This window comes from Rubellimicrobium rubrum (assembly GCF_006152115.1).
GTDB classification, from domain to species: domain Bacteria; phylum Pseudomonadota; class Alphaproteobacteria; order Rhodobacterales; family Rhodobacteraceae; genus Rubellimicrobium; species Rubellimicrobium rubrum.
This window is the reverse complement of record NZ_VDFU01000027.1, coordinates 1-57671: the sequence shown is the minus strand read 5'-3', so window position 1 is coordinate 57671 and position 57671 is coordinate 1. Positions and strand designations below refer to the sequence as shown.

The following is a 57671-nucleotide window of genomic DNA, read 5'->3' as shown; positions in this document are numbered from 1 at the left end:
GAAGTCGAAAAGCGTGACCTGCTGAACCTGCCCCTCGGTCGTCAGAACGGCTGTTTCTAGCGCGAGGTTCGTCAGGTCGGAGCCGAGAGCATTCTGGACCAGGAAGGTCAGACGGCAGCCGCCATCGGCCGGGGTGACGTCGTTCAATTCGATCGACAGCGCGCTGACCGCGGCCTCCTCTGCGGGGGCTGCGTTAGTCGGCGCGGTCTCTTGGGCCGAGACCGCTCCGGCCGTCAGCAGGACGAGAAACGGCAACGCGGGATAAAGGCGGGTCGGCAGGCTGGGACGTGACATGACGGTCCTTGCATCAACAAGACTTCTGGAAACCGGCGTGGCTGGCAAGGTGGCTGACCGGAGCGGAGCGTCGGACCCGGAACCATCGGACTCGACATCCTGGTTGGGCTAAGCTACCCGACAAAAAGCGTCAAGTATGTTCCTCGACGGATCGGCCCGACAGCATGGCTGGTCCAATCGCTCGGCCCGGAGGCTCGATGGTGTTCCGTCCCAACATGACCGCCTTCACCGACGGGATACGTCTGGTTGCGCCACTTCGCTGGAGGGCTTGGGACGGAACGGTGGCCGATCTTTCGGATGCGGAAGGTTGCGAAGGCGCGCGAGGCCACTACCTGTCGCCCGACCCCCGTGTGGTCGTCTTCCTCGGCGCAGAGACTCAGCCGATCGGTCTCGCAGAGCGGCGGACAGGTCTGGCGTTCGGCAAGGTGGCCTTCATCCCCGCCGGGCTGACGATCTGGAGCCATGTGACGGCGCCACGACCTTTCCGGCACTTGGACCTCCATTTCGAAGCTGCCGGCATCGAGAGACGGCTGCGTGAAAGCCTAGGGCCGCGCGCTGCGACCAGCCTCACCTGCCCCGTGTTCCTCGACGGTCACCCCACGATCGAACACCTCGCGGGGCTGCTGGCTGCCGAAGTCGAGGAGCCTTGCCACGACGACCTCGTGCCGGACGGCCTCGCCACGACCATTTTGAGCTTGATCCTGGGACGAACGGGCTCGGCGGAAGCCGTGCCGCGCGGGGGCCTGACCCCGGCGCAGCTTCGCCGCGTCACGGACCTCATGGACGCCGAACTCCATCGCCGACTAAGCGTGGCCGAACTCGCCGCCGCCGCAGGCCTGTCGGAAAGCTGGTTCGCCCATGCCTTCCGCGCCACAGTCGGCACCTCGCCCGGCCGCCACCTCATGGCTCGCCGCATTGAACGGGCGCGACAGCTTCTCGAGGGCGCAACCATGACCATCGGCGAGGTCGCGGCGGCAACCGGCTTCGCGGATCAGGCCCATATGACCCGTGCCTTCCGAACAGCCACCGGGGCCACTCCGGCCGCTTGGCGGCGGCTCACGACATAAGATTTCCGCAGGATCCCTCAAAGCACGACAGGATCCTTCAAGACCCACTTGGATGCCTGACATAAAAGCTCGGGAAATCATCGGTTGGGTAGGCCCGCCCGGATGAAGCTCTTCGACGAATATGGAAGGACCCTGGATGACACGCCTCCCCCTCACCGCACGCCTTTTGGGACAAACGGCCTTGGTCGCGCTCCTTCCGGCGCTGGTCCTCGCCCAAGAGACGCCTGATGAGGGGCCGGTCGTCGATCTGGGTGAGATCACCTTCTCCGTCCTGGGTGCCGATCCGGTAGGTGACCGTGCCAACCCCTTCACGCTGACCGGTGTCAAGACTCCGACCCCGATCACCGAGGTGCCCCAGTCCGTGAGCGTGGTCAGCGCCGAGCAGGTCGCCGCCACCAATGCGGCCAAGATCGACGAGGCGTTGTCCGGCACGGCGGGCGTGCAGGCGGCCCCATTCTCGTACGACAGCGACACCAACTGGATCTACTCGCGCGGGTTCGATGCGACGCAGACCGGCGTGTTCCTCGACGGGCTCCAGCTTTATGCCTACGCCTTCGGAGGCTTCTACATCGATCCCTTCCTGATCGAGCGCATCGAGGTGCTGCGCGGGCCCTCCTCCATGCTCTACGGCGCCTCGAATCCGGGCGGGGTCGTGAATTATGTCAGCCGCCTTCCCGGGGGCGAGCCCGGCACTCTCCTGGAGTTCGGGGCGGACACGGAGGGGCGCACCTGGTCGAGCGTCGACCTGGGCGGTACGACCGCCGGTGACGTCGCCTACCGGTTCGGGGCCAAGCTCCAGCGCGTGGACGGGCACGGCGCGTTCGAGGACGGCCTTGAAGGGATCGTGACGGGCGGGGTCGCCACGTCCTTCGACAACGGGGGCACGCTGACGCTCACCGCCAGCTACACAGGCATGGACGAGGACCATGTCGGCGGCGCCTGGCTGCCCTACTACGGCACCGTCGAGCCGGTGGGCTTTGGTACCTTCGATGAGGACTTCAACACCGGGGAGTCGGACGTCGACTCCTACATCCGCAACCAATGGCTCCTGACGGCCATCTACCGGCAGGACTTGGGCGCCTGGCGGCTGACCAACACCGCGCGCTACGAGAGGGCCCATGTAGAGGAGTCCTCGGTCTACGCTTATGGCTACGCGGGCTTTGCCCTCACGCCTCAGGACGCCGATGGCACCCTGTCCCGCCTGGTCTTCGAGCACGACACCACGGCCACGGGATTGCACAACGACCTCCGGCTCGAGCGGACGCTGGCCACCGGGGAGGCCGAGCACCGGCTGCTCCTCGGCTTCGATGCCAAGGTCTACCAACTCGATCAGGTGCAGGCCTCCGCCACGGGGACCGGGCTCTCGGCCACCGACCCGGTGTACGGAGCCGCCCAGCCGGACACTGTGCCCTACATCGATCAGGAACTGACGCAAACGGGCTTGGGCCTTTATGCCCAAGACCAGGTCCGCTGGGGCGACGGATGGATCGCCACCCTGAACGGCCGCTACGACCTCGTTCACACCGAGGCCGACACCAACGAGGCGACCGGCGTCGCCGGCGTGGATCGCCAGGACGGCGAGTTCTCCTGGCGCCTGGGCCTTGCGAAGGAGATCAGGGATGTCGTGCCCTACGTCTCGGCCGGGACCTTCTTCAACCCGCAGGTCGTGAACGACCCAGCCGGCGATGAGGTTGAGCCCGAAATCGGGCGGCAGGTCGAGACGGGCCTCAAGTGGTCGCCCAACGAGCGCACCCTTCTCACCTTGGCGGCCTTCGAGACCACCCGAGAGAACATCAGCCAGACCCGGTGGAACGGTGCAGGCTACGACTACTTCCAGATCGGCGAAGTCCGCTCGCGCGGCTTCGAGATCGAGGCCCAGGGCGAGATCGCGGCAGGACTGACCTACCGCGGGAGCCTCACGAGGCTCGACGTCGAGATCACGGACGATGTGGACCCGACGATCGTCGGCAACGCCCCCTACGTCGTCGTCGAGGACCAGGCCGCCTTCTCGGTCGCTTGGGAGCCTATGGCGGTGGAGGGCCTGACGCTCACGGCCGGGGTCCGCTTCGTGGGCGAGTCCTGGGCGGATAACCAGAACACCCTCGAGGTGCCATCGACGACGCTCTACGACGCAGGCGTCTCCTACGACGTCGCGGGCGGCTGGACCGCCAACCTCGACGTCTCGAATCTGACGGACGAGGACTACGTGGCCGCCTGCCAGACGGCCTACTGGTGCTACCAGGGCGAAGGCCGGAACGTGAGCCTGGCGGTTCGCAAGAGCTTCTGAGCCCGACGGCCTCCCAAAGGACCCGCCCAACAACCCCAAACGGCCCTCCCGAGCCGTCCGCCGCCGGAGCCTCCCTCGGGTTCCGGCGGCACTTTGTCTGGAGCCCCCGCCACCGGCCCGCTAGATGCGCCGGACGACCCGTCCCATGCTGCGGTCAAAGGGGCCGCCGGAGAGAACGTCCCATGCTGCGCCAGTTCTTTGCCTACTACCGTCCCTGGATGGGCCTGTTCTGGCTCGACTTCGGCTGCGCCGTCGTTTCTGGCCTCCTGGAACTCGCCTTTCCCCTCGCGGTGCGGGTCTTCATCGACCGGCTGCTGCCGCAGGGGGACCTGGCCCTGACCGTCCTCGCTGCGGTGGTCCTGCTCGCGATCTACCTCGTGAATACCGGGCTCATGGCGATCGTCACCTACTGGGGCCACAAGCTCGGCATCAACATTGAAACCGAAATGCGCGCCCGCGCCTTCGACCACCTCCAGCGGCTCTCCTGGCGATGGTACGACACGCAGCGCACGGGTCGGCTGGTGGCGCGGGTAACCCGGGACCTCGAGGAGATCGGCGAGGTCGCGCACCACGGGCCAGAGGATCTCTTCATCGCGATCATGACCTTCCTCGGTGCCTTTGCGCTGATGGTCGCCATTCATCCGGGGCTGGCCACCCTCACCGCCGTCATCGTCCCGGTCACCGTGGCGCTGGTCATCGTTTACGGCGGTCGCATGACCGACACCTGGCGCTCGATCTTCTCGCGCCTGGGCGACTTCAACGTCCGGCTGGAGGAGAACGTGGGCGGCATCCGCGTCGTGCAGGCGTTCGCCAACGAGGACCACGAGCGCGACCTCTTCTCTCGCGACAACGCCAACTACAGGCGCGCCAAGCTGGACGCCTACCGGATCATGGCTGCCTCCATCTCGATCAACTACATGGCCATGCGCGGCATCCAGGTCATCGTCATGGTCTCGGGCGCCTGGCTCGTGCTCCGGGGCGAGATGACCACCGGGGGCTTCGTGGCCTTTCTGCTCCTGGCTGGGGTGTTCGTACGGCCCCTCGAGAAGATCGCGGCCGTCATCGAGACCTATCCCAAGGGGATCGCAGGCTTCCGTCGTTACCTCGACCTTCTCGCGACCGAGCCCGATGTGACCGACGCCCCGGCGGCCCGTCCTGCGCCCCGCCTGACAGGCGCGGTGCGCTACGAGGGCGTGGGCTTCGGCTACGACCCGTCGCGACCCGTCCTGCGCGACCTCGACTTCGAGGTTCGTCCCGGCGAGACGCTGGCCTTCGTCGGTCCCTCGGGGGCAGGCAAGACCACGGCGCTCGCCCTCCTGCCCCGCTTCTACGAGCCCACGGCGGGGCGGATCACCGTCGATGGCATCCCCGTGACGGACCTCACCCTCGATTCCTTGCGGCGCCAGATCGGCATCGTCAGCCAGGACGTGTTCCTGTTCGGCGGCACGCTTCGGGACAACATCGCGTATGGCCGGCTGGACGCCAGCGAGGACCAGATCCGAGAAGCGGCCGACCTGGCCCGACTCGGCCCCATGATCGACGCCATGCCCCATGGGCTCGACACGGTGGTGGGCGAGCGGGGCGTGACCCTGTCGGGCGGACAGAAGCAACGCGTGGCCATCGCCCGCGTATTCCTCAAGAATCCGCCGATCCTCATCCTCGACGAAGCCACGAGCGCTCTGGACACCGAAACCGAACGCGAGATCCAAGCGGCTCTCGACCGGCTGGCCCAAGGTCGCACCACGCTCATCATCGCCCACCGGCTCGCCACCATCCGTCACGCCGACCGGATCGCGGTCGTGGCCGACGGTCGGATCGCCGAACTGGGCAGCCATGCAGAACTCGCCGCCAAAGGTGGCCTCTACGCCCGGCTTGCTGCGGCCTGAGCACGATCCCCGCCAACCACGCGCAAGGAGACGGATCGGTCCTATGTAACAGGGGCTGGGGTCCCGGCACCTCTCGGATCGGTCCGCCTCGAAGAACGACCCATCATCGCGGTTCAAGTCATCAAATCTGCCGCCGGATCCCACCCCATGAGACTCCCGAGCCGGGCTGCCGGAGTCGGGCCGGTCTCGGGGCAGGAAATTCCCTCGTGGCAGGCGAGCCGACCGACGATCACCTCACCGGCTTTTGAGAGGCCCCAAGCTAAGCGGGATGCCCGCCATCCACGTCATGATGCGCCAGGGCCGGACAGCCTTGCTGCAGCGGCTGTGCATCGAGGGTACGCCCCGTCGACCGGTGCGAGGCCTTGGGTCCCGCCCCCGGTTCCTGAGGCGGCGCTAAGTCTGACGTCGTACTGGAACGCAGACACGGAAGGAGCATTCAATGATCGTAGGACTGTCCGTGGTGCAGAGACACCGTCGATGAACTCCGGTGCAGGAGGAGGGTGCCTTCGATGACCAACAACCAGCAAGAGATCCGTTGCAAGCTGCGGATCCTGGAGCACGCGCAGACCACCGAAGACGTCAGCTGAATCTGTCGCATCCTAGGGGCGGACCGGGCCACACTCTCGCACGTGGCGGCAAGCCTGCTCGGCCAAGGGTGAAGCCGGGCTGGAGAGCAAGCGGTCAGTGCGGCACACGCATCGCGATACGACCTCCCATGAGATCGTGGAGACGCTCCTGCACCTCTGCGGGGACGTCCACCTCGGTTCCATGCGCATGGTCGGGGTCACTGGTGCGCTGTCACGGCATCACCATCTCCTAGGCTGGCGTCCCCGCATCCTATGCCGCAGTGGCCTGCGCCGGTTGCTCGGTGGAACCCGCATCCGCAAGAGCCCCACTATGCACGACCCACAAGCAGGGGCACGGCCATCCCGTCCAGATGAACGGGATGCTCCTGACCTTCCGGGATGAAGACTGCCGGACGTTCCGCAGCTCCAGTACGCGGCAATCGGCGACGCCATCCGTGTCTGCACCCTCAGGATCGGCGCACGGCACACCCAGCCCGATGCACCAACCCTAGGATATGCCTAAGCTGGGCGAAGCCAGATCATAGTTTTTCACCAAACTCCGCTTCGATACAGTTGTCTCCAGGGCCGGCCCAGATGTTGCGGGCATGGCGAAACGGACGAGGTCGCAACATGTCAGTGGAAACGGTGGAAACCCTCATCATCGGCGCGGGCCAGGCGGGTCTGGCCATGAGCGCGCATCTGCGCCGGCACGGGCGGCCCCACCTCGTCCTCGAACGGCATCGGATCGCAGAGCGCTGGCGGTCGGAGCGCTGGGACTCTCTCGTTGCCAATGGCCCGGCTTGGCACGACCGCTTCCCGGCGCAGGAGTTCGATGGCCTCGATCCCGACGCGTTCGCCCCCAAGGATCGGATCGTCGCCTATTTCGAATGCTTCGCCGCACGCATCGCCGCCCCGATCCACTGCGGCGTCGAGGTGACCGAGGCACGTCCCCTGCCCTCGGGCGCGGGCTTCCGCATCGAGACGACCGCGGGACCTATCGAGGCGCGGAACCTTGTGGCGGCCACCGGTCCGTTCCAGCGGCCCATCGTGCCGGACTTCGTCCCGCGCGACGTCGTTCCGTTCCAGATACACTCCGCTGCCTACCGGAACCCGGACCAGCTTCCCGAAGGCGGCGTCCTGGTGGTCGGCGCCGGCTCGTCGGGCACCCAGATCGCCGACGAGCTGAATCGCGCCGGCCGGGACGTCCATCTCTGCGTGGGCCCCCACGACCGTCCGCCCCGCCGCTACCGGGGCCGTGACTTCACCTGGTGGCTCGGCGCTCTCGGCAAGTGGGACGCCCGAGCCCGCACCCCCGGGACAGAGCATGTCACCATCGCCGTCTCCGGCACCCGCGGAGGAGAGACGATCGACTTCCGCCGCCTCGGGGGCGAGGGGATCAACCTTCTCGGCCGAGCCGAGGGGTATTCGGAGGGGCGTCTGCGGATTGCCCGGGACCTTGCGGCCAACATAGCGAGGGGCGACGCAAACTACCTGTCGGTCCTCGAGGAGGCCGACGCCCATGCGGCGCGTCATGGCCTCGAACTGCCTGAAGATCCGGAGGCGCGGCGCACCTACCCCGACCCGGCCTGCCTGACGGAGCCGGTCCTTGAACTGGACCTGAAGGCGGCGGGCATCGGGTCCATCATCTGGGCCACGGGATATGCCTTCGACTTCGGCTGGCTGAGGGCCGGCACTTTCGACGCGCAGGGGCGACCCGTTCACGACCGCGGCGCCTCGACGGTGCCGGGGCTCTGGTTCGTCGGACTGCCTTGGCTCACCTGCCGAGGCTCGGCCTTCATCTGGGGCGCCTGGAAGGATGCGGCCGAGGTCGCCGACCGCATCGCCGCCCGCGCGCCCGCGCCGCTCACCGCCTGACCGTACGAGGACCCCTTGGCCCATACCCGGATCCGCCCCTTCAACACCCGCGACACCTACCCCGAGCAGCGCCTGTCCAACGACCTCGCCCATGCCGTGGTGGCGCGGGGCACGACCGTGTTCCTGCGCGGGCAGTGCCCGCAGGATCTCGACACCGGGCAGGACATCGACAGCCACGACCCGGCCGACCAGACGCGCAAGGTGGTTGGGAACATCCTCCAGCTCCTGTCCGAAGCCGGAGCAAGGCCGGAGCACATCTGCAAGCTCGTGATCTACCTGACCGACGTGCGCCATCGGGAGCCAGTCTACCGAACCCTGGGGGAGATGCTGCCCGGCATCCACTACGTGTCCACCGGCCTTGTGGTCGTTGCGCTCGCGCGGCCCAACTGGCTGGTGGAGATCGACGCCACCGCCGTGATCCCGGACTAGGGCGATGACCTTCTCCCTCGTCGCACGCTGCGCACGGACGGGCATGTTCGGCATGGTGATCTCGTCCTCTTCGCCCGCCGTCGCCGCGAGATGCGCCCATGCACGCGCCGGCGTAGGCGCGGTCGCGAGCCAGAACGTCACCGACCCGCGCCTCGGCCCCCGCGCTCTCGATCTTATGGCACGGGGCGCGACCGCCGAGGAGACCGTCGCGATCCTGAGGCGCAGCGGCGCCGCGATGGAATGGCGGCAGGTCCTTGCGGTGGGCAATGACGGTCCCCCGTCCATCCACTCGGGCGAGCGGGCGCTGGGCCTTTGGGCGGAGGCGAGGGGCCAGGACGCGGCAGCGGGCGGCAATCTTCTGTCGCACGAAGGCGTCCCCCAAGCCATGCTGGACGCCTTCGATGGCTCCGAAGGCCATCTGGGCCACCGACTGCTGTTGGCCCTGACGGCCGGGCGGGACTCGGGCGGCGAGGCCGGACCGGTCCATTCCGCAGGGCTCCTCCTCGTCCACGACCAGCCTTGGCCCTTGGTCGATCTCCGCATCGACTGGTCCGAGGACGACCCGATTGCCGCCCTCGCTGCGGCCTGGGCCGTCTACCGCCCGCAAATGGGCACCTATGTCCAACGGGCGCTTGATCCCTCGGCAGCCCCATCCTACGGCGTTCCCGGCGACCCCTGAGGCTTGAGCCCCGCCGCACTTAGCGGGACAAAGGGGCCATGGCCCTTCGCATCACCCTTCGTCAGATGGAATACGTGGTCGCCGTGGGCGAGGAAGGATCGATCGCTCAGGCGGCCCAGCGGCTCCACGTCTCGGCGCCGTCGATCTCCACCGCGATTGGGCAGCTCGAGGCGGAGCTCGGAGTCCAACTCTTCCACCGCCGCCACGCACAGGCCTTGGTTCTCACGCCCGCGGGGCACCGGATCATGGCGGCGGCTCGCGACGCGCTCCGGCAGGCCGAGCGGGTCCTGGTCCTCGCCGCCGACCTGCGCTCCAGCGTGTCGGGCCCCCTGTCCATCGGCTGCCTGTCCAGCTTCTCCGCCTTGGTTCTGCCCGAACTGCGCGCCCGCTTCGAGCGCAAGCACCCCGAGGTTGAGGTCCGGCAACTGGAGGACGACCACGCGGGCCTTATGGAGGGGCTGCAGCAAGGCAGCCTCGACCTTTGCCTGACCTACGATCTCGAAGTGCCGCCCGGCATCGGGTTCGAGCCCCTCGCCCCGATCCCGCCCTATATCGCGCTGCCGCCCGACCACCCGCTGGTCAACCTCCCCGTCGTAACGCCCGCCGACCTCGCCGACCAGCCGATGATCCTGCTCGATTTGCCCGGAAGCACCGCCTATTTCCTTTCGGCCTTTGGACCGAAAGGCGTCGTCCCCCAGATCGCGGCGCGCACTCGGGATATGGCGCTTGCGCGGTCCATGGTCGCCAATGGCTTCGGCTTCCTCCTCATGAACGTCCGCCCGCTGTCCGAACTCGCGCCGGACGGGAAGCCGCTGGTCTACCGCCCTCTCTCGGGAGGACCCCGCGCGCTTCGCCTCGGGATGGCGCGCCTCCAGGGAATGCGCCCAACCCGCGTCACGGAGGCCTTCGAGGCCCACTGCCGCGCCCTCGTGACCCCGACATCGATACCGGGCATCCGGACGGACTGATCGGTCCGGCCATCGAGCCGCTCCGGACCGTCCCTTGGCACGATGGCGGGGCATAGCCCATGCCGCGTATCGGTCAGCCGAGGCTTTGCCGCACGTCATGTCCGCGTGTGTCCTGCCCGCTCTCATGTTCCGCGCATTGCGACCAGCCCCCGCCTCAGTCAGCGCCCGGCGCGTGGTCGAGCCCGGCTTCGAGCCGGTCGAGCAACCGCGCGAGCATGGCGTCGCAGCGGGCCAACTGCTCCTCGGTGACGTATTCGTCGGGCTTGTGCCCCTGCGCCATGGAGCCCGGCCCGCAGATCACCGTCGGCACGCCCAAGCGTTCGGAGAAGAGCCCGCCTTCGGTCCCGAACGCCACCTTAGTCGTGCCATTGGCGCCCGTCAGCGACTGCACGAAGCGCACTGCCCCGGCGTCCGTGGGCGTCCCGAGGCCTGGATAGGAGGAGAGTTCCTCGATCGTGATCCCCGCCTCGGGCGCGTTGGTGCGGGCTGCGTGGGCGATTGCCTCGGCCTCGGTGCGCAGTTCGGCCACGAGCGCGGGCAAGTCGTCCTCGACCACGTTGCGGATCTCGAAGTCCAGGATGCAGCGGTTCGGCACGATGTTGAGCGCGACGCCCCCGTCGATGCGGCCGGCATGGACGGTCGTGTAGGGCACGTCGTAGTCGGTGTCGCGGGGCCCCTCACGTTCCAGCTGCTCCTGCAAGGCACGCAGCCGGGACAGGAGGTCCGCCGCGAGGTGGATCGCGTTGAGGCCGAGCGGGGCCAGCGCGGAATGCGCCTCGCGTCCCGTGCAGGTGGCCCGGAGCGCGATCTTGCCCTTGTGCCCGGTGGCGACCTGCATGCCCGTGGGCTCCCCCACGATGCAAAGGCGCGGGCGGTGTGGCACCTGGGCGAGCATGTCGATTAGGGAGCCCACGCCGAGGCAGCCCAGCTCCTCGTCGTAGGAGAGCGCGAGGTGCAAGGGCGTCCGCAGGTCCCGCTGTGCGGCCCCCAGCACCGCCTTCAATGCGCAGGCGACGAAACCCTTCATATCCGCTGCACCGCGTCCGTAAAGGCGCCCGTCCCGCCGGGTCAGCGCGAAGGGCGGCACGGTCCAAGCCTGCCCATCGACAGGCACGACGTCGGTATGCCCCGACAGCATGACCCCGGCGCGGTCGGTGGGCCCGGCCGTCACGAACAGGTTCGCCTTGCCGCCCGAGGCGTCGGGCAGGATCACCGGATCGAGTCCCGCCCCGCGCAGGAGTTCCGCCACCTCCTCGACCAGGACGCGGTTCGGATTCCGGCTCACGCTGTCATGCGCCAGCAGCCGGGCGAGGAGGTCGAGGCTGTCCATTTGTCACGCGCCGTACTTGACCCAGACCGTCTTGAGCGCGGTGTACTTGTCGAGCGAATGCAACGACAGGTCCCGCCCGAAGCCCGACTGCTTCATGCCGCCGAAGGGTGTCCCCACCGAAAGGGCATCCACCGTGTTCACGGACACGGTGCCCGCATGCAGCGCATCCGACACCCGCAGCGCGCGGCTCAGGTCGTCGGTCCAGACCGAAGCAGCGAGGCCGTAGAGCGAGTCGTTTGCCATCCGCACGGCCTCCTCCTCCGTGTCGAAAGGGATCACGGCCAGCACCGGCCCGAAGATCTCCTCCCGCGCCAGTGGGTCGTCGGGGCGCACATCCTCGAAGATCGTGGGCGCGACGAAGCAGCCGCGGCCATCCACGCTCACCCGCTCCCCCCCGGTCACGAGGCGCGCCGTCGCGCGGGCTCCCTCGATGAAGCTCATAATCTTCCGGGTCTGCCGCTCGTCCACGATGGCGCCCATGCGCGAGGCGGGGTCGAGCGGATCGCCGGGCTGGGCCGCCTCTGCGCGCTCCACCAACTTCTCGACGAAGCCGTCGCGGATGGATCGCTCCACGTAGAGCCGCGAGTTGGCCGAGCAGACCTCGCCCTGGTTGAAGAAGATCCCGAAGGCCGCCATGTCCGCGGCCCGGTCGAGGTTGTCGCAATCCGCGAATACGAGGTTCGGACTCTTGCCTCCCGTCTCGGGCCAGACCGGCTTGAGGTTGGACTGGCCCGAATACTGCATGAAGAGCTTGCCGGTGGCGGTGGACCCCGTGAAGGCGAGGCAGTCCACATCCGGGTTCAGGCCCAGCGCCCGGCCCGCCGTTGCGCCGAAGCCCGGGACCACGTTCAGCACGCCGTCCGGCAGCCCGGCCTCGGCTGCGAGTTCCGCCAGACGCAAGGCAAAGAGCGGCGACTGCTCGACGGGCTTCGGGACAACCGCATTCCCGGTGGTGAGCGCGGGCGTGCATTTCCCCATCGCCATGTCGAGCGGGAAGTTCCACGGGACCACTGCCCCCACCACGCCCAGCGGCATCTGGCGAGCGAGCGCGAGGTCCCCCGCCCGGTGGGCGCGACCTAGTCCTAGAGCTTGTCGATGACCTCGGCCTACCACTGCCAGATGCCCGCCACGCCCGGCACGTCGATGGTCGCCGCATGCGTCATCAGCTTGCCCATGTCGGGTGGGTCGAGGAGGTCCAACTCTTCTTGGCTCTCGCGGATCAGGCCGGCGAGGTGGAGGAGGGCCTCCTCGCGGTGGGACGGTACGACGCGGGACCATGCCCCGGATGCGATAACCCGGCGCGCGGCGGCCACAGCGCGGTCCACGTCCGGGGCGTCGCAGGCGGCGACTTGAACCAGTACGTCGCCAGGCGCGGGGTTGATGCTGTCGAAGACGTCGCCCGAGGCGGCGTCGACGGACCGCCCGCCGATGACGGCCCGGTAACGCAGGCGGAGCGCCTTAGCCTTGGCTTCCCGGGAGTCTTGGGAGTGGTCGAGCATGGAAACCTCCGTGTCAGGCCGGGGTGAAGCGCGCGTGAGGCAGCAGTTCAGCGATCTCTCGTCGGAACGATTAGGCGTCGGCACGATCCGGCTCGTCGAGCTCCTCGGCGTAGCGACGGCCCGCGTAGATGGCCCGGGCGGTGGGCGCGGGTGCCACGGCACCCCCGTTGAGCTATACGCTTTGGATGCTGCTCCCTGCCAGTTGAGCGTGCGGACCGCCAGATAGAGGCCGTCCCTGGGGAGCCGCGACGTGACCATGACCACGGCATCGGCGGGCAGGACGTCATCGGCCCCGGTGTTCGTGCAGGCCAGCGTCGCTCCGACCCTGCCGATCGAGAGTGGGGCCTTGCATAGGTGGAGCGTCAGGCCGATCTCCAGCAGGCGGCGCTGGATCGTTGCCTGCTCCAGTGTGTTGCGCGTCCAGTCCGCGACGATGGCAGAGCACGTCACGAACTCCACCGTGCAGTCTCGCGGGACCAGCACCTCCGCAATCACCGAGCCCATGTAGAAATGGGCGTCGTCGTAAAGCATCACGCGGCCGCCCGTCGGCATCTGCCTGAAGTGTCCTCGCCAGACAGTAGGTTCTGCCCTTCGGTCACATTCCCAAAGCCAGCGATCATCCTGAGCAGAGTGGTCTTCCCGCAGCCAGACGGCCCAAGAAACGTAAGAAACTCCTTGCCGCCGATGTCGAGCGCCACGCCATGGATGGCCGTCGTCGACTCGTAGCGCTTGACCATGGGATTCATCTGTCGACTCGTCAGGCCGAGGTCACTTCTCCGATTCTGCGGAGCGATTCAACGGCCTCGATCGCCCCCGAGGCTTGATGTTGCGGCCCAGACCATGGAGGTCTTTCGAGAACAGCTCTACAGTCGCTGCGGCATCAGCTCTCAAGTCGAGCTGTTCTCCCTGCTCCTTCCCCGCCTTGCAGATGGACGTCGAAGGCAAAGGAAAGCAGGCATTCCTTGAACGGGTCGTCTGGACCTTGTCGAACCGGCTCCAGAGGAATCCCGTTGCCAAGGTGCACAAGGCACAGTTGAGTCTTATAGCCGGAGCTGCACCCGGATTAGGGCGAAAAGTCTGCTCGATCAGCTGCCGACTGGGCAGCGGTCGTTCCCCCATCACCCAAGTCCAATCCGACGGCACCGTTTCGGGCATATGGCCCTGACCCCGAGTTTGGTCCGGGGTCTATGCAAGGTTTCGGGCGAGGCGAGCTTGGTCCGCGTAGGCCCGAAGCGCTGAACGGGGCCGCTCGTCCCTGTGATCCGATTGCGCGCTTTCGTGTCGAAGCCCAACAGCCCGCATTGCATGCAAACACTTGAGCTCCGACCCGATGCCGGGCGCACCTCTGCCCGGCCAAACAGGTCGTCCGGCAGGGATCAACAACCCAGCCATTCGCATCTCACTAGTAGCGCAGCTCTCCCGCCTTGCCGCGGAAAACCCAATAGCTGAAAGCCGTGTAGGCCACGATCATCGGCAGGACGAAGACGCTTCCGGCCAGGATCACCCCAAGGCTCTCGGGCGCTGCCGCAGCGTCCCAGATCGTGAGACTTCCCGGCACGACATACGGATAGAATGAGAAGGCGAGCCCTTGGAAGGCCAAGGCGAAGACTGCCACCGCCCCGGCAAATGGCACCCAGTTCCAGCGGTCGCCTGGACGCGGGTAACGCCCCAGGGCCACCCACAGCGCCACCAGTGTCACCGCCGTCACCAGCGGGATAGGCGCAAGGAGCATGAAGTTCGGCAGGGAGAACCACTTCTCGAAAATAGGCGGTGACACGAGCGGCGTCGCGACCGACACGGCCACGAGACCCAGAGCCGCGAAGGCCAGCATCGCCCGGGCCCAATGCGCCGCCCGGCGCTGGAGGTCACCCTCTGCCTTCATCACCAGCCAGCAGGCGCCAATGAAGGCATAGGCCACCGCGAGACCGAGGGCGGTGATAGCCGCGAAGAGATGCGCGGCCCAGCTGTCCTGAAAGCCCAGCACATACGACCCAAGCATCCAACCCTGCGCCAGCGCCGCCAGCATGCTTCCTCCAAGGAAGGCCCGATCCCACAACAGCTTGGATCCCGGCGTCATCTTGGTCCGGAACTTGAAGGCCACTCCACGCAGGATCAGCCCCACGAGCATGAGCATCACGGGCAGGTAGAGCTCGCCCAGGATCACCCCGTGAGCCATCGGGAAAGCCACCAAGAGGAGGCCGGTGGCAAGCACGAGCCAAGTCTCGTTGGCGTCCCAGAATGGCCCAATGGAGGCGATCATGGTGTCGCGCTCTCCCTCATCCTGGGCTCCGCCAAGGAGCATCCCAACCCCCAGGTCATAGCCGTCGAGGATGACATAGAGGAGGATGGCGACCCCCATCAGGCCCGCGAACACCACCGGCAGCCACGTCGCGGGCGGAAGTCCCAGAAGCTCCATGCTGCCCTCCTCAGGCGCGGGCGGGCACGGCGCCCGGCCCTTCAACGGTGACGTCCGCCTTCCGGCCTTTCCCGGCAAGGTAGTAAAGCGTGCCCACATAAGCCGCGAGCAGGAAGGCGTAGACCGCCATGTAGCCCAGGAAGGTCGTGGCGATCATTGATGCCGGCACCTCGGACGCGGCCTCATGCGTGGTGAGCACGCCATAGACCAGCCACGGCTGACGACCGATCTCGGTGACGTACCAACCCGAAATGGTGGCGACCCAGCCCGAGAAGGTCATCCCCACGAGCGCGCAGCTGATCCAGACCCCAGGCTCACCGCGCCGCCAGAGCCGCCAGGCGGCGGCCCAGGAAACAAGAAGCATGAGCATTCCCACACCCACCATGACGCGGAAGGACCAGAACACTGGGGCAACGGGCGGGTGCTCGCCTTCAAAGTCGTTGAGCCCCGGCACGACACCGTCGGCATGGTGCTTGAGGATGAGCGAGGCTCCGTTCGGGATCCCGATCTCCAAGCGGTTCTCCCTCGCCTCCTCGTCAGGCAGTGCAAAGAGCACCAATGGGACATTGGGCCTCGTTTCCCAGTTGGCCTCGATGGCCGCGACCTTGGCCGGCTGGTGCTCGAGCGTGTTGAGCCCATGGAGGTCGCCCACGAAGATCTGAACCGGGATCAGCAGGGCCGCCGTCACGACGCCCAGGCGCAGGCCCTTCGCCACCGAAGGCGCGCGGTCACCGCGCAGCCCTCGCCAAGCCGAGAAGCCCGCCACAAGGAAGGCCGCCGTCAGGCCCGAGGCGAGAAGCATGTGCGCCAGACGCACGGGCATCGAGGGATTGAAGATGATGGCCCCCCAGTCGGTCGCATGCGCCACGCCGTCGCGCATCTCGAAGTCGGCGGGCGTGTGCATCCACGAGGACAGGACCATGATCCAGAAGGCCGAGATGGTCGTGCCGATCGCCACCAGCGCCGTGGCGATGGTATGTGCCCAAGCCGGCACCCGTCCGTGGCCGAACAGCATGACGCCGATGAACACCGCCTCGAGAAAGAAGGCGGTCATGATCTCGTAGGCCAGGAGAGGCCCGGCGATGTTGCCCACCGTGTTCATGAAGCCCGGCCAGTTGGTGCCGAACTGGAAGCTCATCACGATGCCGGACACGACGCCCAAGGAGAAGGTCAGCGCGAAGACTTTCACCCAGAAGCGGTAAAGCTCCATCCAGGCGCCGTCACGCGTCCAGGTGAAGCGCAGCTTCATGAACAGGAGCATCCATCCCAGCGCGATGGTGATGGTGGGGAAAAGGATGTGGAATGTGATATTGGCCGCGAACTGCATGCGGGCCAGAAGGACTGGATCGTCCAACACGTCGGCGTCTCCCTCGAATGGGGCGCCGCGACCTCCGGCGGCGCCGAAGGAAGGTCCGACATCGCGGGGCCATGAGCCGCCGCCAGAGGGGCCCGGACCCCCGTCGCTCGCTAAGATGCGCATCACGCGGCAGAGTGGCAAGGAGGTGCGACGCCTTGTCAGTAAATCCAGGCAGAGCCGCGCAATGCCTTACACTCGCTGCAGAAAGGCATATTCCAGGAAGCAGACGGGCTGCGCTGACAAGTGTCTGCAAGGTGGCTCTGAAACGTCCGAAACTGAAAAGCCGTCAAGCTCGGCAGACCTCCGACAGGTCGAATCCGCGGGGCGTCGCGCTTGAAGGACAAGGCTCCCAGTCCGAGCGCAACGAGATCTTCGGCGATTGCGAGAAGCTCTATGTGATATCCTCGCAGGAGCTACTCGCCTTGCCTGCCGAAACGCTCGACGACATGCCCAGGGTCTAGGCGAAAGTGACCGTGGAGCTGACCCGCTCGATCGCGCCTTGAGTTTGCTCCACTCCCCTGAATCCAACGTGTCAGGCAGGGCCTCATCCAGGTCCAAGACCTGATCGCCCCAGGGCACCGCTCAAGCGGCTTGGCTGCAAGTGGCCAGCGCGCGTGCTGCCAAGCTTGCCTGAAGAGTGGCACCACTGACTTGGCAGCAAGGCGAGGAACAGCAAAAGAGGATCTGCGTGGACGACGACCTCCCAGAGATCTACCGAGGCTACATCGCTTGTCTGAACGCGCAGGACTGGTCGGACCTGGGACGGTTCGTGCACGACGATGTTCGGTTTAACGGCCAGCGGATCGGACTGTCGGGTTATCGCGAGATGCTGGAAGGTGACTTCGAGGCCATCCCGGACCTCCACTTCAACATCGTCCTGCTGATCTCTGACTCCTCCTATGTCGCGAGCCGCCTGAACTTCGACTGCACTCCCAAAGGGGTGCTGTTCGGCCTCACCGTGAATGGACGGCGCGTCTCCTTTGCTGAGAACGTCTTTTATCAGATCCAGGCTGGCCGAATTATGCAGGTATGGTCGGTCATCGACAAGACAGCGATCCAGGCGCAACTGATGTCCCAGACAGGGGACTGACTGAGGCCCACGCGACTACGACAGGAACCGGCGGCAGCACTGCCAAGAGGTTGCGGGCCAGCCGGTGCCGGCCAGCAGGAGGTTACAAGTCCGCATGGCACTATTCGGGCAAAGGGCGAAATCCTTCCGTGTGAGGTGGACGCCGTGCGCGCCGAAGCCTCGGATCAGGAGATCACCTCGATCGAACCCGACGGCTCATGCCCGCCGAGGTCCTTTCGCGAGAAGACGCGACCACGCCGGTCGAAGTAGCCGCGCGTCGCGAACAGGCCCATCGGCGTGTCCCTAACCTTGCGGGCGATCAGCGCGTACTGCGTCGGATCCGCTATGCAAATGGCGATGTCAGCGGCCCGGCCAAGCAGGTTCTGGGTTGCATCCGACGCGACGAATTCGATTTGGATGCTCGGCTTCGGTGGCCGCAAGTCAGCGAGGACGGGCAGCCTCAGGCTGCCCACCATGACAAAGGCCGCGATCTTTAGGATCCCGAACAGCTGATGCGAGCGCCCCCGCACCTTCAGGTTCAGGGTCTTGGCCGGCACTTCCTTGACCTTGGCGTTATCAACGAGGCCGAGGGCCGCCGCGGTCGGATCAAGCCTTCTCGCGCACGGGGTGAACTGGCCGACCTCAAGCGAGGCCGTGAACTCCCTCACGAGCCGGCTCAAGGTCCGCTGCGTCGCGCCGACCCACTTGGCCCAGGGCGGCCAAGAAGGACCGTAGGAGCGCCCATTCCAGCCTATTTGCTCTTGGTAAAGCTTCAAACTGTCTGGTCGGAACGAACGAATGGGATGCAGCCGCAGAAGAGTGGGAAATAGATGTAGCACTCGAGCCGCCGAGCCGCGTGGTGGCGCTCGGTTCGGGGCATGAACATGGGCTCAGCCCCGCCCGCGATAGGGCGGGACGCCCTGGTCGGGAATCCAAACTCCTTCGGGCACTGGGCCGGTCTGGTAGAAAACGTCGATGGGGATGCCGCCGCGCGGATACCAGTAGCCGCCGATGCGCAACCACCGGGGCGCGAGCAGGTCCACGAGCCGTCGGGCTATGGTGACCGTGCAGTCCTCGTGGAAGGCGCCGTGGTTGCGGAAGCTCCCCAGGAAGAGCTTGAGCGACTTGCTATCCACCAGCCATTCGCCCGGCACGTAGTCGATCACCAGATGCGCAAAGTCCGGCTGGCTGGTCATCGGGCAAAGCGACGTGAACTCGGGCGCCGCAAAGCGGACCGCATAGGCCACGCCCTTCTGCGGGTTCAGCACGCGCTCGAGGACCGCCTCCTCGGGACATTGGGGGAGCTTGATGGCGGCACCGAGCTGCCTCAGGCCAGAATAGATGTCATCATGAGACATGGGGAAGGACCTCGGATAAGGCCTCCTACGCAACCACGCCGCCCTTAAAGGGGAGCGACCTGAATGATCCAGAGATCCTTGTTTTGACCGGGTAGGCTGCGACCGGAGGCAATGAATGCTTGAGCCGGCGGCTAGCAGCATCGAAAGCTCGAGTAAAGTTCTCACGAGGGTCCCGCCAACGCGTTCCGAACTGGATGGAACGCGCCTGCCATAGGTTGCCGCGAGGTCCTCTCAGCTTGGGGGTGACCGCGTTCCAGCCCACCCGCGCGTGCAAGACCCCCAGCGTCTTGAACTGCCGGGTGAGATTGTAGGGCTCTCGCAGCGTGGTGGAGCCGGTTGCGGCCAGGCTGATGCGGCTTGTGCCACGGGCCCTGGCCGCAGGCGTGGGCATGATGTCGAGGTTGAAGTGTGGGGCTTCATCCTCCATGTCGCTGACGTGTATCGGACCGTCCGGCAGAAACAGGAACTGGAGCTTTCCACGCTCGGCCGTCCGTGCATGACGGACCTTCGTCAAAGCTCGTGTGGCTCGTTGGATCGACGCACGGCATGAGCTATGCCCCTGGCTGCGAGCCGCATCCGTTCCCCCTATGCAGACCAATGATCATCTCCTACTCATGAGGTCCTCGGGGGGGTGAGTTGGGTGTCGGGGCCGGCTTGGCCCTGTGCGGCAGCCGGCTGACGCTAACGGCCGTAGGAGTTTCGAGGCGCGTAGTCCGTTGTCCGACGCAGGCCGCGCCCAGGCAGGAGAGCGGCGAGGCATCATTCGACCTCGTTGCGGCGCATCTGTAGAACCTCCATCTCCGGGCGCCCGACCCCACCTCAGTGGGCTGGCACCGGCGCGGTTGGACAGAACCGTCGGGGGATCAGCAAGGCCACCACCAAGGCGAGCAGGACGAACCAGTTTCCGACAAGGCAGGCCAATTGGGCGCCTTGCGCCATCGCCGGGCCGACCTCTTCCCCGGCCACCACATAGCCAGAGCCGGCTACGGCCATGATGGAGAACATGGTCGCAATGCCAGCCTAGCCGGAGAGTTGATGGACGATGTTGGTGAAGGCGCTGCCCAGATGGAGATCACCGATGGTGATCTCCACCGTCTTGGGGCGCTTCAGTCAAAGCGCTCTTACGGTCGTCGCCACGTTGACGTTGCCGCGAATGGCATTGGAGTAGGGGCAGATGGCGTGGGCGGCCTCCACGACCTCCTCGGCAGCGGCCTGGTCCAGCCCTCGGATGGCCACGTCGAGTTCGACTGTGAGAGCGAAACCGCCTTGGCCGTTCGACGCCAGCCCGACCGTGGCGGTGACCTCGATGTCCTCGTCCCTGACCTTCTCGGCCTGCTTCCGCGTGTGGTGGATCACCGCGCTTTCGAAGCAGGCGGCGTAGCCCGCAGCAAAGAGTTGCTCGGGGTTCGTGGCCCCTCCCCTGCCGCCCATCTCGCGCGGGATGGCGAGCGGCAGGTCCAGAAGTCCGTCCTCAGTCCGTACCGTCCCGGTGCGTCCCCCCACGACGGTGGCCTTGGTGCTGTAGATCGCGCTCATGCAGTTTTCCTTTGTCCCACGTTGTGCGTCGAGGTGCCTGATCCTTGACGACAAACATAAGAGGCGCCGGTTACCCGGCGCCTCGTTGCGCAACCCATGCTGCGGCAGCCTTCGTTCCGATCAGTTGTCGGTCCGCACGACCTGCTGGGCGACGACGTTGCCATCGACCTTCAGGACTACCAGGAACCGGTTGGCGGTGGTGGAACCAACCGGGACCCGCACGTTCGTGTTGGCGCCCGCACGGACAGCATCAGCGCCGAGAAGACGGCCCTGCTGTGCCCTTTGGTACTCGTAGACCTCGACGATTCCGTCGCCGTTGGCGACCACGGTGCCCAACTCGATCTGGGTGCCCGAGGACTGAACCTCGTTGAACCCGAGGGTGTTGCTGGCCGAAGCCATACCGGCGGTCGCGAGAAGGGCAGCGGCGAGGAGGGGGAGGAGCTTGGTCATGATCGTGCCTTTCACAAATCCAAGAAGCGTCTTGCAATGATCGCCTCTGCGAAACAAAATTGTCCTCCAAGGCAAAAGCATCAAGTAGGATGAATTTCCTGAGGTAGGATGGAAATGAATACTAATGGCGTCGTGACGATCAAGACCCGCACCAAAGCTGAGGAAAGCCTCGCGTTGTGCGGTGACGCACACCCGGTGCTCTGCATGCGCGCGGCCCTGCGGCTCATCACTGGCAAGTGGAAGGCCGAGATCATGTGGAGCCTCAAGGACGGCAAGCGCCGCTTTGGCGAGCTCATGCGCGGCATCCCTGGTATCACCCAGCACATGCTGACAGCTCAGCTGCGCGACATGGAGCGCCATGGTCTGGTCGCCCGGACCATCTATGCCGAGGTGCCACCCCGCGTGGAGTACGAGCTCACCCCCGTGGCCTACGACCTAAAGCCCGTGTTCGAGGCGCTCAACGGCTGGGCCGAGCAGCATGCTGCAACTCTGCGTTTGGGAGAGGTGGACGAGCAGGATGAGGAAAGCCCGCGTAGGTGAGGGCAGCAGACGAGGTCTGGGACGGCAGGTTGGCCCCGGACCTGTCCGGCGCGGGTGGGGACAGCCGCGTCGACCTCGGCGGCGCGGTCTCTTCGAACCAGCTGATCCGAGCTCTGGGAGGCGTGCGTCTCTCAGTATGGAAATCCATACTACCTCAGAAATTTCATCCTACTTGAGAGATTCCTCTGAAGGGCCGATTTGGGTGCGGAGGCGGTTCGACCAAGGACCGTTCCGTAGCTGATCCTGAAAGGCGCTCTCATGACCAAACTCCTTCCCCTCTTTGCGGCCGCTCTGGTCGCAAGCGCCGGCGCGGCTGCTGCCGGCGGCTTCGTTCCAGTCGTGGCTGAAACTCCCGTGACTGCACCCGCGCCGGCCCCGGTGGTCATCACGCCTCAGGCTGCCCCTTCGGGCGACTGGACCGGCCTCTACCTCGGCGGCCAGCTTTCCTTTGGCCAACTCGGCTATGAGCGCGATGACGGTGACGCGGGCGAGGCAGACCTCGACGGCGCGGTAGGCGGCTTGCACGCCGGCTACCTGCGCGACTTCGGCCGCATCGTCGCGGGTGCAGAGGTGGCTTACGATTGGGCTGATCTAAAGGTCGATGACGAGGACGAGGTCACCTTCGACGCGGGTGCCGATCTCGAGGGCATCGCGAGGGCCGGTCTCCGCCTGGGCTACGACGGCGGTCGCGTCTTGCCCTACGCCACAGGGGGCTACGCCCGGGCGAACCTCTCCGAGGAGCTTGCCGGTTCGGGCGAGGACAGCGCGGACGGCTACTACTTCGGCGGTGGCGTCGAATATGCTGTGACCGACCGCTTCAGCCTCGGCGGCGAAGTGCTGCGCCACGAATTCGACCTTGATGTGGACGGTCTCGACACGGGCCTGACCACCGTGGGCGTGCGTGCAGCCTACCGGTTCTGATCAGGGATCAACACCTGGCGGTCTGGATCCCAGACCGCCAGGTGCTCCGATTCCCGAGAGGCCCGTCGCGCAAGGATCCCGATGACCAGCCGAGGGCTCAGGTCGGCACCGAACGTGCCCTGCCCTCCAACAGCTCAGCGGACCCGCCTGTATCCTGTCCGTTTTCGACCGACGTGGCACCGGTGATACCACGTAGAAAGACCCGGATCGCCAGTTCGAAGCGCGCTTGGATCTGCTCTTCGGTCGCCAAGCTTGCTGGATCGATCAGAACCTCGAACGGACTCGGTCGAATCATGTCATTGAGCAGAGCGGCGGCGGCCTGGGTATCCGCGATGACGATCTCTCCTCTTGCTACGGAACGGTCGAGTTCGGCGCGGATCATTCCCTGCACGGCCCTGGGGCCTTCCTCCAAGAAGCTGCGAGCCAGGTCGGGCCGATGCGGCCCTTCGGCGATCATGGCCCGGAGGATGGCAAGCGGCAGTTCGAAGGACGCCGGATCGGAGCGTGGCGCCAGCAGGCGCTGCAGCCGCTCCTCAAGGGGCAAGCTGTGATCGTCCCCATCGAGCGGTCGGATGAAGTCGTCACGCAGCCGCCGGAGATAGGCTCCGAAAAGGGCGGCGCGGTCTTCGAAAGCCTCGTAGACCGTGCGCTTCGACATGCCGGCTTTGCGAGCCACGGCCGCCATGCTTGTCCCGTTGAGACCGGCCTCTCGGAACGCCTCGTCAAGAGCATCGAGGATCAGCTTGCGGCGGTCCTGCACAGGGATCGCGACGGGGCGCCCCCTTTTCGGCCGCACGACTTCGTCACCGACATCCCTCACTCGTGCCTCCTGTCCGGGCAGAAGCCAGACCACGTCACAAACTCAGTTCTGCTTTGCAGCATTCGCTTGCATCCTAGACTCTCCTACCATTAAGAAACCGGCAGGTTTCTTTATTCCACCTCCGGGTCTCTGCCAAGCGGCCCACCACCTGAGAGTTTCGATCCATGGCTGTCCTTCCACGAACGCTGTACGTCGCGGTTATCGGCTTGCTGAGCCTGTGCATGGCCGACGGCAGCCATGCCCAGGACGCGCCGCCACCGACGGCCGTCACGGTCGTGACGCTTCAGCCGCAGACGGTGACGCTGACCTCCGCCCTGCCAGGCCGGGTGGTGCCCTCAGCTTCCGCAGAAGTGCGGCCGCAGGTGGCCGGGCTCATCACCGAGCGCCTGTTCCAGGAAGGGAGCAGGGTGGAGGAAGGGGACGTTCTCTACACGATCGATCCGACAACCTACGAGGCGGCGCTGGCCCAGGCAGAGGCCGCCGTCGCGCAGGCCGAGGCGCAGCTGGGAGCGGCCGAGCGGGAGGCCACGCGGGTCGAGGAACTGCGGGCGCGCGACGTGGCCAGCCAACAGGTCTACGACGAGGCGGTGTCGGCCCGCGATGCCGCCGCGGCCGCGCTCAAGGTCGCCCAAGCGCAGCAATTGGCCGCCCAGATCGAACTGGAGCGCACCACGATACGCGCGCCCATCTCGGGCGAGATCGGCCTGTCCTTGGCCAGCCAAGGGGTGCTGGTAACGGCCAGCCAAGCCGAGCCGCTGACGGTCATTCGCCAGATCGATCCGGTCTATGTGGATGTCACCCAATCAGCAGCCGAGCTGCTGGCCTGGCGCCGCGGCCAGACCGAAGCCGATCTGGGGCAGGCCGACCGGACCGTGGGGCTGATCCTCGCGGACGGCACGGAGTTCGAACACACCGGCGAACTGACCGCGGCCGAACCGCATGTCGATGAGCAAACGGGTGTGGTCGTGCTGCGCATGGAGTTCCCCAATCCCGAGAAGCTGCTGCTTCCCGGAATGTACGTTCAGGCGGAGATGCCCACGGGGACGGCCGACGGCGTCTTCCTCGTTCCGCAGGAAGGCGTCGGCCGCGACCGTCGGGGGCGCCCGACCGCGATGGTCGTCAACGCCGAGGACGTGGTCGAGGAGCGGCTGCTCACGGTCCTGGAGGATCGTGGATCGGACTGGATCGTGAGCGAAGGGCTTGCGGCGGGCGACCGGGTGATCGTGGCGGGCCTTCAGAAGACCGGCCCCGGCGCGACGGTCGCGCCCGAAGAGCTTGCCACGACGGCGGAGGCCACAGGCGGAGCCGGCCCTGCGGCCACTGACAGCACCGAACTCGCCTCCGGCGACCGCGCCGCCGACTGACCCCACCCGGACCGGAGAGCTTCGCATGGCCCGCTTCTTCATCGACCGCCCCGTCTTCGCCTGGGTGATCTCGATCCTCATCATGGGCGTGGGCCTGCTGGCCGTGCTGACCCTCCCGGTCGCGCAGTACCCGCAGATCGCGCCTCCATCCGTCTCGATCCGGGCGAGCTATCCCGGAGCCTCGGCCGAGACGGTGGGCAACACGGTCACCCAGGTGATCGAGCAGCAGATGACCGGCCTCGACGGCCTGCGCTACATCTCTTCGAACTCGACCTCGTCAGGCACGGCGACCATCACCCTGACCTTCGAGACCGGCACCGACCCCGACATCGCCCAGGTGCAGGTGCAAAACAAGCTTGCGCAAGCCACGCCGCTCCTGCCCGAACCGGTGCAGCGGCAGGGCGTCAGCGTGCAGAAGTCCGCGGCGGGCTTCCTGATGGTGGTCTCGCTCATCTCCGGGCGCGGCGAGTACGAGGAGGTGGATCTCGCGGACTATCTGGTCAGCAACCTCGTCAACGATCTCAGCCGGCTTGAGGGCGTGGGCAGCGTGCAGGTCTTCGGTGGTCAGTACGCGATGCGGATCTGGCTGGACCCCTCCAAGCTTGCGGCTTTCGACCTGACCCCGGCAGACGTCATCACCGCGGTCTCCGAGGAGAACGCGCAGATCTCGGCTGGCGCCTTCGGCACGCGTCCGGCTCCGGAGGGACAGCAACTCAACGCCACGATCACCGCGCAGTCCCTGCTCCAAACGCCCGAGGATTTCCGCCAGATCGTGCTGCGCGCCGACACAGGCGGGGGGCTCGTGCTGCTGGGCGACGTGGCACGGGTCGAGATCGGGGCGGAGAACTACGAGTTCATCTCGCGCTACAACGGCGCGCCCTCGGCCGGCATGGCGATCAGCCTGGCGCCGGGCGCGAACGCGCTCGACACGTCGGAGGCGGTGAAGGAGCGCTTGGAGGAGTTCGCCCAGTTCTTCCCCGAAGGCGTCGAGTACGTCATCCCCTACGACACCACCCCTTTCGTCGAGATCTCGATCGAGGAGGTCATCAAGACGCTGGTCGAAGCCATCGTCCTGGTCTTCCTCGTCATGTACCTTTTCCTCCAGAACTTCCGCGCCACGCTGATCCCGACCCTGGCGGTCCCGGTCGTGCTGTTGGGCACCTTCGGGGTGCTCGCGGCGGCGGGCTTTTCCATCAACACGCTGACGATGCTCGCCATGGTGCTGGCGATCGGCCTTCTGGTGGACGACGCCATCGTCGTCGTGGAGAACGTCGAGCGGGTGATGCACGAAGAGGGACTCGGCCCGCTGGAGGCCACGCGCAAGTCGATGGACCAGATCACCGGGGCGCTGATCGGTATCGCCATCGTGCTGTCGGCCGTGTTCGTGCCCATGGCGTTCTTTGGCGGCTCCACGGGCGTGATCTATCAGCAGTTCGCCATCACCATCATCTCGGCCATGGGACTGTCGGTCGTGGTGGCCCTGACCCTGACCCCGGCCCTCTGCGCCACGCTCCTGCGGCGGAGCGATCACGCCAAGACCCGTGGCCCCTTTGGCCTGTTCAACCGTGGCTTCGACAAGCTTCTGGGCGGCTACGCCGGCAGCGTGGGCTGGATCGTGCGGCGGCCCGTCCGAGTCGGGGTGGTCTATCTCGGGCTCGCCGTCGCCATGGGGTTGCTGTTCGTGCGCACACCCACGGGGTTCCTGCCCGAGGAGGATCAAGGCATCCTCTTCACCATGGTCCAGGCGCCCACGGGTGCCACGGCCGACCGGACGCTCGATGTGGTGGAGCAGATCGAGGACTACTTCCTCGAGCAGGAAAGCGCCGCCGTGGAGTCCGTGTTCGGAGTCGTGGGCTTCGGTTTCGCCGGACAGGGCCAGAACATGGGTCTCGCCTTCGTCAAGCTGAAGGACTGGGAAGAGCGCGACGACCCCGCATTGAGCGCGCAGGCCGTGGCTGGCCGGGCCTTCGGCGCCCTGAGCCAGATCCGCGACGCCTTCGCCTTTCCGATCGTCCCGCCCTCGGTAATCGAACTCGGCAACGTGTCCGGCTTCGACTTCTACCTTCAGGCACGGGGCGGCCAAAGCCACGAGCAGCTGCTCGACGCGCGCAACCAGCTCCTCGGCATGGCGGCGCAGAATCCGCTCATCGCCTCGGCCCGGCCGAACGGCCTCGAGGATGCGGCGCAGTTCAACATCGACATCGACTGGCGCAAGGCGGGCGCCATGGGCGTCTCGGCCACGGACATCGGCAACCTGCTGTCGGTCGCCTGGGCGGGGCGCTACGTGAACGACTTCCTGGATCAGGGCCGCATCAAGCGGGTCTATGTCCAGGGCGAGCCGGGCTCTCGGGCCACACCGACCGACCTCGAGCAATGGCGCGTGCGCAATGCGTCCGGGGGACTCGTGCCCTTCTCCAACTTCGCAGAAGGGTCTTGGTCCCAGGGAGCGCAGGGCGTGAGCCGCTACAACGGTGTCCCCTCCATGCAGATCCAGGGCTCGCCCGCGCCGGGCGTCACCACGGGCGAGGCCATGGCCGAGATCGAGCGGCTGGCGGCACAGCTACCCGGCGGCTACGGCGTAGCCTGGACCGGGCTGTCACTCGAGGAACGCGAGTCCGGAAACCAGGCCCCTCTCCTCTATGCCTTGTCGCTGGCAGCGGTCTTCCTGTCCCTGGCCGCGCTTTATGAGAGCTGGAGCATTCCTTTCGCCGTGATGCTGGCCATGCCCATCGGCGTGCTGGGGGCCCTGCTTGGGGCCTGGGCAGGCGGCTTCGAGAACGGCGTCTTCTTCCAGGTGGGCCTGCTCACGGTCATCGGCCTGACCGGCAAGAACGCCATCCTCATCGTCGAGTTCGCGCGCGAGCGGCAGGAGGCCGGCGAGCCCCTGCTCGAAGCGGTCAAGGAGGCCGCGCGCCAGCGATTCCGGCCCATCGTGATGACCTCCATGGCCTTCTCCCTGGGCGTGCTGCCCCTGGTGCTCAGCCATGGGGCGGGCTCGGGCGGGCGCACGGCTATCGGCTCGGGCGTGCTGGGCGGCACGATCTCGGCCACCGTGCTGGGCGTGCTGTTCGTCCCGCTCTTCTACGTGGTCGTCGCACGCATCTTCGGCGGCGACAGCCGGGGCGCGGCCAGGGTCAGCGAGAGCATTCACACGCGTTCCTCATGAGTTTCGGGGGCGGTCGGTTCACAGCCGGCCGCTCTTCGGCTGCATCAGCCTCGGCGTCCTTCCGCTGATCGTCCCGATGCGGGTCGAGGCCTTCGCAGAGATCACTGCTCGCAGCGTCGCTGCATCTACAGCGCAGACGCTTTCACAGCCTGCTGGCGCTGTTGGGCCTCTCGGCATACCTCGCCATACTTCTGTGCCGGGACGATCCGATCAGCCTGCATCGGCACACCAGTCCACAGGATTTTAGGATGGTTGCTGAACGTGCGCATGGAGGGCGACATTTCAAAGAAGGCCATCGGCATCGTCGTGGAGCTACCGAAGTGAGGTTCGCTTTCATCGAGCACCGTATGCCGGACTACCCGGTGCTGCTCATGTTCCGCGTGTTCGATGTGTCCCCGAGCGGCACTCACGCTTGGCATTCGCGGTCGGAGCGTCAGTCGGCGGTCAGCGGGCGGGCGGTCCGGCCGCGTGCGCGCGCAGGCTCCAGCAAGACCATTGCATGATGTCGCCGAGCGTCCGCCAGCCGGCAATTGATCTCCCGCATCCAGGGGGAGCGGGCGGGATGTGCCGGACGAGCGAGTGACGCAACACGACGCAGAGCCTGAGGAGAATGGCCAAACGGTCCACCTCACGCGCGTCGTGGTGCTCGGTCTGGGCCAAGCGCACGCCGAGCGTCGCGGTCGCGTCCCCGGCGAAGGCGATTCAAGACGACCTGCGCCTGAAAACCGCCGCCATAGCCGCCCAGCCCGGTCGGCGACCTCTCCAAGCTGAGGGCGGCAAAACGAGTTCGGCCCGTTTCCCGGATAGGGCGCCTCGGTCAGGTCAACCCAAGGCACCGCAGCGCTGGAGGGCATGGGCGATGCTTTACTCGGACTGGGTCCCGCCAGATACTGCGAAGCGAATAGTGAGCCGCGGGATGGGAAGGATCATGCGTGCGCTGATCGTCGAGGACGAGGAGGAGCTTGCGCGCTTCCTGGCACGTCTCTTGGCGAAGATGGGGGTCATCTCCGACATCGCGCAAACACGCGGCGAGGCCACCGAACTCGCCGAGCTCGCGTCATACGACATCGTCGTCCTCGACCGTCGCCTTCCGGACGGAGACGGGCTCCGGGCTATTCCGGACTTGCGTCGGCATGGAGCGGACATGCCGATCCTTATGTTGACGGCCCTGGACGACATAGAGAGCCGCATCGAGGGACTTGATGCTGGGGCCGACGATTACTTGCCAAAACCCTTCGACAGCGGCGAGCTGACCGCGCGCGTGCGCGCCCTGCTGCGCCGGCCGGGGCTTGAGCCGGACCTCCCCATCAGCGTCGGGCGGGTCGTCTTGAACGCCCGCGACCGTACAGTGGAGGTGCGCGGGGTCCCCCTGACCCTGGCAGTGCGGGAACTGAACCTCCTTGAGGCGCTGGTGCGCCGGGCCAACCGCGTGGTAACGCGGGAGAGCCTAGTCGAGGCGGTGTACGAGGCGGGCGCCGACGTCTTTCCGAATGCGCTCGATGCCAACGTGTCGCGTCTGCGGGCCCGGCTGCGCGAGCTGGACGCCGAGGTCGAACTGACGGCGGTGCGTGGCGTGGGCTACATGCTCACCGGCGCGACCTGAGCGGTGAGGGCCTCGAGGCACGCCTGGAGCCTGACCGGGACGCTCTTTCGCGACCTCGTCGTCGTGCAGGTCGCGGTCTTCCTTGCGGTGCTTTGGGTCTACGCAACCCTGACCAACGATCTCTCGGCGAGCGAGCTGGGTCATGCCCGCGCGGCGGTGATCCTGGCGCGGGCGGCCGAGGCAGGCGGCCTGAGCGCCATCGAGCCCCTGCCGGAACTGATCGACTACGTCCAGCGCCATGAGGGCCTTCGGTTTGGTGTTGCCGTCGAGGCCCGCTGGCTCCCGGGCTCCACGCTCATGCCGGACTTCGGCCAGGCCAACGGCGTCTTGATGGAGGACAGCCGCTTCACCCTCGCTACTCCCGGGGGATTGGTCGAAGGTCACGCGACGACGAGCGATATCGAGGGTCGTCCGGTCCTGATCCTTACTGCCGGCAACAAGCCCGATGGATTGGACCTTGCTTATGGGATCTGGATCCTCGGCACCCAGATTGCCGTCCTGCTGGGACCTATCCTGATCGCCTCGCTCCTCACGACATGGTGGCGGCTCAGGACGGGTGTTCGGCCCTTGGCCAATCTTGCGCGGCAAGCGGCGAGCGTAGATCTCGATCGGGACCACGCTGGACTGGACCTCACGGCAGTGCCGGTCGAGATGAGGCCTCTGGCGCAGGCCTTCAATCATGCCCTCGATCGGCTGAGCGCAACCTTTGCCGCCCGCAAGCGCTTCCTCGACAACGCCGCGCACGAGCTTCGGACACCTCTCGCCGTCATGGCTGCCCGAGTTGACGCAATGCCGGCAGGCGAACAGCGCACGCTTCTGAAGCGCGACATCCGCAGGCTCCGGGCGCTCTCGGACCAGCTGCTGGCTTCGGCGCGGCTGTCCTCCGATTGGGCGCCCGTGCCGGCACCCATGAACCTTGGGCCCCTTCTGGTCGACCTCGTCGCCGACTACGCGCCCTTGGCTCACGAGATGGAACTCACCGTCGGTTTCTCCCAGTCGGGCGAGCCCGCGCTTGTGGACGGGCATCCGGCAGCGCTGACGGCGGCCTTCGCCAACGTGCTCGACAACGCCCTGCGCGCGGAGCCCGCCGGCGGAAGCGTCGAGGTCCGTCTGAAGGATGGCCGGCGGGTAGAGATCGAAGACCATGGCCCGGGCATCGACCCTGCAGTGGTAGGGCTCGTCTTCGAGCCGTTCTGGCGAAATGGAGACGCTCGGATGGGCTCGGGCCTGGGCCTCGCCATTGTCGCCGAGATCGTGCGCCATCACGGCGCAAGCATTCGGGTCGAGGCGACCAAGGGCGGTGGCGCCACCTTCGTCATAGAGTTCCCACCGTCCGATCGGCTCATGCAGGCGTAAGGTTCGAGTCCTAGCGGTGAGGCTTCCTCAGTCGATCGGAGGCCAAACCATGGCTGTCACCACTGATCTTGCCGCGCAGACTACCCCGGACCTTTCCGCGAAGACCATCCGTAGCACGACGTCACTCGCTAGGCAGTCCGCCCTGCCATTCCTCGTGACGCCAGCTTGGACCAGCCGGCTCCGCAGTGTGACCGCCGGTGGCCTGCTCGCGCTCGGCGCAGCCGCGCCCGGGTTCGCGCAGGCACCGGAGGTCGAGCCATCGGGCGCTCACCCCGAAGGCCTCAACGCATCGGCCGCCGTAGCTCCCGAGATCCAGCCGCAGGCCACTCCTCTCAACCGGGCGGATCTGGAGTCCTGGCTCGACGGGTTCATGCCCTTCGCGCTGGCGCGCGGCGACGTGGCGGGCGCCGTGGCTGTCGTTGTGCGCGACGGCGAGGTCCTGCTCCAGAAGGGCTACGGTCTGGCCGACGTGGCGGCCGGAACACCTGTCCTGGCGCAGGACACGCTGTTCCGCGTGGGCTCGGTCTCCAAGCTCGTGACCTGGACGGCCGTCATGCAGCAGGTGGAACTGGGCGCGCTCGATCTCGACACCGACGTGAACCAGTACATCGGCTTCACCATCCCGCCCTTCGATGGCCAGCCCATCACCCTGCGCCACCTGATGACCCACACGGCGGGCTTCGCCGAGAGCCTGCGCCACCTCATCACCGACGATCCTTCGCACGTCGTCCCAATGGAGACATACCTCCGCGAGAACCTGCCGCCCCGCATCTTCCCGCCGGGCACGACGCCTGCCTACTCCAACTACGGCACCGCTCTCGCCGCCCATCTGGTCGAGCGTGCTTCGGGCCTGAGCTTCGACGACTATATAGAGCGTCATGTCTTCGCCCGCCTTGGGATGGCGCGTTCGAGCTTCCGCCAGCCTTTGCCGGAGGATCTCCAACCGCTCGTGTCGCAGAGCTATGACGTCGCCTCGGGCAAGGCGCAGCCTTACGAGATCGTGGTCCCGGCCCCGGCGGGCAGTCTGGCCGCCTCGGGCGCCGACATGGGCCGCTTCATGATCGCGCATCTGGAGGACGGCCGGGGGCTCCTGCGCCCGGAAACGGCTGCGCTCATGCACGACACGACTACCCGGCTCGTGCCGCCGCTTAACGGCATGGCGCTGGGCTTCTACGAGCAGGAGGTCAACGGCCGCCGCGCCATCGGTCATGCGGGCGACACGGAGTTCAGCCATTCGCAGCTCATGCTGTTCCCAGCTGAAGACGTGGGTCTCTTCGTCGCCGTGAACAGCAACGGCACGCCGGGAACGGCCCACGCCATCCGGGCGGCTCTCCTGCAGGAGTTTGCGGATCGCTACTTCCCCGCGCCTCCCAGGACCGAGGAGCGCATCGACGCCGCGACGTCAGCCGAACACGCAGCGCAGATGGCGGGCCGCTACGTCGCGAGCCGAGGCTCTCCCACCACCTTCCTGAGCATCCTCGACCTCGTGGCCCCGGTGCGTCTCGCCGTCGACGAGGAGGGCAGCCTGTCCGCGCCCGCCTTCCCCGGGACCGCCGACCAGCCGCAGCATTGGGTCGAGACCGAGCCCAATGTCTGGGGCAATGCCCCAGGCGACACGCGAGTGGCCGCGGTGGTGGAGAACGGGAAGGTCGTCCGGATCAGCTATGACGCCGCGTCACCGTTCCTTGTCTTCGACCGCGTGCCTTGGTGGCGCGATCCGGCATGGCTGTTGCCGGCGGTCATGACCTCGCTCCTCGTGGTGGCCCTGAGCGCGTTGGCTTGGCCGGCCGGAGCCGTGGCTCGGTGGCGGCATGGCGTGCCGCAGCCCCTTCGGGGAAAAGACCTGTGGGGCAGACGGATGACCCATGGCTTTTCCTGGCTCGTGCTGCTGGCTGTCGTAGGATGGGTGGCCTTCATCGGGCTCGGGCTTTCGCGGCTCGCCCTGCTGGGAGGCCCGCTCGACCCGTTGCTGCGGAGCCTACAGATTCTGACGCCGGTCATCTTCGGTGGCTTGGCCCTGTCCGCCGCCCGGGAAGCGTCCCGGGCCTGGACAGGAACGCGCGGCTGGGGTCACCGGCTCTGGGGAGGGATCCTGCTGGCGGCGGCCCTGCTCCTGCTCTGGGTGGCCTGGGCCTACGATCTCATCAGCTGGGGCCTGCATTACTGATCGACGAGCCGGCCGGGCCGGGCTCATACCGGGCCCGGCCTTTCGTGGAGCATCGGGACATTCCAAGCGAGAGGTCAGACCAAGACATACCAAGGAGATGATGGATACGGGACTGCACGACCCATGGAGACACGTACGATAGCATCCGCCGCGCAAAGTGAGGGTGCACTAGACGACCGGCGGGCGATCCGCCGGGGAGTGTGGTCTTGGAGGATGCGAAGTTCAGCGGCGACGTCAATCGCACATCCAGCATCTTCGGTGTCGGCCGGGCGAAAAGCTCGATTACAATTGCGCCGGCCGATATCGACCGAGCTCTGCCTTGGTTCGCGACCAAGAGCGAGGCTGGATTGAGGTCCGTCCGACATGAGGCAAACCTCCGGAGCTTCACCAAGAACCGGTCCAGCTTTCCTCATGCGAAACAGGTCGGCGCGACACCTACGCCGGATGCGCTGCCCTCCGTTAAGACTCGTGTCGCGCACGCCGGATGAATTCCGACAGCGCCTTCGCATGATGTCTTTGGCTCGGGTAGTAAAGGCACAGGCCCGGGAAGGCAGGCGACCACTCCTCCAACATGCGAACAAGGCGCCCGGCGGCGATATGATCGGCCACGAGGTCGAGCGGCACCCAAGCGAGACCAAGCTCCTGCAGCGCCGCCTCGACGACCACGTTCAGGCTGTCGAGCGTCAGGCCGGAGGGAGGATCGAACACGGCCGCCTCGCCCCGCCGCTCGAACTCCCATCGGCTGATCACTCCGCCTGGGAAGCGCAGTCGGATGCCGCGATGCCGCGCCAAGTCCGCTGGCGACGCGGGCGGGGGGATTACACTCAGGTAGCCGGGCGCGGCCACGACCGCAAAGGCGGCCTCCGGTCCGATGGGCACGGCCACCATGTCGAGCGGCACCGCCTCGCGCAGCCGCACCCCGGCGTCAAAGCCCGCAGCGACGATGTCGACCAAGGAAGTGTCGGTAACGATCTCGATCTCCACCTCGGGATGATGGTGCGCGAAGTGGGCCACTGCCGAGCGCAAAAGGGCCATCGCGCCGCTCTCCATCGCGTTGATACGGATCCTGCCCCTCAGGTGGTCGCTCGCCTCGGCCAGTTCAGCCTGGGCGTCCTGGATTGTCCGCATGGCGGGCCCAACCCGCGCGAGGAGCAGCCGCCCGGCATCGGTCAGCGCCAAGCTGCGCGTGGTCCGGTTCAGGAGACGCTGTCCCAGCCGTTCCTCCAGCCCTCGGACTGCGTGGCTGAGCGCCGAGGGCGACTGGCCCAGAGCCTCGGCAGCCTTCCGGAAGCTCCCGTGCTCTGCGATGGCCAGGAAGCTGACGAGATGCGCGAGGCCGGCCTGCCGCATTGCTGAATCCAACTCATCCCTTCATGCGCTCTGAGCACGATTGTTGCGGAACGGTCAATTGCCAGATGTTGCGGACCAAGGGCCGGACCGGCCCCCGTAGCAAGGAGCCACCCTCATGACGAACACCATCCTGATTACCGGCGCGTCCAGCGGCATCGGCCGGGCTACGGCCCGGCTGTTCCAGTCCCAAGGCTGGAACGTCGTCGCCACCATGCGCTCGCCCGAACGCGAAGCGGATTTGTCGGACCTCGACCGCGTGCTCGTGGCAAGGCTCGACGTGACGGACGAGGCCACTGTGGACGCCGCCGTCGCCCAGGGCCTCGACCACTTCGGCCGGATCGATGTCCTGCTAAACAACGCGGGCGTCGGCGCCTACGGTCCGCTCGAGGCCACGCCGATGGACACGGTCCGTCGGCAGTTCGACACCAACGTCCTGGGCGTCCTGCGGGTCACGAAGGCGCTGATCCCGCACTTTCGTGCCAACCGGGCGGGCTTGATCGTCAACGTCAGCTCGATGGGCGGCCGGATCGCCTTTCCGCTCGGCGCGCTTTACCACGGCACCAAGTTCGCGGTGGAAGGCCTGTCCGAGGCCCTGAGCTTCGAGATGGCCGCAATCGGGGTTCGTGTGAAGATCGTGGAGCCCGGCATGGTCCGGACCGACTTTGTCGACCGTTCCCTCGTCTTCAGCAACGACGAGCGCCTCACCGAGTACCAGCCCCTGGTCGAGCGCCTGATGGCGAGCACGGCCGCCGGGCAGGCCTCGGGCTCGGATCCTCTTGCTGTGGCCGCGACGATCCTCCGGGCGGCGACGGACGGCTCGGACCAGCTCCGCTATGTCGCCGGCTCGGATGCCGAGGCCCTCCTGGCCCGCCGCAGCGCAGAGGGCGACGCCGACTTCCAGGGCAGCCTGCGTGCCATGTTCGGGCTCTGAGCCTTGCCGCCTGCAACCCAGATGGTCAGCTCGGTTCGACACGAGAACCATGATCGCCACCGGCGCCCAGGGAGCCCTCGGTCGGGCCCTGGCCAAGGGGTCTCTCGCCGTCGAGAGCGTCCAAGTGGGTCTTGCCGCGCGGGTTCGCCGCGGGGAAGCAGGCTGCGGCACCAAGCAGGTCCGGCCCAGCGACGACGACCATGCGCTCCTTCGGTCTCTCGGCATCAGGGTGGCATCTCCCGGCCGATGGTGGATCAAAACGGCACCCAGGATTTCTGGGGGCTGGACTCCGTCATCGAGGCTATGAGCCGCCACCAGATAAGGCCGGTCCAGACCGGAACCGGGCCAGCCGACCGCCGGCGCTGCCGCAGAGAATGCCGCGCCCGCTCCATCCGGCCCCGCATCGCGCGGTGCGGCGTGGAGACGAGCCAAGGGCTTGGTCGAACTCGGTAGGTGGTGGAACGGACGGTTGCTTGGCTCAGCCGCTTCCGTCGCCTCGGGATCCGGCTCACGAGCATCGTAGCGACATCCACGGAGCCTTGGTCCCCCTCGGATGCGCCCTCATCTGCTCCAATCAGACCCGTCGCTTCCAGCCCCGCCGCTTCGGCTTGTAACCCAACTCATCCGCCGACGATCGTTGGACCCCGCTCTGCCGATCACCCCCATTCGGTGCGTCATAGTGTTGCGACCCTGAGGCCCAGAAAAGAGTGGATTCTTGACCAGAGTCGGTTAAAGGCCCGTCGAACGTCGGGCCCGCTTTTCCTTTCGGGTCTCAGCTGCCTGTTCGACTTCCCTGCATGATGAGGACCGAGATGCCCTTCTCCTTGCGTTCTGGGTTGCCGGGCCTTTTGGGTCTTCTGGTGCTCCTGGCAGCGCTCTTCCTTGTCAGTCTTCGTCAGGATAAGGCACGGCAGGAGGCCGAAGGCTGGCGGATCCATACGGTCGAGGTCATTGCCCAGGCGCAGCGCCTGCTTGCGGCTCTCCTGGACGCCGAGACCGGCCAGCGCGGCTATCTGTTGACCCAGAATCCGGCCTATCTCGACATGAACGAGCAGGCGCACAAGACGCTCGACGACCTGACGGGTGAACTGCTTCGGCTCACCAGCGACAACCCCAGCCAGCAGGAGAACCTCACTCGCTTCCACGCGCTCGCCCATGAGCGGCTGGACATCCTTGAGGACGTTGTCGGCTTGGAGCAGGTGGGGCGGCGCTCGGATGCCTTGGCTCTCATCAGCTCTGGGACTGGCCGGGATGCCATGGAGCGCGCGCGCCAGCAGATCGACGTGATCATCGCCGAGGAAGAGCGTCTGCTCCGGGAGCGGAGCGCCCGAGCCGACGAGGCGGCGCTCAGGTCGCGATGGCTCACCTATGCAGCTGGTGTCCTCGGGCTGCTTCTGCTGGGCGTCGCCGCCCGCTTCGGCCTCGCCATGGCCCGCGCCGAGGAACGCGCGAACTCGTCCGAAGCTCTCCGGGCGAGCGACGAGTTCAACCGCCGGGTCCTCGCGGCCTCGCCCGACTGCGTCAAGCTCATGACCCTTGATGCCCGGCTCGAGTTCTTCTCCGAGGGCGGCCTTTGCGCCATGGAGATCGACGACTTCGACCGCCAACTCAAGGGCGCTGACTGGCTGTCGTTCTGGAAGCCGGACGACCGGCCCAAGGTACGCGCTGCCATCGATGATGCGCTGGCCGGCGGCATCGGGCGCTTCCAAGCCTTCTGCCCGACGGCAAAGGGTACGCCCAAGTGGTGGGATGTCTCGGTCAGCCCCATTCTTGACGCGGAGGGGGCGCCGGAGAAGCTCCTTTCCGCTTCGCGCGACATCACGGGCGCGCGCCGCAGTGAGGAGCGGATCGCACTCCTGGGGGAGGCCGCGGCGCGGCTCCTGACCTCGGGCAATCCCGCCGCCATGGTGGCCGACATCTTCGGGCTGATCGCCGGTCCCCTGCGCCTCGACGTCTTCCTCAACTACCGCCTGACCGGGGAAGGAGACCTGCTCCTCGTGGCCCAGAACGGGCTCGACGAGGCCACGCTTCGCGACGTGAGCCGCATCCGCCTGGGCCAGACGATCTGTGGCACGGTGGCCAGCGATCGCCAGCCCCGGCACTTGGCCGACGCCCTCGTCTCGGAGGAGCCTCTGTCGGTGTACCTCAAGCCGATCGGGATCACGGATTATACCTGCACGCCGCTCGTGGTCGATGACAACCTCCTGGGGACCTTGGCCTTTGGGCGCCGCTCGGACGAGCGATTCAGCCAGGAGGACCTCACCCTCCTCCACACCATCTGCCATTATGTAGCGCTCGCCATCGAGCGGATCCGAACGGAGGAGCGCCTGCGTTCCTTCAACGCGGAGCTGGAGGCGCGCGTCGCCGAGCGCACAGCAGAGCTGGAGGCTGCTGCGAGCCACCTCCGAGCCGAGATGGTCGAGCGCGAGGCGGCGCAGGCGCAGCTGCACGAGATGCGCAAGCTCGACACGATGGGACAGCTCACGGGCGGGGTAGCCCACGACTTCAACAATCTCCTTACCCCGATTGTTGGCTCGCTCGAACGGGCACAGAAGAAGCTTGATGGCGACGAGCGCACCCTGCGCCTGATCCGCGGTGGCCTGGAGGCGGCCGAGAGGGCTTGCGTGCTGGTGACCCGCCTCCTGGCCTTTGCCCGTCGCAGCCATCTAGAAGCGCGGCCTGTGGACGTCGGCGCGCTCCTCCATGGCATGACGGAACTGATCCAGCGCTCGATCGGGCCACAGATCACGGTCTCTGTCCAGGTGGAGGACGGCTTGCCTGCGGCCAAGGTCGACTCCAACCAGCTTGAGCTCGCGCTCCTCAACCTCGCCCTCAACGCCCGGGATGCCATGCCTGGGGGCGGCAGGCTCACCATGTCCGCCCAGGGCGAGCAGGTTGGTGCTAACCATCCCACGGGCCTGGCACCCGGCCGATACGTTCGCCTCTCGGTGGTCGACACGGGCGGGGGCATGGACCAGGAAACATTGTCTCGGGCAGTCGAGCCGTTCTTCTCGACCAAGGGCATCGGCAAGGGCACAGGGCTCGGCCTCTCGATGGTGCATGGCATGGCGGCGCAGTCGGGCGGCACGCTTGCCCTGTCCTCCTCGTTGGGCCTCGGCACTCGGGCCGAGATCTGGCTTCCCGAGACCGATGAGGCGCCCGTGGTCGCGCCATTACTGCCGCGCGAGCTGGCGCCGGCGCCGTTCGCCGCTCGCATCCTTCTGGTGGACGACGAAGCCGTGGTGCGCGCCGGCACCGCCGAGATGCTCAGGGACCTGGGTTATGACGTCACCGAGGCCAATGGCGGCAGTCAGGCGATGGCCTTGATGCGGTCGGGCTTCGAGCCCGACGTCCTGGTCACCGACTTCCTGATGCCGGGGATGAACGGCGTGGACCTCGTTGAAAGCCTGCGGCAGATCCGCCCCAGCCTTCCGGCGCTTCTCGTCACCGGCTACGCCGACCTGGCCCCCTCCGCCAGCGGCGGCCTACCCCGCCTTCCCAAGCCATTCCGCATGGCAGATCTGGCCGGCGCGGTGGCGGGCATCCTGAGCGGCGGAAACGTCGTGAGCTTCATGCGCCGTACCCAAGAGCATCGGGAGTGACAGCCACAGAGCCCGCTCCACGCCAAAGGGCGGATTCTCATCTGCCGCAGTCGGAACAGGCTCGGGCGCCAAGGTGATCGAGGTCGCCTCGCGCCTCCGTCTCGATCAAGCGGTACTTTGGCGTGAAGACCTTCGTCTCACTTCTGAGGGCGCGGGCAGGCAACGGCGTCATGAAACTTCGTCGAGCCCGCCTTTGCTTCTACCCTGGGCGGTCCTCACTTTCGCACTCAACGTCAACCCGTCCATCGGCTCCATCTTGGCCGTCGCACTGGCCGCGGCCATGCCGCTTGGACAGTTCGGCGAGCCGCTTCCATTCCCCGTGATCCTCCGGGGCGTCCCAACGATCCAGATGATCCATGGCAACCTGCTGGAACCTGCCCTGATGGGTCGATCCCTGAACCTGTCGCGCTTTGAGGTGATCCTCTCGCTGACCGCTTGGGCGGGCCTGTAAGGTACACTGGCGGCGCTGCTGAGGGTCCCGCTCAGCACCTGCATTCTCCTGATGCTGGCCGAGGTTCCAAGCGGCCGGTGGATCGCCGTGCTGCTGTTGCTGAACGGGAAGGTCTGGGCCGACCATCTTGGGCCTGCAATGGATTGCCTGTCGCAAGCCCGGAACGGACAAGGGCGGGGACACGGCCACCAAAGGATCCGCCATGACCGCGCCTTCCGCTCTGGGTCTTCTGGCCCTCGCGGACTTCCTCGATGCCACCCGCGGTCGGGGGGTCCACCCGGCCGGCACCGCCGTCCGTGACACAGCCGCGCTCGGCCACGAATAGGGGACGCGCGACGCGTCTGTGCCGGCGGACGCATGCTTTCGCAGCCCTGTCCGCATCATCCGGCCCGGTGGCCTCCCCGCCACCGACCTCATCCTCAACCATGGCGACTCGACTCTGACCTGGGGACCTCCTCCGTGGTCCTGGACCTCTGCGGGTAATGCGGCGGAACCGCCTGTTCGATGTCCGGGGTCACCGTGCAGATCGCCCTGACCGGACAGCGAGGTCACGGTATGCGTGTTTGGCCCTTCGTCGCTGCCCACTCGACGACACTCGGCCCCAAGGTTAGGTACCACGAGATCCGAAGATGCGCCCGACAGCGGCGCCCACGGTCTATGCCCTGCGGCAACACCTAGGGAAACGCTGCCCTGCGCCGACTACCAGCAGGCCCGCGCTCCTCTCGATCTTTCGGCTGCCGATCCGGCAGACGACTGGTTGTGTTGGGCTCTGGGAAGCTGATTTTCGAAGCAGTCGGCATCTTCAACCTAACTGTTGCGCAGCATCACTTAAGATCTAGGCTTTCACCCCACGAGTCAGGACTCAGCCGAGATCCGACCGGCCATGTGACCGGAGGAGGATCCCAAGTGGCACCGAACATCGTTGAAAGCCCGATCTGGACAGGGCTTCAGACGGCTCGTTTCACCGAAGCGGCCCGACTGATCGAGGGCGGCCCGGGCAGCGCGCGCCTGAGTGGTGGCCCTGAAGCCGACGAGATCTTCGGAGGCGCCGGCAACGACACAATCAGCGGAGCGAGGGGCGGCGACACCCTGGACGGCGGCGGAGGCCGCGACACACTCTATGGAGGTGACGGCCTCGATCTCCTTCACGGTCGCGACGACCGCGACAGTCTTTACGGCGGTTCTGGGGATGACACCATCTGGGGCGGCGACGGCACGGACGTGATCTACGGCGGTGCTGGCAACGACAACATCTTGGGGGACTCTTTCCTTTTCGATCGGGGTGAGATTCCGGAGCCCGAGCGGGGAAACGACCGGGTCTATGGTGGCTCCGGGGATGATCGTCTGACCGGTAATCTCGGCGATGACGACCTCCATGGCGGCAACGGCAACGATACGCTGGATGGTCGTGGTGAGAACGACGATCTCTTTGGCGGTCGGGGCGATGACGACCTGAACGGCCGGAACGGCAGTGACAATCTGTTCGGCGGCTCGGGCCGGGACCGCCTGGTTGATGGCCTGGGCGCGGACGACTTCACAGGCGGCTCGGGTGCGGACCAGTTCCTCTACCTGCGCGACGAGGATATTGGCCGCGACGAGGGCGGCCCGCCGGACCCGGGCTACGGGGTCGGCAATGACCGCATTCTCGACTTCAGCCTTAGGGAGCGCGACATCCTCGAGTTCTCACTCTACGACTCCGGGATCACTGTCACTGACGTCAACGACAACGGAACCAGCACTGTATTCACCATCAGCGACGGCGAGACTCTGACGCTGAAAGGCTTTTCAGGCGAGGACTTCGAAGATGGACTGCGCTTCGACAGCGAAGCGGACATCAACGCTTTGTCACAGCAGCTCTATGATTATGCCGCTATCGTTCCTTGGCTTGGATGACCTGACGGTCTGACCTGAAAAGGTGCTGCCGTAGGGCTGCGTCGGATGTGGAGAGGTCCGGCATTGCGAGGGCGGTTCCTCAGGGCCGCCCTTCAGCTTGCGCGAGCGCGATGGCGTTAGCCGTTACGATCGAGACAGGACGGTACCCCTGCGGCGCATGGCTCCGGACCTCAGTCGTGCTGTCGGTCTTTCGCGTAGTGTTGAAGTCCCATGTCGGGCAAATCTCGCGCGGTTTGCCCCCGCCGCCTACCTGCCACCGCCCTGATGTCGGACACCAGTCCGGGATCTTCCGCAGCGTTCAGCCACTCGTGACGGAACTGCTGCTCAGACCCAAGCTTGGTTCAGATAGGATAGAACGGGATGGATCTGGACCAGTGGCGTATCTCATACAATACTACAGGGGCGGCAGTCTCATCGGCAGTTCGACAGCATTCGGCCAACTGAGCCAAGTCTCCCAAGATGCCGAGAGCGGCATGCGTCGTCGAGAGGCGGACGCGGTCAAGGTCTTTGTCGGCGCGCCTGTCCATGCAGTCTGGTCGAAGCGCCGGTCCTCACACTGACCGCCTTCGACCTCCCTTCGACCTCGGCCACGCGCTCGGCTCCGACCTGAGCGCGAAGGTGCGCCCATCGGGCCGGTCGATCGGGATGCCAGGCGCCGCGTCGTGTCGAGCGACAGCTCGGGAGCGCGGACAATGTTGCTGAAGCCCTGGAATCCTTATCGCTACGCGAAAGGGAGTCGGATCGAGTAGGACTATGAAGGGGAAGCGCGCTCTTGGAGCTTCTGCATCCCACTAAACGCGGCTTCCGGAATAGCTGGAACGGCGGCCAAGTCCGACAGCGGGAAGGGCCGCGCCAGCGCGATCAGCCCCGCGCAGACCCTCGCGACATCGGAGGGACTGCCGCTCTTGGCCAGCGCGCGCTCGAACTGCTCCTGAAGCATCTGGTCGAGGGTCCCGCTGCCCGCAGCAGCGGCTGGGTCGCAATCTCCGGAGGGGCGTCACCCGAGTCCATCGCATAGTCTGGACGCGCAGCACGCCTGCGATGAGTTGGTGGAAGCGTCGAGCCACCCGGCGGGAGCGTTCCAGGTCCGGCGTACATAGGGTTCGGTCTCCTGCGGAGTAACGGGCTGGATGTCGGCAGTCACGAAGCTGCGTGAAGGCGCCATCTCATACAGCCCTCCGGTTCGCGCCGTGACCAGGAACTGCACAGTCGAGGGCCATTTGCCTAGGACGATGATACTCTGCACGAAGCAAGCCTCGACCGGTTTGCGCCACGCAATGGCCACGGCATTGTCGGCTACGTCCACCGCGATAACCATCAGGGCGTCGGGATACTCGGCGCCATGCGCTTTGGCGGCATGGCGCCTGCTTGCTGGTGCGCGTGGTGTCGATCTTGCGGGCGCGGGTTCCGCCATGCAGCCGGCTCACGCCATTGCGGCAGAGGATGCGGATGATGCCGGCATCGGAGATCTTGATCCCATGGTGGCGCGCCGGTGACCCCGACGATCCTCATGGGGCCGAGGTGGACCGTTCGGCGCAGGTGCAGGACCGTTCCGACGACCTCGTTCGATGTCTTGTCGGAACGGTTGTGCGGCACTGACCGTTTTTTGCCGAGCCAACTTCGCCCCTGGCTTGGAGGGCCTAGCGCCGCCGGTCGAAGCTCGCTCCACCGTTGGCGAAGCTGCGGCACGTTCGACTGACGCCCCAGCTGGTCTGCGCGTGCTCCAGGGTCCGCAGCTTGCGACGGATCTGCGGCCGGTCGTTGGTCCTCGCCGGCCCCCTCCCCTCTGCGCACCGGAGATGATCGAAAGTGTCTCGCTGGATCGTGCAGTCCTACAGCTGACGAAGCCACGAACTCTTCAGGCAGTTACGTCCTGAACGGCCAAGGCGGAGCGGACTGGCCCCCTGATGTGCAGTGACGGCAACAGTAAGTCATCGATGCGGAGGGTAAGTACCTGCCCATCCAGGACACCGACGGCACACTGCCAAGAGCAAGCTCAGATCGCGACCTGGACCGAACTGGAGCTAAGACGAGCGTATCCTACGCGGCGACATGAACTCATCGACGCGCAACGATCCCTCACGGCCGAAATCACTCTGCGGCTCGCATCCCGAGGCCTAGCCTTTCCCTGGCCTGCTGCCAGGTGGCGACGGGCCGTTCGTACCGGTCGCAGATCTCGGTCACGCGCCGCACCAGTGCAGCGTTGGATGGCGCGAGGGTGTGGCGGTCCATCCGCACGTTGTCCTCAAGCCCCGTGCGCGCGTGCCCCCCGCTTGCCACAGCCCATTCGTTGAGCACGATCTGCGCAGGGCCGATCCCGGCCGCGCACCAAGGCGCGCCAGGGAAGAAACGCTGTATCGTGCCGACCATGAAGTCGAAGGCCGGACGGTCTGCAGGCATGGCGTTCCTCACCCCCATGACGATCTGGAGATAAGGTGTCCCCGCGAGTTGGCCCGCCTGATGCATCTGCGCGGCCTTGAAGATGTGACTGAGGTCGAAGCACTCCACCTCGGGCTTGACCCCGTGGGCGAGCATCTCGGCCGCGAGCCAGTCCACGAGGTCGGGCGGGTTTTCGTAGACACGGGTCGGAAAGTTGTTGGAGCCCACCGAAAGGGAGGCCATGTCGGGGCGCAGCGGCAGCATGCCCCCCCTCGCCTTCCCGGCCCCCGACCGGCCGCCGGTCGAAAGCTGGACGATCAGGCCGGGGCAGTGCTTCTTCAGCCCTTCCTTGAGGCGGGCGAAGCGTTCCGGGTCGGAGGTGGGCTTTCCTTCGTCGTCGCGCACATGGCAGTGGGCGATGGTGGCCCCGGCCTCGAACGCCTCTTGCGTGCTTTCCACCTGCTCGCTGATGCTGATCGGCACCGCCGGGTTGTCGGACTTCTGCGGCAGGGAGCCGGTGATCGCTACGCAGATGATGCACGGCTCGGTCATTCGAGCGCCCCCGTCGACTCGGTCGCCCCGTCCCGGTGCCCGGGCCGCGACAGCACGAAGTCGAACTCCACATCAAGGAAGGGCCCCGCGAAGCCCGAGGCCTCCATGGCAGAGGGGTCGTCCACGGGCCGGAACTCCGCCAAAAGGCTTTCCTTCACCCCGAACACCGCGTCCGAGCCGATGTAAGGGTCAGCGGGATCGAAGATGTGGGTCACGAGGGTATCGAAGCCCGGCGCCTCGATCATGTAGTGGAGATGCGCGGGCCGATAGGGATGACGGCCCAGCGCGCCCAGGAGCTTGCCCACCGGACCATCGTCCGGGATCGGGTAGAACTTAGGCTTCACGCCCTTAAACCAGTAGCGCCCGTCCGGCCCCGTCCGGAACACGCCCCGCAGGTTGAAGTCGGGCTGGATGCCCTTCTGCTGGACGTCGTAGAACCCTTCGTCGTTCGCCTGCCAGACGTCGATCCGGGCGCCCGCGACGGGATTGCCTTCCGCATTGAGGATGCGACCGTGGACGAACATCGGCTCGCCCTTGCCGTCCTTGCAGATGTCGGAGCCCATCGGCAGCTCGGGCGCCCCTTCGACGAAGAAGGGGCCGAGCACGGTGCTTTCGGACGCCCCGACCTCACCGCCCTTGCGGTGGTTGATCGCGTCCACAAGCATCGACACGCCCAGCACGTCCGATAGCAGGATGAACTCCTGCCGCCAGTCGTTGCACATGTGGCCCGTGGCGGTCAGGAACTGGATGGCGGCCATCCATTCGTCCTGGGTGGGCTCGATCTCCTTGACGGCCTCATGAAGCTTGCGGGTGATGACCTCCATGACCTCGCGAAGGCGTTCATCCTTGGCGCCCCGGTTCCGGCCGGTGACGACCTGCACCGAGTCCTCTTCCGTGAAGAATCCATCCCGTTCCATGTTCATCTCCCCAGAATGGCGGTGAGGACGCGCCCGAATTCGGCCTCCGGGTCGGAGGCGAGGCCGGCGCTGCGCCAACAGACGTGGTGATCCGGACGGACAAGGATGCACCCGGCATCGCCGATCTCGCGCGCGCGGGCCCAGTCGCCGGTATGGTCCTCGATGGCGCGCCGCGGACCGATGACGTGCGCCCGGATCGGCAGGCCAAGGCTCGCGCCGACCCGTTGGGCGGCTTCAACCCAACCCTCGCCGCCGATGCCGGTCAACAGGGTGAACTGCCCCCGCCCGCATAGGTCGAGCGTCGAGATCTCCCGGCCTTGGCGGTCGAAGACCCAGGCATGCGGCAGGCGCGACCCGGGCCAGGTGGTGAGCTGGGCGTGCAGCTCGGGGTCCTTCTCGAAGGGCGGCTCCGGCTGTCCGTCGGTGACGATGGCAGAGGAGCGGTAGCGCTGGTTCATCTCCACCCCGTGGGCGTCGAACTCGTAGCACTTGTCGGCAATGGCGCGGCGTAGCGCCTCGCGCTGGGTCTCGGCGGCTGGCGTCGCGTCGCAGCGGGCGGCCATGTTGCGCTGGATCTTGTCGGTGTCCACGCCGCCGTCCATGCCCAGCGCCTCGAAGATGGGCCCGAACTCGGCGATGGACTGGTTGGCGCGGGTGACGATCTGCTTGGCTATGGGCGCGCGCTCAGCGGAGTAGGTGTCCAGCAGCGCGGGCGACGCCTGTCCCTTGGCCACCATCCCCAGCTTCCAAGCCAGATTGAACCCGTCCTGGATAGAGGTGTTCGATCCCAGCCCGTTCGACGGTGGATGCCGGTGCGCGGCATCGCCCATGATGAAGACGCGGCCCTTGTGCATGTGTGTCGCGTACATGTTGTTCACGGTCCAGGTGTTTGCGGACAGAAGCTCGATCTGCAGGTCCGGGTCGCCCACGAGCTGCCGCGCCACCTGGGTCGCGAGGGCCTCGTCCACCACCGGGGCGGGCTGGTTGATGTCATAGCCCCAGACGATCAGCCATTCGTTCCAGGGCCGGACCATGCGGACCAAGCCCATGCCGATCCCGCCCACATCCGCGCCGGGCTGCATGACCCAGTAAAGGACCGAGGGCCGGTGCGCGACGTAGCGGCTCAGGTCCGCGCGGAACAGGATGTTCATGGAGCCGCCCACGCCCATCCGCCCCTCGAACGGCAGGCCCGCATGCTCGGCCACGAGTGAGTTGCCGCCGTCCGCGCCCACCAGGAACTTGGACCGCACGGTGAAGGTCCGCCCGTCCAGCCGGTCGCGCAGCGTCGTCGTGACCCCCTGGGCGTCCTGCTCGTGCGAGACGTACTCGGTGCTCATCCGGCTTTGCGTGCCCCGCGCGCAGGCCGTCTTGAACAGGATCGGCTCCATGAAGGTCTGCGGCAGGTCGTTCATCCGGCAGGGCGAGGTCAGGATATGCTCGGCGCGGGACAGCGGGTGCTTGCCCCAGCTCTTCATGCGGCCGATCTCCTCGCCCGCAAGGCTTTCGCAGAAGACGTTCTCTCCCATCAGGTCCTGCGGCGCGGCATGAAGGTAGGCCTCGTCCTCCACCTCGCGGCCAAGGTCGCGCAGCACCTCCATGGTGCGCTGGTTGGTGATGTGCGCGCGCGGCGTGTTGGCCAGCCAACGGTAGCGATTCACCGCCATGTTGGCGACGCCTTGGCTCGACAAGAGCGCGGCGGTGGCAGAGCCCGCCGGGCCGGTGCCGATGATGAGCACGTCGGTGACGATGTCCGCCATCTCTTAACTCCTTGCCTCCTGATCCTCATGGGCCCCCGAAGATGGAGGCTCCTTGCCCACGATTGCCGGTGAGCATCGGCATGGAACAGATCCGTGGATCGTGCCTCTGGTCGGTTGCTGCCGCATCACGGCTCCTGGCCCTGCCAAGCCTGTTGCAGCATCTCGCGCACCCCCTCGCGCGTCACGGGACGAGGGTTCCAGTAAGGATTCTCGACGCTCAGATCGGCTGCCCGATCAAGGTCGGCTTCGGTCAGGCCGAAATCGCGCAGCGACGTGACCCGCGCCGCGACCTGCATCAGCCGGAACAGACCTTTCGGGCCATCGTCTGCTCCCAGGGCCCGGGCGATGGCCGCCATGGCCCTGGGTGCGGCCTCCCGATTGTAGGCCGCCGAATACGGGAGCATGAGGCAGTGAACGTCGGCATGGTTCAGGTCGAAGGTCCCGCCCAGCGTGTGGCAGATCTTGTGATGGATCGCCATGCCGACACTGCCCAGGCAGATTCCGCCCAGCCAAGCGCCGTAAAGGGCCGTCTCATAGGCGTGCGCAGGGTCACCCTCGCCCATGAAGACCGGAACCGACTCGCCCAGGGCGCGGATGGACTCCTCGGCGAACATGTCGATGACGGGATTGGCCTCGCGGGCATAGAGCGCCTCCATCGAATGGGCGATGGCATTGAGCGCGGAAGGTCCCGCAATCTCCCGCGGGAGGGTCGCGAGGAGGTCCGGGTCGTAGATGACCGTCTCGGGCTGGACCTTCGGGTCGGTCAGGGTGGTCTTGCGGCCTGCCTGGGTCTGGCCAAGGATCGGTGTCATCTCGCTCCCGGCAAAGGTGGTCGGCACGACGAGTTGCGGCAGGTCGGTGCGCAGCGCGATGGCCTTGGACAAGCCGATGGTTGAGCCACCCCCGATGGCGAGGCAGCCATTCGCCCCAGCGGACCGGAGCGTCTCCATGGCATCCTCGGTCACTTCGGTCGGGGTATGCTGCGCCGCGCCCGTGTAGACGACCCCCGCCCGCTTCCCGAGCGCAGAGGCGAACTCCTCGGCCACATCGGCCTGGGCTGGCGTCGTGATGATGATGGCCGAGCTGACGCCAAGACGTTCGAGCTCCTCGACCACCTTCGCGCGAGCGCCGCGTTCAAAGATGACGCGCCCAGGACGCCCGGTGTAGACGAACGCTAGCTCTTCGGATCGGGTCATACAGGCACCTTCATTGCAGGTGGGTCAGCCCATCGGGCTCGGTTGCATTGCATCGGCCGTGGCGTCCGGATCCTGGGCATCCCGGCGGATCAGCGCTGCGCGGCACCCTGGAACCATCTGCAGATATCCGAGAGGGGATCTGGCCCATTCCGAAGAGGTCTGTCGGGCGTTGCATCATGTCAGTTCCCGACGAAGCCCTTCCTGGACGACGCGCATCCTGGGCAGGCAATCGGCCACCATGTCGTCAATGCTCGCATGCACCGCGGCCATCCCGAGGTTCATGGCAGCCACCACCTTTCCCCCTTGGGATTCCAGCGGCACCGCGATCGAGCGAAGTCCCATCTCGACCTCCTGATCAATGACGGCGAAGCCATCCCGCCGCACCTCGGCGATGCGTGTCATGATCGCGTCGGGATGGGTCAGCGTCTGCGGCGTTCGGGGCCGAAGCTCCGACGCGTTGATGATCCCTCGCGCTTCCGCTTCGGGCAGAGCCGCAAGCAGGACACGGCCCATGGAGGTGCAATAGGCTGGCAAGCGCGATCCCGGCATCAAACCGATGGACATGACCCGTCGTTGGGAGGCCCGGGCGAGATACACGATCTCGGTGCCGTCGAGGATCGAGACCGATGCCGAATGGCCCACCTGCTGCGAAAGCTGATCCAGCCACGGCTGCACGATCTGTGGCAGCGGCATCGCGGTCAAGGCGCCCATGCCCAGCCGCAGCGCCCGCGCCGTCAATGCGAAGTACTTGCCGTCATGGGTGGCATAACCCTGGCTTACGAGGGTCAGAAGACAACGCCTTGCCGTGGCCCGGTCGTAACCTGTGGCGTTGGCTACATCGGTGATCGACAGCCGCGGCTGATCCGCCCGGAAGCACTCGAGAACCCTCAACCCTTTGGCGAGCGCCCCGACAACATCGCTGGTCGAATCACGTGACATGCCCTCATCATGTTCGCTTATCGAACAAATGTCGATAGGCGAACCGGCCCAGATGCTGGCTAGGATGTTCGGCGCTCGCGCCGCAAGCTCGAAGATGTGGCCGTCAGCTTGGATCGACGGATCTTCCGGTGTCCGCCCTGCATCGTTCGCAGAGCATTCGGTGAGATCGGCCACCCCTGCCCTGCAGGCCTGACGTGCACTTTCAGATGCTCTGCGCTTTCCTCCGGGGTGCGGACGCCGCCACACCGTCCGGACGCGCAGCAACACAGGCCGTGCTGCGCGCCGCCGTCAGGATAACCGTGCGGCATATTGTGGACGCGAAAGAGTATACTCAACTTTGACGGATGCTCCCATTTTTCACTTGGAGGAGACGCTCGGCCCCAGGCGAGGGGGACGAGGCAGCGAAGCAAACGGGACGGGTTCGTCTGGTTGCGGGGCGCCGTCCGCCCCTTGTTTCAGATGTGAACAAGAATGGCCCGGAAATCGGGCTCGGCTGCGCGTCGTCGCGGCGCATCGAAGGGAGGACCCCATGAAACGAGTACTGATGCATGCATCGCTCGCGGCCTTTGCCGCAGCCTGCCCTGCCATCGCGCAACAGACGGCGCAGATGGATGTCGAGAGCGTCGGACGCGGCGCGCCGCTGGCCGCTGACATCGGCGACCACGACGTCGTTGGTCCCGGAAAGGGCGGAACGGTCCTGCGCAACCGCGAAGGCGAGACGCCCGAGACCGTCGTCGCCGCGGCGACGAACGGAGAGGTTCCGGAGGGCGTCGAGCCTCTGGACCGCGACATCTTCACGACGACGGACTTCTATGCCGACCGGGAACTCTGGTCGGATCCCCGCTACTTCCGCTGCAACTCCGGACTGGGACTTGAAGCCCAGCGCGGCGCCTACGGCGGCAACACCATGTTCGAAGGCGACCCGGCCACCGCGGCTTGGGGGTACTGCGATCGCGACTATCCGCGCGAGGCCATCGTGAGCCCCTACCCGTTCACCACGGCGCAGGAGCATTACGAGGCCCTTCTCGCCGAAACCCAAGCCCGCGGCGGCCCGACGGAGCACACCTACGAGACGGTTCCTGGCGAATGGACCGGCCACTACCAGGACCCGCGCACCGGGGAAAACGCCGACAGCTGGTACTGGATGAGGGTGAACCAGATCCCGACGATCCTGTCCCTGCTCACGCCCGAGTACCAGGAACGTGCCGTGCAGGAGCATTTTCATCAGGCCAACAGCGGGGTGTCCCAGTGGCCGTCCCAGTTCTGCTGGCCTGAAGGCTTCATGCGGCGCTTTCACCAGTACTCCGTGTGGGACCATCAGGTCATCGCCACGCCAGACATCGTGCAGGTCATGGCCGGCGTCGCGGACAACTTCGTGACCAACATCTATGTCGGCGCGGAGTTCAATACGGAGGGCGACGTGCCTCGGCTGGGCGAGGACGTCCCCCGCTGGTACGGCGAGACGGTCGGCTTCTGGGACGGCGAGGCGCTGATCACCTGGACCTCGAACATCCAGGGCTGGAAGGTGCACAACGCCTTCGAGTACTCGAACCAGCTCCAGACCATCGAGATCTACACCCCTAATCGCGACGGGCAGGGGAACTTCGTGGGGCTGAACCACGAAACCGTCCTCTACGATCCGGAGGCGCTCGTTGAGCCGATCCGCATCGTCCGCAACCTCGTCAAGGAAAGCGAGGTCAACGACGGCACGCCCTACGTCTTCATCGAATGCGTCCAGACCCTTTTCCCGGACGAGCGCGGGGTCGCCACGCCGCGTTCGCCCGGCGACGTGATCGACTATCGGGTGCCAGACATGTTCGGCCGTCCCTGGGCCCAGACCTGGGCGCGCGTCGAGGAGGAGATGGGCATCGAGGCGCCCGAGGGCGAGGACATGTTCTCCTTCGACTGACGACGTCGCCGGCCGGGCGCTCTTTCCTCCCGACCGGCGTCCGACCTGGCGCAACCGCCGGAAGCGGAGCGCCAGGCCATCCATTCCCATCTGCTGAACACCGGAGGATGACCATGCTTCGGCAAAGCACGAATGTTGCTGTGGCCCTGGCTTCGCTGCTATTCAGCGCAGCGACGCCCACTCTGGCGCAGGAGCCTGCGAGCATCGGACGCGGCTGGCCCGTCGAGCCCTTGGCGACCCAGCCAGTGGGGCCGACGACCATGCTCGGCGGCAAGCCGGCGGCACCGGCCGGAGAGGCCCCCGAAGGGATTGAGCCGCTCCCGGTGGATCTGTTCACGACCGACGACTTCTACGCGGACCGCGACCTTTGGAGCGATCCGCGCTATTTCCGGTGCAACAGCTCGGTGGGCATCGAGAACCAGTGGGGCGCCTACCCCAACTCGCAGCCGATCAACAACGAGGATCCGGCCCAGGCCCCCTGGGGGGACTGCAACGCCGACTACCCGCGCGAGGCCATCGTGAGCCCCTACGGCTTCGCGACGGCGCAGGAGCATTACGAGGCCCTCCTGGCCGAGACCCAGGCGAACGGCGGCCCGACCGAGCACGACCGCAGCAGCTTGCCGGACTGGGACGGACGCTATTCGCTCAACGACTTCGACGTCCTGATCCCCGAAGGTCTGGGGCATGGCGGGCGGACCAACTGGTTCAACATGCACGTCAACCAGGTGCCGACCATCCTGTCTCTCCTGACCGAGGAGTATCAGACCCGCTTCGTCCAGCAGGCCTACCACACCGGCGTGGACTACGCCCATCAATGGCCAGCCTCCTACTGCTGGCCCGAGGGCTACATGCGGCTCTACCAATGGCCAGCGATGATCGAGAACGACTTCATGCTCACGCCCACGCAGGTGCAGATCCTGGGCGGCACGGCGGACAACTTCATCCGCCACATCCAGATCGGCCGTGATTTCAACATGGATGGGGCCGTGCCCCGTCTGGGCGAGGATGTTCCCCGCTGGTACGGCGAGACGATCGGCTTCTGGGACGGCGAGGCGCTCATCACCTGGACCTCGAACATCCAGGGCTGGACCACCCACAATGCCTTCGAGCATTCGAACCAGTTGCAGGTGATCGACGTCTTCACGCCTTGGCTGGACGAAACGGGTGCCTTCCAGGGCCTGAACCAGGAAACCATCCTCTACGACCCCGAGGCCCTGGTCGAACCGGTCCGCATCGTCCGCGACCTCAAGCGCACCGGCGCCCTGAACGAAGTGGACCCGTACGTCTTTGTCGAATGCGTCGCCACCATCTTTCCGGTCGACGGCTATCAGCAGAACGTCCAGCCCGGCAGCACCTTCGTATACGAAGTCCCGGACATATTCGGACGCCCCTGGGCCCGAGTCTGGGAGAAGTATCACGAGGACGGCATGACCCGCCCGGAGGGTGAGGATCTCTTTTCCTTCGACTGAGATGCCGGTCTGCCCTGGCCTGCTCCGGTCCTGCGGACGTCGGCCATCAGGCCGCAACCACGAATGACAAGCGAGGATAACGGATGGCGAACATGCAGAAAGCAAGAGCCCGGCTTCTGGCAGGGGTGACGGTCGGGCTCGTGGCGGCGTGGTCCGTCGCGGCCCAGGATGCCACAGCCGCGCAGGACCTGAAGGACGGACCCGGCGGAGAGGCCGGCGCCATGCACCTGCGCGACGCCGGCTTCATGGTCGTGGGCGGCGACGTCAGCGAGCCCGATGCGGACGGCAACGTGACCGTCTCGAACCAGATGCACGTCGAGTTCTTCCTGCCTGCCGAGCGGCGGTACGACGTGCCGGTTGTCCTTGTTCACGGCGGCGGCGGTCAGGCGATCGACTGGGCAGGAACGCCTGACGGCCGCGACGGCTGGCGCGACTACTTCGTGAATGCGGGATTCGACGTCTATTCGGTGGACCGCCCTGGTTACGGCCGCTCCCCGGCCGCGCCGAGCTATGGCGAGGGCACCCTGGGTCAGGCCCATTCGGGAATCATCGCCGGCCTTGCCCAGTCCGAGAACTGGCCCGGCGGCGAGGTGACCCCCACGAACGAGGCGGTGATCGACTGGCTCAAGACATCCCAGACCACGCCCTATGCCGGCAACGAGATCGCGGCCAAGGATATCAGCCTCCTTCTCGACGAGATCGGTCCCGCGATCCTGATCTCCCATTCCGCAGGGGGACGCAGCACCTACATGGCCGCCGACATGAACCCCGAGAACGTCGTCGGCATCATCGCCTTCGAGGCTTCGGGCTCGAACCCCATCGCCGACGAAGAGATGCGAGCGCACCTGACCTGGGAACCGGCGCTGCCGGCCGACTATGCGCCCGCCGGAACCGAGGCCTGCCCGGCGCAGGCTGAAAGAACCCCGAGCACCCTGCCCAACCTGTCCGGCATTCCCATCGTCCTGGTGGCTTCGGGTATCTTCGTCACCAAGGAGCAGCTCGACTGCAACGCGGCAGCGCTGCAGCAGGCCGGAGCCGAGGTCATGGCCCATCACATGCCCGATGAGGGGTTCCCGGGCGTCGGCCACTTCATGATGGCCGAGACCAACAACGCCGAAACGGCGCAGTTCTTCATCGACCGTGCGGCGGAGCTGGCGCAAGCCGACTGAACCTTTCGCCAAAGACCCTGCCTTCAGGCCCGGGACCCGTCCCGGGCCGAGCCGTTTGGAGCGGGCGCTCAGTGGCCCCAGACCAGCGATCGCTCGTGGCGCTGGATCGCCTCGCTCAGGCTCGCGAACTCGCGGGCGATATGATCCGACATGCGCTGGACGGCGGCGTTCATCGGTGCCGCGGCCGAGGACAGGATCCCGATGATCCGCTTCGGCTGGGGGATGTCGAGCGGGATGATGGCAATCCGGTTCTCATGCCGCATCGAGAACACAACGCTATGAGGAAGGATGGCAAGGGCATCCGTCTTGGTGATGTAGTTGCAGACGCTCATGAGCGACCCCCCGGAATAGCGGATCGCAACCTCGTCGATCCCCAGCGTCAGAAGGATCGAGTGTAGGTCGAGGAGCAGCGGCGACCCCGGCAGCGGCGCGACCCATGGGTAGAAGAGGACATCGGTCGTCGCCAGGATGCGCTTCGCGAGGAGCGGGTGTCTGGATCGCCCCGTGACGACGTTGCGAGCCGGCAAGAGCGGCACGAAATGCAGGTTCTCGCCGGGATCGCTCGTGCCCATCGGGGTGATCGCCAGATCGATCTGGTCGGATTCCAACTGGGCGCTCAGCTCCGAGAAGTGTCCGTAGGACTGGTCCACGCGAACATCCGGATGCTGGACCTGGAAGGAGGCGATCATGCCGGAAATGAACGCGTCCATGAAATACGGCACCCCGCCGATACGGACGACTCCGGTGCTGCCCTGGCGATAGCTCGCGATGTTCTCGGATACCTTGCGGGACGCCCTCAGGATGACCTCGCCGTGCTTGGCGATGAGCTCGCCCAGGGGCGTAGGGCGCAGGGGCCGACGGCCCTTGACGAAGAGCGGCTCGCCCAGGCGGCGTTCGATCATCGCGATCGTGCGCGAGATCGCGGGTTGTGAAAGGCCCAGTTCCCGTGCGGCTTCCGTGACGCCACCATAGGCTACGACCGCTGCGATCTGGACGAGATGACGCTCGTCGAACTTCATGCCAGCCCCACAGGTTATGTCGATCCGGTATAAACGGGTCGATAATAATTATCCTCATCGCGGTCGACCCATCCTAGCCTTCATCGCAAGACAAGGGTTGGGGAGGCCTTTGTGAGCATGAGCAAGCCCTTCCAGACGGCCGGAGGCCTGCCGACGATGCTGCGAAAGCGCATGACGGATGCGCGAAATCCGCGGCTGGCGGCGTTGGTGGGCGAGGCTATCGCCTGTTTCGACCATCTCGCCCAGTCGAACCGGATCTCACGGAGCGAGCTCGCCTCCCTGATCCAGTTCCTGACCGAGGTGGGCTATGCCTGCGACAGCAATCGCCAGGAATGGGTGCTGCTCGCGGATGCCCTGGGCATCACGAGCCTTGTCGAGGCGCTGAATGCCCCACGTCCCGCCGAGGCCACGCCCAACACGATCCAGGGGCCTTTCTACCGGTCCGGGGTCCCGGTCATGGCCCACGGTACGAACATCGCCCAGGTCGCGGCCGGCGTGCCGCTCGACGTCAGCGTGACGATCCGGGATCTCGCGGGCAAGACCGTGACCGGCGCGCTTCTCGAAGTATGGCAGGCGAACCACGAGGGATTGTATGAAAATCAGGACCCCGACAACCAGCCGGACCTCAATCTCCGAGGCGCCTTCCTGACAGGCAAAGATGGCCTTGTGCACTTCCGGACCATCCGTCCAAAGGGCTACTCGCTTCCGTCGGACGGTCCGGTCGGTCGCCTGCTGTCGGCGCTCGGCCTGCCCATGCGCCGTCCCGCTCATCTGCATTTCAGGGTGACGGCGCGCGGCTTCGAGGACCTCGTGACGCATGTCTTCGACGCCGAGGATGCCGCGACCGGGACCGACGCCCTGTTCGCCGAGGACCCTCGGCTGCAGACCCGCTTTCTTCCGGTCGAGGAAACCGGGCCCGGCCTGCGCCTCGACTGGATGCTCGTGCTGACGCCGGAGCGGTGGGAGGCGAAAGGCGATGCCGGGGCGCCCCAGTCGGCTCCGACGCGAAGGCGGGCAAAGTGATCTCAATACGAAGGGAGGAGGACGAAAGATGTCACTCATAGACGGCTATCATCATGTGACGCTGAGCGTGGACGGCGCGCAGGAGGATCACGACTTCTACACCGGCACCTTGGGCATGAAGTCGGTGAAAAAGACGGTGCTCTTCGACGGCACCCTGCCCGTCTACCACCTTTATTACAGCAACGAGACGGGCGATCCGTCCACGGTCGTGACGACCTTCCCGTTCCGCAAGCTGGGCGTCTACGGGCGCCGGGGCACCAACCAGTCCAAGACCATCATGCTGTCGATCCCGAAGGGCAGCGCCGATTTCTGGGTGGAGCGCCTTTCGGCTGCCGGCCGACCGGCAAACAAGGTCGACCGCTTCACCCGCACCCGCATCATGACCGAGCATCCCTGCGGCATTCCCCATGAGCTCGTGGAGACCTCCGAGGCCGAAGACGCCCGCCGGCCGATCGTGTCGGAAGGCATCTCCACGCAGGGGATCAAGGGCATCTACGGCGTGGGGATCGCGGTCTTTGACAAGACCTCGATGGACGACTTCCTGACTGTCGGGCTCAAGATGGAGGGGCGAGGTGATGATGGGGGCGCGCTTCAGTTCTCGTTGCCCACGTCGGGCCCCGGGGGCGCGGTGGAGATCCTTCACGAGCCGAACCAGCCACAAGGCACTTGGACCCTGTCCGGCGGCACCATCCACCACTTGGCGCTGAATACGCTGAACGAAGAGAACCAGCTTGGCCTCAAGGCCCATCTCGAGGGCCTGGGCTTCACCGACGTGTCGGACCAGAAGGACCGCAACTACTTCAAGTCCTGCTACGTCCGCTCGCCTGGCGGGGCGCTGTTCGAGCTCGCCTTCTCCTATGGCGAAGGCTGGGCCAAGGACGAGCCCGCCGATGCCCTGGGCCAGGCCCTGCAGTTCCCGCCGTGGTTCGCCGACCGGAAGGAAGAGATCGCGGCCGGGCTCGAAAAGTACACCTGGTGACATCAGGACGGAGGATGACCTGAGCATGTCCAAGGGTCATTTCGAGAACACCGTGTTCCACGGCGCGGCACCGGCGGATGCGAAGGTCGTCTGCGTCTTTGTCCATGGCCGCACGCAATCGCCTGCGGACATGATGGAGAACGTGATCCAGCATCTCGACGCACCCTCCGTCCGTTTCGTCCTGCCCAAGTCGGATGGCCTGGCGTGGTACGACGTGAAGGCCGTGGATCCGCTGACCGACGCCGGGCGCTCGCAACTCGAGGCTGCGCTCGCGCGGCTATCGCAGACCATTTCATCGGCCGAAGCGGAGAGCCCGGGCGCGCCCCTGGTGCTTGGCGGCTTCTCGCAAGGCGCCTGCCTTTCCGTGGAGTACCTCATGCGGCGCGGTCCTTGGGATGGCGCGGCATGTTTCCTGACGGGCTGCCGGGTCGGTGTCTCTTCGGATGACCGTCCGGTCGCCCGGATCGAGGGGATGCCGATCTATGCAAGCTGCGGCGATCTGGACCCCTGGATCCCGTCCGCCAACCACACCGAGATGTGCCAGATCCTGATCGAACAGGGCGCACGTCTGCGGACGGACATCTTCCCCGGCCGCGATCATTCGGTGACGCAGACGGAAAGAAAGGCGCTCCAGGCCATGCTCGATGCCCTGGTCGCGCAAAGGCCCGTCTTCGCGTTGCAGGAGACGGCAAAGTGAGACCGGGCCCGCAGCCCTCCCAGCCGGCGCTTCGCGTGCCATTGGAGGTCGGCGGCAGCACCTGGCAAGCAGTGGCCGGGAAACAGTGCGGCCACTGGCGGACGAACCCGTAAGCACGCGGGGCAACGATGGTCGGGTCCGAAAAGGGCTCGCGACAAGCACAGAGCGCATCATCGCGCGAGGGGGCTTGGCTGGCTGGGAGGAGCGGCTGGCGGCCTTTGCACATATCGGAGGAGGACTGCCATGACCTTGCCCACCCTGCCCATCCGTGCGTCCTGGGGCCGTGCGTCTTGGGGCCGTGCGTCTTGGGGCCGTGCGTTCTGGGGCCGTGCGTCCTGGGGCCGTGCGTTCTGGGGCCGTGCGTTCTGGGGCCGTGCGTTCTGGGGCGCCGCCGCGCTGGCGGCGGCTCTGGCCGCGCCCGCGCTCGCGCACCATT

45 protein-coding genes and 3 pseudogenes (1 of these 48 running past the window's edge) are annotated in these 57671 nt (G+C 66.4%); 28 read left to right on the top strand and 20 right to left on the bottom strand.

Annotated elements, in window-relative coordinates; all coding sequences use genetic code 11:
* Positions 1 to 294, bottom strand: partial view of a hypothetical protein gene (locus FHG66_RS17155; protein WP_139078275.1) — the 5' portion only. It extends 177 nt beyond the left edge of the window; the window shows 294 of its 471 coding nt (coding positions 1-294); the start codon lies at positions 292 to 294; its stop codon lies beyond the left edge, outside the window.
* Between the two features lie 197 nt (positions 295 to 491).
* Between FHG66_RS17155 and FHG66_RS17150 the strand changes: the two genes are divergently transcribed.
* From FHG66_RS17150 to FHG66_RS17120, 7 genes are all read left to right on the top strand, one after another.
* Positions 492 to 1361, top strand: a complete 870-nt coding sequence (locus FHG66_RS17150) for an AraC family transcriptional regulator (protein ID WP_176556317.1) — start codon at positions 492 to 494, stop codon at positions 1359 to 1361.
* 136 nt (positions 1362 to 1497) lie between these two features.
* Positions 1498 to 3648, top strand: coding sequence for a TonB-dependent siderophore receptor (locus tag FHG66_RS17145; protein ID WP_176556316.1), 2151 nt, complete (start codon positions 1498 to 1500; stop codon positions 3646 to 3648).
* A gap of 182 nt (positions 3649 to 3830) precedes the next feature.
* Complete coding sequence (locus FHG66_RS17140; protein WP_139078272.1) at positions 3831 to 5534, top strand: ABC transporter ATP-binding protein; 1704 nt, start codon at positions 3831 to 3833, stop codon at positions 5532 to 5534.
* A gap of 1196 nt (positions 5535 to 6730) precedes the next feature.
* A complete protein-coding gene (locus FHG66_RS17135) occupies positions 6731 to 7975 on the top strand; it encodes a flavin-containing monooxygenase (protein ID WP_139078271.1) in 1245 nt (414 codons plus the stop codon).
* A 15-nt stretch (positions 7976 to 7990) separates the two neighbouring features.
* Complete coding sequence (locus tag FHG66_RS17130) at positions 7991 to 8404, top strand: RidA family protein (protein WP_139078270.1); 414 nt, start codon at positions 7991 to 7993, stop codon at positions 8402 to 8404.
* Between the two features lie 4 nt (positions 8405 to 8408).
* Complete coding sequence (locus FHG66_RS17125; protein WP_139078269.1) at positions 8409 to 9083, top strand: DUF1028 domain-containing protein; 675 nt, start codon at positions 8409 to 8411, stop codon at positions 9081 to 9083.
* Between the two features lie 38 nt (positions 9084 to 9121).
* Positions 9122 to 10051 carry a LysR substrate-binding domain-containing protein gene (locus FHG66_RS17120; protein ID WP_139078268.1) on the top strand — a complete coding sequence of 310 codons (930 nt, stop codon included), beginning with the start codon at positions 9122 to 9124 and terminating at the stop codon, positions 10049 to 10051.
* Positions 10052 to 10205: 154 nt separating this feature from the next.
* On the opposite strand, the gene argE is transcribed toward FHG66_RS17120, so the two are convergent.
* The 5 genes and pseudogenes from argE to FHG66_RS17095 form a co-directional block, all read right to left on the bottom strand.
* Positions 10206 to 11381 (bottom strand): acetylornithine deacetylase, encoded by a 1176-nt coding sequence (gene argE, locus FHG66_RS17115; RefSeq protein WP_139078267.1) that lies wholly within the window; start codon positions 11379 to 11381, stop codon positions 10206 to 10208.
* A gap of 3 nt (positions 11382 to 11384) precedes the next feature.
* Positions 11385 to 12880 (bottom strand): annotated as a pseudogene (locus FHG66_RS17110) (aldehyde dehydrogenase).
* Positions 12881 to 13410: 530 nt separating this feature from the next.
* Positions 13411 to 13617, bottom strand: a complete 207-nt coding sequence (locus FHG66_RS17105; RefSeq protein ID WP_281282960.1) for an ATP-binding cassette domain-containing protein — start codon at positions 13615 to 13617, stop codon at positions 13411 to 13413.
* A 665-nt stretch (positions 13618 to 14282) separates the two neighbouring features.
* A complete protein-coding gene (locus tag FHG66_RS17100; RefSeq protein ID WP_139078265.1) occupies positions 14283 to 15296 on the bottom strand; it encodes a cytochrome d ubiquinol oxidase subunit II in 1014 nt (337 codons plus the stop codon).
* A 10-nt stretch (positions 15297 to 15306) separates the two neighbouring features.
* Positions 15307 to 16653, bottom strand: coding sequence for a cytochrome ubiquinol oxidase subunit I (locus FHG66_RS17095; protein ID WP_425471753.1), 1347 nt, complete (start codon positions 16651 to 16653; stop codon positions 15307 to 15309).
* A gap of 688 nt (positions 16654 to 17341) precedes the next feature.
* Between FHG66_RS17095 and FHG66_RS17090 the strand changes: the two genes are divergently transcribed.
* Positions 17342 to 17743, top strand: coding sequence for an ester cyclase (locus tag FHG66_RS17090; RefSeq protein WP_139078264.1), 402 nt, complete (start codon positions 17342 to 17344; stop codon positions 17741 to 17743).
* 164 nt (positions 17744 to 17907) lie between these two features.
* Here the strand turns inward: FHG66_RS17090 and FHG66_RS17085 are convergent, their stop codons facing one another.
* From FHG66_RS17085 to FHG66_RS17060, 5 genes are all read right to left on the bottom strand, one after another.
* Positions 17908 to 18402, bottom strand: coding sequence for a LysR substrate-binding domain-containing protein (locus tag FHG66_RS17085; protein ID WP_139078263.1), 495 nt, complete (start codon positions 18400 to 18402; stop codon positions 17908 to 17910).
* A 210-nt stretch (positions 18403 to 18612) separates the two neighbouring features.
* On the bottom strand, positions 18613 to 19080 hold the full coding sequence (gene queF, locus FHG66_RS17080) for a preQ(1) synthase (protein WP_139078262.1): 468 nt from the start codon (positions 19078 to 19080) through the stop codon (positions 18613 to 18615).
* Between the two features lie 819 nt (positions 19081 to 19899).
* Positions 19900 to 20085 carry a hypothetical protein gene (locus FHG66_RS17070; protein WP_139078261.1) on the bottom strand — a complete coding sequence of 62 codons (186 nt, stop codon included), beginning with the start codon at positions 20083 to 20085 and terminating at the stop codon, positions 19900 to 19902.
* 105 nt (positions 20086 to 20190) lie between these two features.
* Positions 20191 to 20616: an organic hydroperoxide resistance protein gene (locus tag FHG66_RS17065; RefSeq protein ID WP_139078260.1), complete on the bottom strand. Its 426-nt coding sequence runs from the start codon at positions 20614 to 20616 to the stop codon at positions 20191 to 20193.
* Positions 20617 to 20736: 120 nt separating this feature from the next.
* Positions 20737 to 21066: a hypothetical protein gene (locus FHG66_RS17060; RefSeq protein ID WP_139078259.1), complete on the bottom strand. Its 330-nt coding sequence runs from the start codon at positions 21064 to 21066 to the stop codon at positions 20737 to 20739.
* 108 nt (positions 21067 to 21174) lie between these two features.
* On the opposite strand from FHG66_RS17060, the gene FHG66_RS17055 reads away from it, so the two are divergent.
* Together FHG66_RS17055 and FHG66_RS17050 are read left to right on the top strand one after the other, a co-directional pair.
* Positions 21175 to 21606: a winged helix-turn-helix transcriptional regulator gene (locus FHG66_RS17055; RefSeq protein WP_139078258.1), complete on the top strand. Its 432-nt coding sequence runs from the start codon at positions 21175 to 21177 to the stop codon at positions 21604 to 21606.
* Between the two features lie 258 nt (positions 21607 to 21864).
* Complete coding sequence (locus FHG66_RS17050) at positions 21865 to 22527, top strand: outer membrane protein (RefSeq protein WP_139078257.1); 663 nt, start codon at positions 21865 to 21867, stop codon at positions 22525 to 22527.
* 97 nt (positions 22528 to 22624) lie between these two features.
* Here the strand turns inward: FHG66_RS17050 and FHG66_RS17045 are convergent, their stop codons facing one another.
* Entirely contained in the window at positions 22625 to 23347 is a 723-nt protein-coding gene (locus FHG66_RS17045; protein WP_176556315.1) for a TetR/AcrR family transcriptional regulator, read from the bottom strand.
* Positions 23348 to 23511: 164 nt separating this feature from the next.
* Between FHG66_RS17045 and FHG66_RS17040 the strand changes: the two genes are divergently transcribed.
* The 5 genes from FHG66_RS17040 (at position 23512) to FHG66_RS17020 (ending at position 33003) form a co-directional block, all read left to right on the top strand.
* Complete coding sequence (locus FHG66_RS17040) at positions 23512 to 24711, top strand: efflux RND transporter periplasmic adaptor subunit (protein ID WP_139078255.1); 1200 nt, start codon at positions 23512 to 23514, stop codon at positions 24709 to 24711.
* Between the two features lie 25 nt (positions 24712 to 24736).
* Positions 24737 to 27877, top strand: a complete 3141-nt coding sequence (locus FHG66_RS17035; RefSeq protein WP_139078254.1) for an efflux RND transporter permease subunit — start codon at positions 24737 to 24739, stop codon at positions 27875 to 27877.
* Between the two features lie 928 nt (positions 27878 to 28805).
* Entirely contained in the window at positions 28806 to 29480 is a 675-nt protein-coding gene (locus tag FHG66_RS17030) for a response regulator transcription factor (protein ID WP_139078253.1), read from the top strand.
* A 3-nt stretch (positions 29481 to 29483) separates the two neighbouring features.
* On the top strand, positions 29484 to 30836 hold the full coding sequence (locus FHG66_RS17025) for a sensor histidine kinase (RefSeq protein WP_139078252.1): 1353 nt from the start codon (positions 29484 to 29486) through the stop codon (positions 30834 to 30836).
* 49 nt (positions 30837 to 30885) lie between these two features.
* A complete protein-coding gene (locus FHG66_RS17020) occupies positions 30886 to 33003 on the top strand; it encodes a serine hydrolase domain-containing protein (RefSeq protein ID WP_139078251.1) in 2118 nt (705 codons plus the stop codon).
* A gap of 459 nt (positions 33004 to 33462) precedes the next feature.
* Here the strand turns inward: FHG66_RS17020 and FHG66_RS17015 are convergent, their stop codons facing one another.
* On the bottom strand, positions 33463 to 34353 hold the full coding sequence (locus tag FHG66_RS17015) for a LysR family transcriptional regulator (RefSeq protein WP_139078250.1): 891 nt from the start codon (positions 34351 to 34353) through the stop codon (positions 33463 to 33465).
* A 115-nt stretch (positions 34354 to 34468) separates the two neighbouring features.
* On the opposite strand from FHG66_RS17015, the gene FHG66_RS17010 reads away from it, so the two are divergent.
* From FHG66_RS17010 to FHG66_RS16995, 6 genes and pseudogenes are all read left to right on the top strand, one after another.
* A complete protein-coding gene (locus FHG66_RS17010) occupies positions 34469 to 35284 on the top strand; it encodes an SDR family oxidoreductase (RefSeq protein WP_139078249.1) in 816 nt (271 codons plus the stop codon).
* A gap of 351 nt (positions 35285 to 35635) precedes the next feature.
* Positions 35636 to 35898: pseudogene (locus tag FHG66_RS22425) on the top strand (IS5/IS1182 family transposase); the annotation flags it as partial.
* A gap of 198 nt (positions 35899 to 36096) precedes the next feature.
* On the top strand, positions 36097 to 38886 hold the full coding sequence (locus tag FHG66_RS17005; RefSeq protein WP_176556314.1) for a CHASE3 domain-containing protein: 2790 nt from the start codon (positions 36097 to 36099) through the stop codon (positions 38884 to 38886).
* Positions 38887 to 39079: 193 nt separating this feature from the next.
* The gene (locus FHG66_RS21705) at positions 39080 to 39337 is read left to right on the top strand and encodes an AI-2E family transporter (RefSeq protein WP_176556313.1); all 258 of its coding nucleotides are present in this window, start codon (positions 39080 to 39082) and stop codon (positions 39335 to 39337) included.
* A 202-nt stretch (positions 39338 to 39539) separates the two neighbouring features.
* Positions 39540 to 39662, top strand: a complete 123-nt coding sequence (locus FHG66_RS22685) for a hypothetical protein (RefSeq protein WP_281282959.1) — start codon at positions 39540 to 39542, stop codon at positions 39660 to 39662.
* Positions 39663 to 40243: 581 nt separating this feature from the next.
* A complete protein-coding gene (locus FHG66_RS16995; RefSeq protein ID WP_139078246.1) occupies positions 40244 to 41230 on the top strand; it encodes a calcium-binding protein in 987 nt (328 codons plus the stop codon).
* Positions 41231 to 42588: 1358 nt separating this feature from the next.
* On the opposite strand, the pseudogene FHG66_RS22420 reads toward FHG66_RS16995, so the two are convergent.
* The 6 genes and pseudogenes from FHG66_RS22420 to FHG66_RS16970 all read right to left on the bottom strand — a co-directional run.
* Positions 42589 to 42758 (bottom strand): annotated as a pseudogene (locus FHG66_RS22420) (IS481 family transposase); the annotation flags it as partial.
* Between the two features lie 563 nt (positions 42759 to 43321).
* Positions 43322 to 44161, bottom strand: coding sequence for a 3-oxoadipate:acetyl-CoA acetyltransferase (locus tag FHG66_RS16990; protein ID WP_139078245.1), 840 nt, complete (start codon positions 44159 to 44161; stop codon positions 43322 to 43324).
* Entirely contained in the window at positions 44158 to 45078 is a 921-nt protein-coding gene (locus tag FHG66_RS16985; protein ID WP_218013890.1) for an intradiol ring-cleavage dioxygenase, read from the bottom strand. The genes FHG66_RS16990 and FHG66_RS16985 overlap by 4 nt, the downstream gene beginning before the upstream one ends.
* 2 nt (positions 45079 to 45080) lie before the next feature.
* The gene (locus tag FHG66_RS16980) at positions 45081 to 46835 is read right to left on the bottom strand and encodes an FAD-dependent oxidoreductase (RefSeq protein WP_139078243.1); all 1755 of its coding nucleotides are present in this window, start codon (positions 46833 to 46835) and stop codon (positions 45081 to 45083) included.
* Between the two features lie 125 nt (positions 46836 to 46960).
* Positions 46961 to 48031 (bottom strand): maleylacetate reductase, encoded by a 1071-nt coding sequence (locus FHG66_RS16975; RefSeq protein WP_139078242.1) that lies wholly within the window; start codon positions 48029 to 48031, stop codon positions 46961 to 46963.
* 174 nt (positions 48032 to 48205) lie between these two features.
* Complete coding sequence (locus FHG66_RS16970; protein ID WP_139078241.1) at positions 48206 to 48970, bottom strand: IclR family transcriptional regulator domain-containing protein; 765 nt, start codon at positions 48968 to 48970, stop codon at positions 48206 to 48208.
* A gap of 529 nt (positions 48971 to 49499) precedes the next feature.
* On the opposite strand from FHG66_RS16970, the gene FHG66_RS16965 reads away from it, so the two are divergent.
* From FHG66_RS16965 to FHG66_RS16955, 3 genes are all read left to right on the top strand, one after another.
* The gene (locus tag FHG66_RS16965) at positions 49500 to 50879 is read left to right on the top strand and encodes a hypothetical protein (RefSeq protein ID WP_218013889.1); all 1380 of its coding nucleotides are present in this window, start codon (positions 49500 to 49502) and stop codon (positions 50877 to 50879) included.
* 113 nt (positions 50880 to 50992) lie between these two features.
* Entirely contained in the window at positions 50993 to 52348 is a 1356-nt protein-coding gene (locus tag FHG66_RS16960) for a hypothetical protein (RefSeq protein ID WP_139078240.1), read from the top strand.
* Positions 52349 to 52440: 92 nt separating this feature from the next.
* On the top strand, positions 52441 to 53517 hold the full coding sequence (locus FHG66_RS16955; protein ID WP_176556312.1) for an alpha/beta fold hydrolase: 1077 nt from the start codon (positions 52441 to 52443) through the stop codon (positions 53515 to 53517).
* Positions 53518 to 53585: 68 nt separating this feature from the next.
* On the opposite strand, the gene FHG66_RS16950 is transcribed toward FHG66_RS16955, so the two are convergent.
* Complete coding sequence (locus tag FHG66_RS16950; RefSeq protein WP_139078238.1) at positions 53586 to 54536, bottom strand: LysR family transcriptional regulator; 951 nt, start codon at positions 54534 to 54536, stop codon at positions 53586 to 53588.
* Positions 54537 to 54653: 117 nt separating this feature from the next.
* On the opposite strand from FHG66_RS16950, the gene FHG66_RS16945 reads away from it, so the two are divergent.
* From FHG66_RS16945 to FHG66_RS21700, 4 genes are all read left to right on the top strand, one after another.
* A complete protein-coding gene (locus tag FHG66_RS16945; protein WP_139078237.1) occupies positions 54654 to 55559 on the top strand; it encodes a dioxygenase family protein in 906 nt (301 codons plus the stop codon).
* Between the two features lie 28 nt (positions 55560 to 55587).
* Positions 55588 to 56538, top strand: a complete 951-nt coding sequence (locus tag FHG66_RS16940; RefSeq protein WP_139078236.1) for a VOC family protein — start codon at positions 55588 to 55590, stop codon at positions 56536 to 56538.
* Positions 56539 to 56563: 25 nt separating this feature from the next.
* Entirely contained in the window at positions 56564 to 57235 is a 672-nt protein-coding gene (locus tag FHG66_RS16935; protein WP_176556311.1) for an alpha/beta hydrolase, read from the top strand.
* Between the two features lie 243 nt (positions 57236 to 57478).
* A partial coding sequence (locus FHG66_RS21700; protein WP_218013888.1) for a hypothetical protein occupies positions 57479 to 57671 on the top strand: 193 nt, incomplete at its 3' end.

Excerpts from the sequence above, each read along its gene's own strand:
- FHG66_RS16945 (WP_139078237.1), top strand. The coding sequence starts at position 54,654 with ATGAGCAAGCCCTTCCAGACGGCCGGAGGCCTGCCGACGATGCTGCGA.
- FHG66_RS17140 (WP_139078272.1), top strand. The coding sequence starts at position 3,831 with ATGCTGCGCCAGTTCTTTGCCTACTACCGTCCCTGGATGGGCCTGTTC.
- FHG66_RS17050 (WP_139078257.1), top strand. The coding sequence starts at position 21,865 with ATGACCAAACTCCTTCCCCTCTTTGCGGCCGCTCTGGTCGCAAGCGCC.
- FHG66_RS16960 (WP_139078240.1), top strand. The coding sequence starts at position 50,993 with ATGCTTCGGCAAAGCACGAATGTTGCTGTGGCCCTGGCTTCGCTGCTA.
- FHG66_RS17125 (WP_139078269.1), top strand. The coding sequence starts at position 8,409 with ATGACCTTCTCCCTCGTCGCACGCTGCGCACGGACGGGCATGTTCGGC.
- FHG66_RS17105 (WP_281282960.1), bottom strand. The coding sequence starts at position 13,617 with ATGGTCAAGCGCTACGAGTCGACGACGGCCATCCATGGCGTGGCGCTC.
- FHG66_RS17005 (WP_176556314.1), top strand. The coding sequence starts at position 36,097 with ATGCCCTTCTCCTTGCGTTCTGGGTTGCCGGGCCTTTTGGGTCTTCTG.
- FHG66_RS17150 (WP_176556317.1), top strand. The coding sequence starts at position 492 with ATGGTGTTCCGTCCCAACATGACCGCCTTCACCGACGGGATACGTCTG.
- queF (WP_139078262.1), bottom strand. The coding sequence starts at position 19,080 with ATGTCTCATGATGACATCTATTCTGGCCTGAGGCAGCTCGGTGCCGCC.
- FHG66_RS17010 (WP_139078249.1), top strand. The coding sequence starts at position 34,469 with ATGACGAACACCATCCTGATTACCGGCGCGTCCAGCGGCATCGGCCGG.
- FHG66_RS17065 (WP_139078260.1), bottom strand. The coding sequence starts at position 20,616 with ATGAGCGCGATCTACAGCACCAAGGCCACCGTCGTGGGGGGACGCACC.
- FHG66_RS16985 (WP_218013890.1), bottom strand. The coding sequence starts at position 45,078 with ATGGAACGGGATGGATTCTTCACGGAAGAGGACTCGGTGCAGGTCGTC.
- FHG66_RS17120 (WP_139078268.1), top strand. The coding sequence starts at position 9,122 with ATGGCCCTTCGCATCACCCTTCGTCAGATGGAATACGTGGTCGCCGTG.
- FHG66_RS17100 (WP_139078265.1), bottom strand. The coding sequence starts at position 15,296 with ATGGAGCTTCTGGGACTTCCGCCCGCGACGTGGCTGCCGGTGGTGTTC.
- FHG66_RS17070 (WP_139078261.1), bottom strand. The coding sequence starts at position 20,085 with ATGTTCTCCATCATGGCCGTAGCCGGCTCTGGCTATGTGGTGGCCGGG.
- FHG66_RS17135 (WP_139078271.1), top strand. The coding sequence starts at position 6,731 with ATGTCAGTGGAAACGGTGGAAACCCTCATCATCGGCGCGGGCCAGGCG.
- FHG66_RS22685 (WP_281282959.1), top strand. The coding sequence starts at position 39,540 with ATGACCGCGCCTTCCGCTCTGGGTCTTCTGGCCCTCGCGGACTTCCTC.
- FHG66_RS16950 (WP_139078238.1), bottom strand. The coding sequence starts at position 54,536 with ATGAAGTTCGACGAGCGTCATCTCGTCCAGATCGCAGCGGTCGTAGCC.
- FHG66_RS16935 (WP_176556311.1), top strand. The coding sequence starts at position 56,564 with ATGTCCAAGGGTCATTTCGAGAACACCGTGTTCCACGGCGCGGCACCG.
- FHG66_RS17145 (WP_176556316.1), top strand. The coding sequence starts at position 1,498 with ATGACACGCCTCCCCCTCACCGCACGCCTTTTGGGACAAACGGCCTTG.
- argE (WP_139078267.1), bottom strand. The coding sequence starts at position 11,381 with ATGGACAGCCTCGACCTCCTCGCCCGGCTGCTGGCGCATGACAGCGTG.
- FHG66_RS16970 (WP_139078241.1), bottom strand. The coding sequence starts at position 48,970 with ATGTCACGTGATTCGACCAGCGATGTTGTCGGGGCGCTCGCCAAAGGG.
- FHG66_RS16980 (WP_139078243.1), bottom strand. The coding sequence starts at position 46,835 with ATGGCGGACATCGTCACCGACGTGCTCATCATCGGCACCGGCCCGGCG.
- FHG66_RS16990 (WP_139078245.1), bottom strand. The coding sequence starts at position 44,161 with ATGACCGAGCCGTGCATCATCTGCGTAGCGATCACCGGCTCCCTGCCG.
- FHG66_RS16965 (WP_218013889.1), top strand. The coding sequence starts at position 49,500 with ATGAAACGAGTACTGATGCATGCATCGCTCGCGGCCTTTGCCGCAGCC.
- FHG66_RS17030 (WP_139078253.1), top strand. The coding sequence starts at position 28,806 with ATGCGTGCGCTGATCGTCGAGGACGAGGAGGAGCTTGCGCGCTTCCTG.
- FHG66_RS16955 (WP_176556312.1), top strand. The coding sequence starts at position 52,441 with ATGCAGAAAGCAAGAGCCCGGCTTCTGGCAGGGGTGACGGTCGGGCTC.
- FHG66_RS17060 (WP_139078259.1), bottom strand. The coding sequence starts at position 21,066 with ATGACCAAGCTCCTCCCCCTCCTCGCCGCTGCCCTTCTCGCGACCGCC.
- FHG66_RS17020 (WP_139078251.1), top strand. The coding sequence starts at position 30,886 with ATGGCTGTCACCACTGATCTTGCCGCGCAGACTACCCCGGACCTTTCC.
- FHG66_RS16940 (WP_139078236.1), top strand. The coding sequence starts at position 55,588 with ATGTCACTCATAGACGGCTATCATCATGTGACGCTGAGCGTGGACGGC.
- FHG66_RS17015 (WP_139078250.1), bottom strand. The coding sequence starts at position 34,353 with ATGCGGCAGGCCGGCCTCGCGCATCTCGTCAGCTTCCTGGCCATCGCA.
- FHG66_RS17035 (WP_139078254.1), top strand. The coding sequence starts at position 24,737 with ATGGCCCGCTTCTTCATCGACCGCCCCGTCTTCGCCTGGGTGATCTCG.
- FHG66_RS16975 (WP_139078242.1), bottom strand. The coding sequence starts at position 48,031 with ATGACCCGATCCGAAGAGCTAGCGTTCGTCTACACCGGGCGTCCTGGG.
- FHG66_RS17055 (WP_139078258.1), top strand. The coding sequence starts at position 21,175 with ATGGAAATGAATACTAATGGCGTCGTGACGATCAAGACCCGCACCAAA.
- FHG66_RS17040 (WP_139078255.1), top strand. The coding sequence starts at position 23,512 with ATGGCTGTCCTTCCACGAACGCTGTACGTCGCGGTTATCGGCTTGCTG.